Origin of the sequence: Streptomyces sp. NPDC014727 (assembly GCF_043083485.1) — a bacterium.
Taxonomy (GTDB): domain Bacteria; phylum Actinomycetota; class Actinomycetes; order Streptomycetales; family Streptomycetaceae; genus Streptomyces.
This window is the reverse complement of record NZ_JBIBYR010000014.1, coordinates 1-57,671: the sequence shown is the minus strand read 5'-3', so window position 1 is coordinate 57,671 and position 57,671 is coordinate 1. Positions and strand designations below refer to the sequence as shown.

The following is a 57,671-nucleotide window of genomic DNA, read 5'->3' as shown; positions in this document are numbered from 1 at the left end:
ACGCGGGGAGCCATTTCGATGATCAGGTCGGCGATATGACCGATCGCGGCCCTGAAGCTCTCCCCGCCCTTGCGTACCCCCCGTTTCACCGAACCCAGACGGCCTGCCCCGGTCACGGGCTCCGTCCTGTCGACCTGTCCGGCCCCATCGGCCGTGTCGACTCCCTCGGCTGCCGTGACCACTTCGAGCGAGGCCGACCGGCCCCGCTCGTCGTCCCGAACACCCGTGGAGGGTGGCAGGGCGGACCGCTCGGCAGGCGCTGCAACGCCTTCTGCCGGGCCTGTACCGCCCTGATTCGCCTCCGACGACCTCTTGCGCCGAAAGCGTCGCTTCCGGAACGGTGTGTCGCCTGCCACGGCCGCTCGGCCTAGTCGCAGTCGCGGCAGATCGGCTGGCCGTTCTTCTCGCGTGCCAACTGGCTCCTGTGGTGCACGAGGAAGCAGCTCATGCACGTGAACTCGTCGGCTTGCTTGGGCAGGACCCTCACGGCCAGTTCTTCGTTGGACAGGTCCGCGCCGGGCAGCTCCAGCCCTTCGGCCGCGTCGAACTCGTCGACGTCGACGGCGGACGCCGTCTTGTCGCTCCGTCGGGCCTTCAGCTCTTCAAGGCTGTCCTGGTCGACGTCGTCATCGGTCTTGCGTGGGGTGTCGTAATCCGTTGCCATGTCGCTCTCCCCCTCTGGGTGTCTGCGGTGTCTCAGCGCACGTAACGCGTGAGAGGCCGGACTTGTGCCCGACCCGAGGCGGAGATTTTGCCTCACATCAAGGTCTGTTACTCAATCGACACCCAAAAGGACCGCTCGGGAGTGATCGGCTTGGGTGGCGATGGGGACCGTACACGGTCCCGGTGTCGTGCTTCACGGGCGCCACCCCGTGTACTTCCCGTGATATCGGGCCCCGAAAACCCCGACTTTTGCGGGTTTTCCGGTGACGACCCCGATCACGGAGCGTTGACGTCCTGATATTCGCTTCTGTGATCGATCACACACGGCCGCTCCGGGTCCAGGTCCCGAAAATTCCGCTCAAAGCGAACAAATTCCTCCGCGCACGGATCGCTCCGCCCAGCCTCTCAGACCGGCAGTGAGACACGCATCACAAGACCACCCCCCTCGCGGGGTTCCGCGACGATCCGGCCGCCGTGAGCGCGCGCCACGGACCGCGCGATCGACAGTCCGAGCCCCACCCCCTTGTCGCTGCCCGTTCGCTCCGTACGCAGCCGTCTGAAGGGCTCGAAGAGGTTGTCGATCTCGTACGCGGGCACCACGGGGCCCGTGTTCGAGACCACCAGCAGGGCATGGCCCGACTGCAGCTCGGTGGTGACCTCCACCCAGCCCTGCTCGGGGATGTTGTAGCGCACGGCGTTCTGTACGAGGTTCAGCGCGATCCGCTCCAGCAGGACGCCATTGCCCTGGATCACGGCGGAGGCCAGCTCGGCCCGGATCTCCACGCCCCGTTCCTCCGCCTCGCCACGCGTCTGATCGATCGCGCGCGAGGCCACCTCGGAGAGGTCGACCGGTTTGCGCTCGACGATCTGGTTGTCGCTGCGGGCGAGCAGCAGCAGTCCTTCGACCAGCTGCTCACTGCGCTCGTTGGTGGCCAGCAGGGTCTTGCCGAGCTGTTTCAGCTCGGGCGGGGCCTGCGGATCGGAGAGATGGACCTCCAGCAGCGTCCGGTTGATCGCGAGCGGGGTCCGCAGCTCGTGCGACGCGTTCCCGACGAACCGCTGCTGAGCGGTGAAGGCCCGCTCCAGGCGGTCCAGCATCTCGTCGAAGGTGTCGGCGAGCTCCTTCAGCTCGTCGTCCGGGCCGTCCAGCTCGATCCGGCGGGACAGATCCGTTCCGGCCACCCGGCGAGCGGTCCGGGTGATCCGGCCCAGCGGGGAGAGCACCCGGCCCGCCATGGCGTAGCCGAAGGCGAAGGCGATGACGCTGAGCCCGACCAGGGCCAGCAGCGATCGGTTCAGCAGGGTGTCCAGCGCCCGCTGGCGCTGATGGTTGACACAGGAGTTCATCGCCGCGTTGAAGGCGTCCGGCGTCGACTTGTCGTTGAAGTTGCACACGTCACTGGTGACCTGACCGCTCACGATCTTGAACGGCAGCTCGCTGCCCACGTGCAGGGCCTGCGCGGCCAGCATGTAGATGATCGACAGCAGCAGGATGCCCGCGATCAGGAACATGCCGCCGTACAGCAGCGTGAGCCGTATCCGGATGGTCGGCCGCAGCCAGTAGGGCGGCTCCTGCTGTTTGGGTTCCCAGGTGGGCTTCGGAGGCGCCGTCGGCGGCGCGGGGACGGAGGGCATCGGCTCAGATCCGGTAGCCGGAGCCGGGCACGGTGACGATCACCGGCGGCTCGCCGAGTTTGCGGCGCAGCGTCATGACCGTCACCCGGACGACATTGGTGAACGGGTCGGTGTTCTCGTCCCAGGCCTTCTCCAGCAGTTGCTCGGCCGAGACGACCGCGCCCTCGCTGCGCATCAGGACCTCCAGCACGGCGAACTCCTTCGGCGCGAGCTGGATCTCGGCCTCTCCCCGGAAGACCTCGCGTCGGTTGGGGTCGAGCTTGATGCCCGCGCGCTCCAGGACCGGCGGCAGCGCCACCGTCGTACGCCGGCCCAGGGCCCGCACCCGTGCCGTGAGCTCGCTGAAGGCGAACGGCTTGGGCAGATAGTCGTCGGCGCCCAGCTCCAGGCCCTCCACCCGGTCGCTGACGTCACCGGACGCGGTGAGCATGAGCACCCGGGTGGGCATGCCCAGCTCGACGATCCGGCGGCAGACGTCGTCGCCGTGCACCAGGGGGAGGTCCCGGTCCAGCACCACGACGTCGTAGTCGTTGACCTCGACGCGTTCCAGGGCCGCGGCACCGTCGTACACGACATCGACGGCCATGGCCTCACGGCGCAATCCGGTGGCCACCGCATCGGCGAGCAGCTGCTCGTCCTCCACGACGAGTACGCGCACGGCGCTGTCCTTCCTTAGAAAAATCAAACGGAAAATTCAGAACGTCCCGATGCGCTCACGGTCCGTGATGCGGGCCGCTCATCGGTGATGCTCTGTGCGGCTCCATCCTGCCCGCAACGCGCATAAACCGGCGGTAAGACGGTGCTGCCCCACCGAGGGCTCCGGGGAATGCGCCGGATTTCCCGGCCAGTTGAGGTTTCTCTGAGCTCGCGGCTGGGGAGGACGCATTCACACCCGCGATCACGCCTTGAATGTGGCGTACCACTGGCCGCTCCGTCCCCGGAGAGCGCGTGATCACCCGCCCTACCGCCTGCGCGCGGAGGGAAACCCGGGCACACCCCCGTGCCACCGACCCACGATGAGGGGGCGCATTATGGACGCTTTCACCGCAGGTCTGCTGCAACGAATCAGGGCAACCGAGTCCGACCTCACGAAAGCGCGCGAGACGGGCGACGACTTCCTCGCGGATGTCGAGCAGGGCGAGCTGGACGACCTGCACCGCCTCGCCGCCGAGCACGGCGTCGAAGTCGGCGCCACCAGCATCTGAGCCGCGCGAGAGGGGCCCCTGACGTCGGACAACGGCGTCAGGGGCCCTTCTGGCGCGCCGGAAGACTCCGGCCGACCGGTTTCAGTCGTGCCAGGCTCCGAACTCCTCCAGGAGGCTCTGCAGCGGCTCGAAGACAGCCGGTGTCGCGGCCACCGTCAGGTCGCCGTCGGCGGGCTGCCCAGGACGGCCGCCGGTGCACGCCCCCGCCTCCCTGGCGATGAGGTCCCCGGCGGCGAGGTCCCACGGGTGGAGCCCGCGCTCGTAGTAGCCGTCGAGACGGCCGGACGCGACATCGCAGAGGTCCACGGCGGCGGAACCGCTGCGCCGGATGTCACGCAGCCGCGGAATCAGCTTCTGGGCCACGTCCGCCTGGTGCTTCCGGACGTGACCGACGTAGTTGAAGCCGGTCGAGACGAGCGCCTGGTCGAGCGGCGGCGCGGGCCGGCAGCGCAGCGCGGTGCCGGCACCGTACGCACCGCCCTTCGCGTACGCCCCGCCGCCGAGCACCGCCTGGTACGTCTCACGGCGCATCGGGGCCTCCACCACTCCCACGATCCGTTCGCCGTCCCGTTCGGCGGCGATGGAGACGGCCCATGTCGGCAGTCCGTACAGGTAGTTCACCGTGCCGTCGAGCGGATCGATGACCCAGCGGATACCGCTGCTGCCCGCCGCGCTGGCCCCTTCCTCACCGAGGAAGCCGTCCTGGGGGCGGCGCTCGGCGAGGAAACCGGTGATCAGCTTCTCGGCGGCGATGTCCATCTCGGTGACGACGTCGATGGGGCTGGACTTGGTCGCTGCCACTCCCAGGTCGGCCGGACGGCCGTCGCGCAGCAGCACACCGGCGCGATGGGCGGCCTCCAGGGCGAGGTCGAGCAGTTCGGTGGGGTTCGGGTCGGTCACGGCGCTCCAGGGGGCTCTGACGTGCGGCAGGGGCTTGTCACGCGTACGGGCTGTCGGCGCCCGCGGCGGCGGGCCTGGGAGCCCGCGCCGGGCAGCAGCCGACCGGGCAGAGGTCATGGCTCGGGCCGAGCTCGCCCAACGCGCAGGGCCGCGCGCCGCGCCCCTGTTCGGCGGCTGCGCGCTCCAGCACCAGCTCCCGCACGGCGGCGGCGAACCGGGGATCGGCGCCCACGGTCGCGGACCTGCGCACCCGGAGTCCGAGCTCGGCGGCCTTCGCGGTGGCCTCCGTGTCGAGGTCGTAGAGCACTTCCATGTGGTCCGAGACGAAACCGATGGGGGCCATCACCACGGCGGGCACGCCTTCGCCGTGCAGTGTCTCCAGGTGGTCGCAGATGTCGGGCTCCAGCCACGGAATGTGCGGGGCGCCGCTGCGGGACTGGTAGACGAGTTGCCAGGGGTACTCCACGCCGGTCTCCTCGCGCACCGCGTCGACGATCAGCCGGGCGACGTCGAGATGCTCGGCGACATAGGCGCCGCCGTCGCCGTGCGCCTCCACCGGGCCGGAGGTGTCGGCGGCGGAAACGGGGATGGAGTGCGTGGTGAAGGCGAGGTGCGCCCCGCCCCGTACGTCCTCGGGGAGGTCGGCCAGCGAGGCGAGGACACCGTCCACCATGGGCTGCACGAACCCGGGATGGTTGAAGTAGTGCCGGAGCTTGTCGACCCGGGGCACCGGCAGGCCCTCGGCCTCCAGGGCTGCCAGGGATTCGGCCACGTTCTCGCGGTACTGCCGGCAGCCCGAGTAGGAGGCGTAGGCGCTGGTGGCGAGGACGGCGATGCGGCGGTGTCCGTCAGTGGCCATCTCGCGCAGGGTGTCGGTCAGGTACGGCGCCCAGTTGCGGTTTCCCCAGTACACCGGCAGATCGAGCCCGTGCTCCGCGAAGTCCGTGCGCAGGGCGTCCAGCAGGGCTCTGTTCTGGCCGTTGATCGGGCTGACGCCGCCGAACAGGAAGTAGTGCTTGCCGACCTCTTTCAGCCGCTCCTCGGGGATGCCGCGGCCACGGGTCACATTGGCCAGGAACGGGACCACGTCGTCCGGGCCTTCGGGGCCACCGAAGGAGAGGAGCAGGAGGGCGTCGTAGGGAGCGGGATCGCGCAGATCGGACATGGCACCGATCCTGCCACCCACCTCGGACGGCGCTCCCACCGACGTCGGCTCCCGGCCCACCCCCGTGTCGGGGCGCCCGACCCGACCGTAAGCTGTACCGGCCATATTCACGCATTACTGGCGCGTGTGATCACGCTGTTCCGGAGCCCTCCTTGCCCAGTCCCTACCGCGCGATTTTCGCCGCCCCCGGCACCAAGGGGTTCTCGGCGGCCGGATTCCTAGGCCGGATGCCGCTGTCCATGATGGGCATCGGCGTGGTGACCATGGTTTCCCAGCTCACCGGCCGTTACGGGCTCGCGGGCGCGCTCTCCGCGACGCTGGCGATGTCGGCGGCGGTGATCGGGCCGCAGATCTCCCGGCTGGTCGACCGGCACGGGCAGCGCCGCGTGCTGCGCCCCGTGACCCTGGTCGCGCTGGCGGCGGTGGCCGGCCTGCTGATCTGTGCGCAGCAGCGGCTGCCGGACTGGACGCTCTTCGTCTTCGCTGCGGGCGCCGGCTCCGTCCCCAGCGTGGGCTCGATGATCCGGGCCCGCTGGGCGGACATCTACCGCGGATCGCCGCAGCAGTTGCACACCGCGTACTCGTGGGAGTCGATCGTCGACGAGGTGTGCTTCATCTTCGGGCCGATCATCTCGATCGGTCTGTCCACCGCCTGGTTCCCGGAGGCGGGACCGCTGCTCGCGGCCGGCTTCCTGCTGGTCGGCGTCTTCTGGCTGACCGCGCAGCGTGCCACCGAGCCGGTGCCGCATCCGCGTGAGCAGCACACCGACGGCTCCGCGCTGCGCTCCACGGGGCTGAGGGTGCTGGTGGTGACGTTCGTGGCGACGGGGGCGATCTTCGGGGCCGTCGACGTGGTGACGGTGGCCTTCGCCGAGGAGCGGGGCCACAAGGCCGCGGCAAGCCTCGTGCTGGCCGTGTACGCGCTGGGGTCCTGTCTGGCCGGAGCCGTTTTCGGCCTGCTTCACATCAAGGGAAGGGCTGCCACCCGGTGGCTGGTGGGTGTGTGTGCGATGGCCGTGAGTATGATCCCCCTCCAACTGGCCGGGAGCCCCGTTTCTGGCCGTGGCGCTCTTTGTCGCGGGCCTCGCCATCGCACCGACGATGGTGACCACCATGGCCCTCGTCGAACAGCACGTACCGCGCACCAAACTGACCGAGGGCATGACCTGGACCAGCACCGGGCTCGCCGTCGGCGTGGCGCTCGGCTCCTCGGCCGCCGGCTGGGTGGTCGACGCGTCCGGGGCCGAGGCGGGGTACGCGGTGCCCGCCGTGGCGGGAGCGCTCGCGGCCGCGGTGGCGTTCCTGGGGTATCGCCGGCTCAGCGGGCCGGTTCCTACGGAAGGGCGCGGGGCAGATGACCGACACCGACGCACGGACGACGACGAACGCGTGGCGTAACTGGGCTGGGAACGTCAGCGCCCGTCCGGTACGGGCCGTGTCCCCCGCCTCCGTGCCGGAACTCGCCGAGGCACTGCGCCGGGCGTCCGAGGACGGGCTGAAGGTGAAGCCGGTCGGCACCGGGCACTCCTTCACCGCGGCGGCGGCCACGGACGGCGTGCTGATCCGCCCGGATCTGCTCACCGGCATCCGGAAGATCGACCGCGAGGCGATGACGGTGACCGTCGAGGCCGGGACCCCGCTGAAGCGGCTGAACACCGCTCTGGCCAGGGAGGGCCTGTCGCTCACCAACATGGGCGACATCATGGAGCAGACGGTCGCCGGGGCCACCTCCACCGGAACCCACGGCACCGGTCGTGACTCGGCGTCCATATCCGCGCAGATCCGCGGCCTCGAACTCGTCACGGCCGACGGCACGGTGCTGACCTGTTCGGAGAAGGAGAACCCCGACGTCTTCGCCGTCGCCCGGATCGGGCTGGGTGCCCTGGGCGTCGTCACGGCGATCACCTTCGCCGTGGAACCCGTCTTCCTGCTGACGGCCCGCGAGGAACCGATGGGCTTCGACCGGGTCACGGCGGATTTCGACGAGTTGGTCGCCGAGAACGAGCACTTCGAGTTCTACTGGTTCCCGCACACCGGCAACTGCAACACCAAGCGCAACAACCGCAGCGCGGGCCCCGCCGCCCCGCCCGGTAGAGTCAGCGGCTGGATCGAGGACGAGCTCCTCTCCAACGGGGTCTTCCAGGTGGCCTGTTCGCTCGGCCGGGCGGTCCCGGCCACCATTCCCTCGATCGCCAAGATCTCCAGCCGCGCCCTGTCGGCCCGTACGTACACCGACATCCCGTACAAGGTCTTCACCAGCCCGCGCCGCGTGCGCTTCGTGGAGATGGAGTACGCGCTGCCGCGCGAGGCCGCCGTGGAGGCACTGCGCGAGGTCAAGGCCATGGTCGAGCGTTCGCCCCTGCGGATCAGCTTTCCGGTGGAGGTCCGCACCGCCCCCGCGGACGACATCGCGCTCTCCACGGCCTCGGGCCGGGAGAGCGCGTACATCGCCGTCCACCTCTACAAGGGCACGCCCTACCAGGCGTACTTCACGGCGGTCGAGCGGATCATGACGGCCCACGCCGGCCGGCCGCACTGGGGGAAGGTCAACACCCGCGATGCCGAGTACCTCGCAGGGGTGTACCCGCGGTTCGGCGAGTTCACCGCCGTACGCGACCGGCTGGACCCGGACCGGCTCTTCGGCAACGACTATCTGCGCCGGGTACTGGGCGACTGAGCGCCGCGGCCGTTCACTGCCCGGTGCCCGTGCCCGAGGTGGCTCCGTCGCCCTGCGCGGGGGCGTCGCCCGCACCCGTGGTGTCCGGGCCGGTGCTGCCGCCGTTGCCGGGCGCCGCCGGCGAGGACGTGGCCGCCGGGGACGGGCCGGTCACGTTTCCGGTGCTGTCGGACGGCGTGGGGCTGGGCGTCGGATCGGCCGAGGAACGGTCGCCCTGACCGGCGTCGGGGTTCCCGCTCCGCCCGTCCTGTGGGCTCGTGCCGGGCGTCGCACCGCTCTCCTGGCCGGGGGTCTGCCCCCGGCCGGGTTCCTCGCTGGTCGACGGTGCCGGGTCGTTCGACCCCGAGCCCCGTTCCCCACCGCGTACGACGGAGCCCACGGTGGTTCCCTGGCCGCCGCTCAGACCATTGCCGGAGACCAGCTCGAACGTGGTGATCCCGGCCATCGTCACGGCGAAGACGACGGCCGCCCCGAGCGCCGACCGCTTCCAGCCGCGGAGCCGGGTGCCGTGGGTGGTGGCTTCGGAGAACTCCTCGTCCTGGTCCAAAGGGCCCGCCGTGGCCGACCGCGTCCCGTCGAACCGCCGCAGCAGCCGCGTACGGTCCGGATCCGCCGGCGCGCTGCGCAGCACGGTCGTGGCGTCGGCCTCACGCAGCACGGTCGTGGCGTCCATGGCGGGCATCACCGTGGTGGCGTCCGCGGCGCCGTCGGGGGTCCCGGCCGGTGGCCGCCGCTCCCCCTGTGCCCCGCGCGCGTCGACGGCCTCCCGTGTACGCACGGTCACCTCCCGGCCCGGGTGCTTCACCTGCACCGTGACCTCGCGGATCTGCTCCCCCGTGCGGCGGAAGAAGTGCTGGAAGACCGAACCGCCACAGGTGGCGACGACGCTCATGACGCCCGCGCCGAGGATCGTTCCGTACACCCCCAGCTGGGAGGCGGCCACGGCCGCCGCGACCGCTGCCACCGCGCTGCCCGCCACCTGCGGCAGGCTCAGATCTATACGCCTTTCTTTGGGTTTTATGTCACTTTCCGGCTTCTGCACCATTTCCAGCCCTTGATTGACATCTCTCCCACCATGCAACAGGAAGGGACATGTGAACGAAGTGAATAGTTCCGCTTCAGGAGATTCTGTGAAGCAGGACACGCGTGAAGGTCGCCCGCACCGGGCTGGGTGAATCAACTCCCGCACCTCACGAGAACTTCGGCGGCGCGGCGGTCCACCCACATGGCCCGAATGGAGTACTGTGGCGAGCCCTGGGGCCGGACTCCCGCATGGGCGTCCGGGATCTTCGGGAGGGGGCCGAAGGAGGCACTCGATCCGGCGGCGCCACGGCATCGCACGGGGACTGGCTACATGAGGTGACCAGCGGTCACTTTGTGTTGCACAATAGGTCACCGTGTCATACCGGCGATCAAGGGCTCACGCCCGACACGCCGGGCAACACGGCAATGTTGTGGCAGGCTGCACCCGGGCAGGCCACACTCGACTAGCGGAAGCAGCGACGCACGTGACGTCGGCAGGCACCACCCGGGAGGTCCCCATGCCCGAACTGCGTGTCGTGGCCGTCTCCAACGACGGCACACGACTGGTGCTCAAGGCTGCGGACAGCACGGAGTACACGCTTCCGATCGACGAGCGGCTGCGAGCCGCCGTGCGCAACGACCGCGCGCGGCTCGGCCAGATCGAGATCGAGGTGGAGAGCCATCTCCGCCCCCGCGACATCCAGGCCCGGATACGAGCCGGTGCCTCCGCGGAGGAGGTCGCTCAATTCGCCGGCATCCCGGTCGACCGTGTCCGCCGCTTCGAGGGCCCCGTGCTCGCGGAGCGCGCCTTCATGGCCGAGCGGGCCCGGAAGACTCCTGTGCGCCGTCCCGGCGAGAACACCGGCCCCCAGCTCGGCGAGGCGGTGCAGGAGCGGCTGCTGCTGCGCGGCGCCGACAAGGAGACCGTCCAGTGGGATTCCTGGCGCCGCGACGACGGCACCTGGGAGGTCCTGCTGGTCTACCGGGTCGCGGGCGAGCCGCACTCGGCGAGCTGGACGTACGACGCGCCGCGCCGACTGGTCCAGGCCGTGGACGACGAGGCGCGTTCACTGATCGGCGAGACCGACGACGTCGCCGCGCCCGAGCCGAGCTTCCCGTTCGTGCCCCGGATCGCCAGGCTGCCTCGCGACAGGCCGCTCGACCGCGCCCTGGACCGCCAGATGGAGCGCCCGACGGCCCCGGTCCCCGAGCCCGAGGAGCACATCGGCGGCATCTCGGCCGGCGAGCGCGATTCGCTGACCAGCCTGCTGGAGGCGGTACCGAGCTTCCGTGGCGACATGGTGGTGCCCGAGCGGCCCGCGCCGCCCGAGCCTCCGGCCATCGAACCCGCCGCGCCGGAACCGGAGGCCGATGAGCCGCCCGCCGCGGCGGCCTCCGCCGGCGCCGGTTCCGCCTATGCGGATGTGCTGATGCCGCGGGCGGTGGCGGGTCACCGCGACCGGCTGACCGGGACGACGGATCGCCAGGCCGAGGCGGACGGCGTCCGGCCGGGCCGCCGTGCCGCCGTGCCGAGCTGGGACGAGATCGTCTTCGGTACGCGCCGCAAGAAGCAGGACTGAACGGGGTGACCGCAGCATGACGAGGGCCCGTACGCCACTGCGTACGGGCCCTCGTGTCTTACGCACCTCTCGTGCCTTACGCGCTCCTCGCGGCGCATGCGCCCCGGCCACGCGCGGCCGGGGCGCCCTGCGGCAGTGCCGGTCGATCCGCGCGGCGCGGGCTTCGTTATTGGGGGTCGGGGCCCGTGGCCACCGGGCGGGACTCGTCCGCGGACCACTCGGACCAGGAACCCGCGTACAGCGCCGCAGGGATCCCGGCGACGGCCAGGGCCAGCACCTCATGGGCGCCGGACACGCCGGAGCCGCAGTAGACGCCGACCTCCGGCGCCCGGTCGGCACCGAGCCCCTCGAAACGGGCCGCCAACGACCGGGCGGGCAGGAATCGGCCGTCGTCCCGCGCGTTCTCGGAGGTCGGGGCCGAGACAGCACCCGGGATGTGCCCGCCCACCCGGTCGATCGGCTCCACATCGCCCCGGTAACGCTCGGCGGCCCGCGCGTCGAGCAGCAGTCCGGTACGAGCCAGCGCCGCCGCCCCGTCCGCGTCCAGCAGTGGCAGCGCACCGGGGACCGGCCGGAAGTCGCCCTCGGCCGGGATCGGGGCTTCCTTCTGGAGGTCTCCCTTCCAGGCGGCGAGACCGCCGTCCAGGACCCGCACGTCCTCGTGCCCCGTCCAGCGCAGCAGCCACCACGCGCGCGCCGCAGCCCAGCCCTGGCCGCCGTCGTACACGACCACCGGAGTGTCCCGGGAGACACCGGCCCGGCGCATCACCGCGCCGAACTCCTCCGGATCGGGCAGCGGATGACGGCCGCCGACGCCCGCCGGACCGGCGAGTTCCGCGTCCAGATCGACAAAGACCGCACCGGGGATGTGCCCGGCCTCGTAATCGGGTCGGCCGTGCGGGCCGCCCAGCTGCCAACGTACGTCCAGGAGCACCGGCGGACGTGGCCCCGCCGACTCGCTCGCGTATTCGGATGCCGTGATGATGGGCTTCATGGGTGCCATCCTCGCGCAGGAGCCGCCCCACTCGTCATACCGTCGAAGCGGACGTACCACACAAAACCGGTCTCCCTCAGTCGAGATCCAGGAAAGTGCGGCGCGGCCGGGGCACATCGTGCGCCGGGTGGTGCAAGCATCTGCACGGGGCGTACACATCCTGTACCGCACGGCGGCACACCGGCCCCGTTCCCCCCGTACGGCCACCACGATGGTCCGAGGAGAGAGTGACGATGACCGAGGCTGCCGCCCGGCGCACGCCTGGAACACCTTGCTGGGTGAGTCTGATCGTGCACGGACTGAGCGCGACCCAGGACTTCTACGCCGCCCTGTTCGGCTGGGAGTTCGTGCCCGGACCGGATCAGCTGGGTCCGTACGTCCGCGCGCTGATCGACGGGAAAGTGGTCGCGGGCATCGGACAACTGCCGCCCGAACGCCATCTGCCGGTCGCCTGGACGACCTATCTGGCCACCGACAACGCCGATGTCACGGCGGAGATGATCCGCTCCTGCGGCGGCACGGTGGCCGTCGGACCGCTCGACGCGGGTGAGGCGGGCCGGCTCGCCATCGCCTCCGATCCCAGTGGCGCGGTCTTCGGCATCTGGCAGGCCGCCGCGCACATGGGTACGGCGCTCGCGGGCGCCCACGGCACCCCGGTCTGGAACGAGCTGGTGACCCGCGAGACGTCGACGGTCTGCAAGTTCTACCAGACGGTCTTCGGATACGAGCCGGAGGCCGTGGTCTCGGCCGACTTCGACTACCAGACCCTGCATCTGCACGGCCGCCCGGTGGCCTCGCTGCACGGCGTCGGACACGCCCTGCCGCGCGACCGGGGGCCGCACTGGATGACGTACTTCGAGGTCGACGACACCGACGAGGCCGCCCGTCGCGTGGTGGACCTCGGCGGATACATCCTGCAGCCGCCCCGGGAGGGATCGAGCGGCCGGGTGGCGACCGTGGCGGACCCGGAGGGCGCGGCGTTCACGATCCTGCGGTCGGCGGCTCGCTGAGCCGTCGGGCCGCGGGGCGGTCAGCCGGCCCGGACCCGTTCGACATGGCGGTGGGCGGGGCCGGCCAGTCGGGCATGTATCTCGTCGAAGAGTTCGGATGCTTCGGTTCCGCTCCACTCCGCCGGCAGCAGTTCACGCGCCACGCCCGGGTCGAGGTAGACGAGCCGACGCCAGTCGGTGAGGACCCTGATGTACGTCGTGAACGCCTCGCGGTCCGTCACCGGTCCGCCGCTCGCGATCTGCTCGGCCACCGGACGGTGCGCCGCGAGGAATTCGACGTACAGCCGCTGCAGGCGGACGGTGTCCCACCAGGAGCGGACCTTCGCGGCCAGGTCCGCTGCGCCGTCCTCGCCCCCGGCCACGGAGAGGTAGTCGGCCCGGAACAGGTCGGCGTACGAACGCAGCCCGTGCCGGGCGAGCATGTCCTCCGCCTCGTCGTGCACATGTCCCGGTGCGATCCACACCCCGGCCGACACGGACCCGAAGCCGAGCCTGGTCAGCTGGGTGCGCAGGGTGTGCCGCCTGGCCCGTTCGGACTCGGGCACGGAGAAGACCACCAGCACCCAGCCCTCGTCCACCGTGGCCCTGCGGGCCGCGAAGATGCGCGGATCACCGTCGCGCAGAATGCGTTCGGTCTCGGGTGAGATCCGGTATCCGGCGGCTCCGGAGACCGATTCCGCGTCGAGCAGTCCGGCGCGCTTCAGCCGGGAGACCGAGGAGCGCACGGTGGGGCCCTCGACACCGAGGTCGGCGAGCAGCTGGATCAGCGAGGCCACGGACATCCAGCCGTCGGTGTCGCGCGCGTACAGTCCGTAGACCGTCACGATCAGCTGCCTCGGCTGCACCTTGCCCAGGGGGCCCGGTTCGGACTTGGCCTCTTTTGCGCTCACCGTGTTCACAGCGTCATCCTAAGCATCCGTACCCGACACCGGAGGGGACGGTTCAGGCAGAGGAGACGGGCAGCACATCCGGGGAGAGCGCGCCCGCGCGGGCGCTCGCGCTGGTCGTCCTGCGCTGGTGGTGACGGCGGCACAACACCTCGTAACCGACCTCGTCCGCCTGCTGGTTGACGTCTCCCACCACCACCTGGGCTCCTTCGACGACCATCTCGCCGCCGACCGTCCGGGCATTGTGCGTGGCCCGGGCGCCGCACCAGCAGAGCGCTTCGACCTGGAGCGTCTCGACCCGGTCGGCCAGTTCGATCAGCCGCTGGGATCCGGGGAACAGCTTGGTCCGGAAGTCCGTGGTGATACCGAATGCGAAGACGTCCATGTCGAGGTCGTCGACGACACGGGCGAGCTGGTCGATCTGGACGGGGGCCAGGAACTGTGCCTCGTCCACGATCACGTAGTCCGCGCGGCCGCCCCGGCTTATCCGGTCGACGAGGTGCGCGTACAGGTCCATGCCCTCATCGGCCTCGACGGCCTCGGTGACGAGACCCAGGCGTGAGGAGAGCTTCCCCTCCCCCGCCCGGTCGTCACGCGTGAAGATCACACCTTGCAGGCCACGCGCCGAACGGTTGTGGCCGATCTGCAGCGCCAGCGTGCTCTTTCCGCAGTCCATCGTTCCGGAGAAGAACACAAGCTCGGGCATGAGGGGCTGAGGACCTTTCGGGCGGGGCGAGGCAGGTCCGCGAAACGGTGATGACGGACCTGCGAGGGGAAAAACGCGGTTACGAGCGTACTTCGAGCAGCGGCACGAGCTGCTCGACGGGGGTCATCGAGCCGTGCATGCCGACCATCGCGGACTCGTGCGGCTCATTGACCGAGGCGGTGATCACCACGTCGTCGTGGGCCGCCGCGACGACATCGCCGATCCTCCCGTGGACACGTTCATCGATTTTCGGGCCGAACCAGCCGGCCGCGATCGCCTCGTCCCGGCTCGCCACCCAGAACTGTTCCCCGAGCACTTCCCGCCAGACGGTCAGTACGTCGCTCTCGGCCCCCGGGACCGCGTACACATGCCGTGCGCGGCCCTCGCCACCGAGCAGGGCGACGCCCGCACGCAGCTCCCAGTCCTCGTCGAAGTCGATCCGGGACCGCTCGTCGAAGGGGATGTCGATCATGCCGTGGTCCGCGGTGATGTACAGCGCCGAGCGGGGCGGGAGCTGTTCGGCCAGCCGCCGGGCCAGGCCGTCCACGTACATCAACTGCCCCCGCCAGGCGTCGGAGTCCACGCCGAAGCGGTGGCCCTTGGCGTCGACCTCGCTGTAGTAGGTGTAGACGAGCGAGCGGTCACCCGCGGCGAGCCGCTCCGCGGCGACGTCCATCCGCTCCTCGCCGGACAGCCGGCCGAGGAACGAGCCCCCGCTGAGTGCGACCTTGGTCAGCGGGGTCTGCTCGAAGGCGGGTGCGGATACCTGGGCGGTGCGCACCCCCGCGGCCTCGGCGAGCGAGAAGACGGTGGGGTACGGCTGCCAGGCCTTCGGCGAGGTCCAGGGCTTCCAGCGGAGCTGGTTCATCAGCTCGCCGGTCTCCGGATTGCGCGCGGTGTAGCCGGGCAGGCCGTGCTCGCCGGGCGGAAGTCCGGTGCCGACCGAGGCCAGCGACGTCGCGGTGGTGGCCGGGAAGCCCGCCGTCACCGGACGGCCGGTGCCACCGCGGGAGGTGGGGAGCAGGGAGTGCAGAAACGGTGCCTCGTCCGGGTGGGCCTTGATCTGCTCCCAGCCGAGGCCGTCGATCAGGAACACGCAGTTCCGGTCGGCCGGGGCGAGTTCGGGGATCGCCGCGGTGAAGCCCGGTACGCCCTGGCCGGCGACGAGCGTGGGCAGCAGATCGCAGAGCGAGCCGCTGCCGTACTCCGGGACCGGGGCGGTGTCGACGGGGAGCAGAACAGGGTCCTGCCAGGCCGGCTGGGCCATCAGCGGCCGGTCGCCGCGGTCGCGGCCGTGGCCTCGGACAGCGACTGCGCGAAGGCAAGGGTCTGGCGCACGGTGTCCGGACCGTCACCGGCCTCGCTGACCCGCAGACTCAGATCGTCGGCGGTGGAGCTGCCGGTGTAACCGTGGTCGGCCTCGCAGTTGGGGTCGCCGCAGGCGGCCGGCTCCAGGTCGATGCGGGAGACGGCGCCCCAGCCGATGGTGAGGACGACCTCGCGGGGCAGCGTGCCCGGAACGTACTTCTCGGGGTTGGCCACGACACGGCTGACCACGACCGACGAGATCCGGTCCAGCTTGACCGACTCCGTGGAGGTGGTGGCGTACGGCGTCGGGGAGCTGGTGTCCGCGTTCTGCTCGTCGGTGTGGCTGACGATGAATCGGTTGTCGGTCAGGACCAGGACCGTGACATGGCGCCGCACCTCGTTGGAGTCGAAGGTGGTCTCCTGGTGCACAAGGTACGAAGCGACCGGCTCACCGCCCACGGCGGCCTCCACCGCCTCGGCCACGAGGGCCGGGTAGTAGCCACTGCGCTCGATCGCCGCGCGCAGCCCCTGGGTCGTCGTACCGGTCTTAGCCATGAGGACCATCCTACGGGGGACGGACGACTGCCGGGGACGTTGTGCGGCAGGGCCGACCTGGGCCCGAGCGGTGAGGGGAGGCGCGCGTTCACGCCCGTCCGGCGACGGATGACGAAGCCTGCCGCCCGGGTCAGTAGTTGGGGAGCCGGCGGGGGCCGAGGTCGGTGCGGGCCGGGGGCGGCGAGAGCCGGACGCTCGCACCGAGAACGGTCAGCCCCTGGGTGGCGACCACGACCGGTTCCAGGGCGATGGAGACCACCTCGGGGTGGTCGTCGACCAGCCTGGACACCCTCAGCAGCAGTTCTTCGAGCGCCGCGGTGTCCACGGGCGCCGCACCACGCCAGCCGAACAGCACCGGGGCGGCCCGGATGGACCGGATCAGCTCGGCGGCGTCGCGGTCGGTGGCCGGAACGAGGCGGTGGGCGGTGTCGCCGAGGAGCTCGGAGGGCGCGCCCGCGAGTCCGAAGGAGAGGACGGCGCCGGCCGCCGGGTCGATCGCGGCCCGGACGACGGTGTCGACGCCGCGCGGCGCCATGGCCTGGACGACGGGCTGGAGTTCGGCGGGTTTGCCGAGCAGGTCGGTCAGTTCGCCGTACGCCCGGCGAAGTGCGTTCTCGTTGGCGAGGTCCAGCCGGACACCGCCGAGATCGGCCCGGTGGCGCAGATGGGGGGCGGTGGTCTTGAGCGCCACGGGGTAGCCGAGCCGGGCCGCCGCGGCGACGGCGGTCTCCGGGTCGGGGGCCGGGAGGGTCGGTCGCACGGTGACGCCGTAGCGGCCCAGGAGTTCCCGCGCCTCGTCAGGCGCGAGCGGTCGGCCCCGCGGGTCGGGGTGGGAGCCGAGCAGGGCATGGATCAGATCGGCGGCACCCGGCTCGTCGATGGTGTCGTCGAGGAACTCGGGCACCTTGCCCGGCACGGCGGCCTGCCGTCGCCACTGCGCGTACCTCACCGCTTCGGCCAGGGCCCGCACGGCACGCTCGGCGGCGGGGTAGGCGGGGATCCGGCCGCTACGGGGGCCGGATCCGGGGCTGTCCTCGCCGTCCGCTCCGTCCGCTCCGGTGGTGGCGGAACGCGGTGCCACGGGCCGCACGGGGCCGGTGGACCCGGGTTCGGGGCCGGATGCCGCAGGAGCAGGCCCGGGGCCGGTGGTAGTCGCCTGCGCGGAGGCGGTGGTTCCGGCGTGCGTGGAGGTGGGGGCGGCGAGGGGCCGGGCCGAGGGACGCGGCAGCGCGACCGTGCTGGTGGCCGCGGCGAGAGCCTCCGCCAGGCCGCCGATCTCCACATGGACGACGGCCACCGGCTTGGCGGGTCCGGCGGCCGCGGCCGCGTGCAGTGCGGTCGCCAGCACCTCCCCGTCGCCCGATTCCGCCTCGCCGTCCTCTCCCACCCACGGGATCGCCGTCACGACGACCGAGTCGCAGCCTTCGTCGGCGAGTGCCTCGGTCAGTGCGTCGCGGAAGTCCTGCGGGGTGGCGGCGGTGGTGAGGTCGCGGGGCGGGCGCGGGCGCAGCCCCTCGGCCAGGCAGGCGTCGTACGTGAGCAGGCCGAGCGACTCGGAGTTGCCGAGGATCGCGACCCGCGGCCCGGCCGGGAGCGGCTGGTCGGCGAGGAGGAGGCCCGCGTCGACCATCTCCGTCACCGTGTCGACGCGGATCACGCCCGCCTGACGCATGAGCGCCGAGACCGTCGCGTCGGGAATCCTGCTGACGGGCACCGCGTGGCCGGGCGGGGTGGAGCCGCTGTGCCGGGCGCCCTTCACCACGACCACCGGCTTCACGGCCGCGGTGCGCCGTGCGAGGCGGGTGAACTTGCGGGGATTGCCGATCGATTCGAGGTACAGCAGGGCGACATCGGTGCCCGGGTCCTCGTACCAGTACTGGAGGAAGTCGTTGCCCGAGACGTCGGCGCGGTTGCCGGCGGAGATGAAGGTGGAGAGGCCGGCTCCGCGCCGGTAGAGCCCGGAGAGCAGCGCGATGCCGATCGCACCGGACTGGGTGAACAGGCCGATGCGTCCGGGCGCGGGCGGCTCGGGGGCCAGGGAGGCGTTCAGCCGGACGGCCTCGGCGTTGTTGATGACGCCGAAGGCGTTCGGGCCGATGATCCGCATCCCGTACGTGCGGGCCTGGCGGACGAGTTCCCGCTGTCGCTCCCTGCCTTCGGCACCCCATTCGGCGTACCCGGCGGAGAGGACGACCAGGCCCTGGACGCCGTGCTCGCCGCAGTCGGCCACTGCCTGTGGAACCCGGTCGGCGGGGACGGCGACGACCGCGAGGTCGACCGGTTCGTCGATCTCGCCGACGGAACGGTGCGCGGGGGCGCCGTCGATCGTGCCCTGGTCGGCGGGGAAGGCGCGGTTCACGGCGTAGGTGCGGCCGGTGAAGCCGGCACCGAGCAGATTGCGCAGGACCGTGCGGCCGACCCCGCCGGGAGTGCGCCCGACGCCGATGACGGCGACGGATCCGGGGGCGAGCAGCCGTTGTACGGAACGAGCCTCGGCCCGCTGCTCGCGGCCGCGCTGGACCGCGAGCGACTCCGCGGTCGGTTCGAGGTCCAGGGTGAGATGGACGGAACCGTCCTCGAAGCTGCGCTGCTGGGTGTAGCCGGCGTCCCGGAACACCTTGATCATCTTGTTGTTGGCGGGCAGCACCTCGGCCGCGAAGCGGCGGATGCCCCGCTCGCGGGCGACGGCCGCGATGTGTTCGAGGAGCGCCGAGGCGACGCCCCGGCCCTGATGCGCGTCCTGGACGAGGAAGGCGACCTCGGCCTCGTCGGCGGGCGCGGAGGCGGGCCTGCCCCGCTCGTCGATCCGGTCGTAGCGGACGGTCGCGATGAACTCACCGCCGACCGTGACCGCGAGACCCACCCGGTCGACGTAGTCGTGATGGGTGAAGCGGTGCACATCACGGTCGGACAGACGCGGGTACGGAGCGAAGAAGCGGTAGTACTTCGACTCCTCGGAGACCTGCTCGTAGAAGTTGACCAGCCGTTCGGCGTCGTCCGTGGTGATGGGCCTGATCCGCGCGGTTCCCCCGTCCCGGAGGACGACGTCCGCTTCCCAGTGGTCGGGATACGCGTGCTGCGGACTCTGCTCCGGCGAGGGCTGCATGGGCCAAGACTACGGCTCCGTAGCGGTCGCGTAGGGCCTGGGGCCGGGGCAGTCTGAGGGGGCCGATCGGCGGTGCAGCACAGGTTCTGGGCGTGCCGCGGCTCGGCCGGAGCATCGCGCACCACATGAGAGACTGGTCTAGACAACCATTGGATTCCTGAAGGGCAGAACCATGGCTGAGCGCCGCGTCAACGTCGGTTGGGCCGAGGGCCTGCACGCCCGTCCCGCTTCCATCTTCGTCCGTGCCGCCACGGCTTCCGGCGTCCCCGTGACGATCTCCAAGGCCGATGGCAACCCGGTGAACGCCGCTTCCATGCTCGCGGTGCTCGGTCTCGGCGCGCACGGCGGCGAGGAGATCGTGCTGGCATCCGAGGCCGACGACTCCGAAGCCGCCCTGGACCGCCTGGCAAAGCTGGTCGCCGAAGGGCTCGACGAGCTTCCGGAGACCGTCTGAACCATTTCCTGCAAGAGAGCCGCGGCACCCTTATTCGGGACCGCGGCTCCATGCATTTCCGAGCAGGGATGATCGAAGGAAATTCGGGCAACCCGAAGAGAGCCGAACGGAATTACCACCCTTTGTATACGGCGTGATTATTAATTCCGAACACCTGAAGTGTTTACGGAGTGTTGCGAAGTCCTCACCCGGCCGGTACGGGAAGTGGCCTGCTGACGGCCCGGCCGGTCGGTGCCGCGCAGCCGGTGCACGGTCGTGGCCCGCTCGGCGTGCTGGGTGGCCAGCACCCTCGCCCGTTCCGCGTCGCCGCGCGCCACCGCGTCCACGATTGCTCCGTGCTCCGCCCAGGAATCCACCGGGCGGACCGGCTGGTCGACCACATACATCCAGGCGATCTTGTGCCGCAGCTGGGTGAGCGTCGCGATCAGGCTGGAACTGCCCGAGGCCTGCGCCAACGTCTCGTGGAACCAGCCGCCCAGTGAGCGCAGATCCTCCCTCTCACCCCGCCTGGCCCGCTCCTGACCGAGTCCGACCAGACCGCGCAGCACCTTGAGATGCGCCTCGGTGCGGCGCTGCGCCGCGCGTGCGGCACCCAGCGGCTCCAGCAGCGCCCGGACCTCCAGGAGGTCGGCGGCCTCCTGCTCGGAGGGCTCGGCGACACAGGCTCCCGCGTGCCGACGGGTGACCACGAACCCCTCCGACTCCAGGGTGCGCAGCGCTTCCCGTACCGGGACACGGGACACGCCGTAACGGCGCGCCAGCAACTCCTCGGTGAGCCGACTGCCGCGTTCGAAGACGCCGGAGACGATGTCGTCACGGATTGCCGTGCATACCGAATGCGCCGGAATGCGCATGTCCGAACCTCCGCCTTGATCCCTGCGACACGCGGCCGACCGACGCCTGTTCTGCGACTCTATTGCAATGCGGCCACATTTCCGATGCCAGATGGAAATTCATGAATACCTTTTGGTCGCGCGGGGCCGGCCCGGCGGACAGCACCATGGGCGGTTCGGCGGTCGAACCCGGGTGTCGGGCGCGACTGTCGGGCGCGACTGTCGGGCGCGGGTGTCGGGCGCGACGAAGGCCCCGGCGTGACGCCGAGGCCTTCGAAGGGGTGTGGCGGACGGGCGCCGGTCAGACGTTGACGCCGTGGGCGCGCAGGTACGCGACCGGGTCCATGTCGGAGCCGTACGAGGGCGTGGTCCGGGCCTCGAAGTGGAGGTGCGGCCCGGTGGAGTTGCCCGTCGAGCCGGAGAGGCCGATCTGCTGACCGGCGCCGACGCTCTGACCGACGGCGACGCCGATCGAGGAGAGGTGGCCGTACTGCGTGTACGTGCCGTCCGTCATCCGGAGGACGATGTTGTTGCCGTACGCGCCGCCCCAGCCGGCCTCGACGACCGTTCCCGCGCCGACGGCGACGACGGTGCTGCCGGACGCGGCGTGGAAGTCGATGCCCGAGTGGCTGCCGGAGGACCAGAGCGAGCCGCTGGACTTGTAACCGGTAGTGACGTACGAGCCGGCGACCGGGAGCTGGAAGGAGCCCAGACGGGCGCGCTCGGCGGACCGGGCGGCACGCGCCTTCTCGGCACGCGCCTCGGCCGCGCGCTCCGCCCTGGCCTTCGCCTCTGTTGCCTTCTTCTTGGCCTCGGCCTTGCGCTGGGCCTCCGCCTCCGCCTTCGCATCGGCCGCGACATCGGCCTGGTGCTTCTGCGCGTCGGCCTGGGCGGCGATCTGGTCGGCGAGTGCGCCCTCGATGGCGATGATCTGGTTCAGACCGGTCTCACTGACGGAGGGAGTCCCGGTGTCCGCGGCGAGGGCCGGAGAGGCCATGCCGCCGATGACTCCGGTGGTCGCCAGAGCCGCGGCGCCGGCGATCTTCGCGCTCCCGCGGGTCAGTCGGCTCGGGGCACGATGCTTCCCGGCGGCACGGGTGAAAGCCATGGAGTGGCTGATCCTTTCCTTCCTTCTCGCCTACCGGGTTAGCTGACGGGTTCGGAGCAGGAAGGTCTCCTACGGACGCCCCGGCCTCACCGAGGATCAGGCATCCGATTCACCCCAGGGACTGCGTGGGTCCCCGGCTCCCCAGGCTCGCGCCTGACGGGGACTCGGCGATGACTGCCCGGTATGTCACGGTTGCGGCATACGAGTGGCGGACAGCCCGGCCGACGCTAAGCGGGGCCGCCTTCATTCACCAAACGGACAGGCCGTTTTGTAGCGCATCCCACAGGGCGGACAGGCAACCTCCTCCCGGAACGGACAAAAGGGAGACCCTGGCGAACGCGACGCACAAGGCCTCCCTCTTGTCCCGGTATGCACACCCACGGCGAATCGTGGATCTACCGGGGCGACCGGCACTCAGCCGGTGCGACCTGCTCTTGCGGATGCTCCGCCGGGGCGCCCCGTGCAAAGCCGGGAACGCCTCCGGGCCGACCCGCGCGTGGTCGGGAGCTCCGCCGGTGTCCGATCGAACGTGACAGTCGGGCAGCGATCTGTCGCACGCGACCGGGCAGCCGACGCCCACACCCGCACCCGCACCCGCGCCGGGTCGGTCGTCCGGCGTACGACGACCGTCAGCCGGCGACCACCGACACCTGTCCGATGCCCAGGGCGCGGACCGGCTCCTCGATCTGCGCAGCGTCACCGACGAGGACCGTGACCAGGCGGTCGCCCGGGAAGGCGTTGACCACCGCTGCGGTCGCCTCGACCGTTCCGGTGTCCGCGAGCCGGGCGTACAGCTGTGCCTGGTAGTCGTCCGGGAGGTGCTGCTCGACCTGGTCGGCGAGAGTGCCCGCGACGGAGGCCGCCGTTTCGAACTTCAGCGGTGCGACACCCACGAGGTTCTGCACGGCCGTCTCGCGCTCCTCATCGGTCAGCCCCTCGGCCGCCAGGGTCCGCAGGACCGTCCACAGGTCCTCCAGCGCCGGTCCGGTGGACTCCGTGTCCACCGATCCGCTGATGGCGAGCATCGCGGCACCGGTCGCCCCCGCGGCGGAGTCCGGGGCCGACGACCGCAGCACCTGGGCGAAGGCCCGCACGCCGTAGGTGTAGCCCTTCTCCTCGCGCAGCACACGGTCCAGCCGGGAGGTGAGCGTGCCGCCCAGGCAGTACGTGCCCAGCACCTGGGCCGGCCACACGCTGTCGTGCCGGTCGGCGCCGATCCGGCCGATCAGCAGCTGCGTCTGCACCGCGCCGGGACGGTCGACGATCACCACTCGGCCGGTGTCGTCGGCCGTGATCGGCGGGGCCGGACGCGGCTCGGCGGCGTCGCCCGACCAGTCACCGAGCGTGTCGGCGAGCAACGCGTCGAGGTCGATGCCGGTGAGGTCACCGACGACCACGGCGGTTGCCATGGACGGCCTGACGTGGGCGTCGAAAAAGGCACGCACGGCCGCCGAGTCGATCCGCTCAACCGTCTCCTCGGTGCCCTGGCGCGGGCGCGACATCCGCGCCGTGGCCGGGAAGAGTTCCTTGGAGAGCTGCTTCGCGGCTCGCCGGGCCGGGTTGGCCTGCTCGTGCGGGATCTCGTCGAGCCGGTTGCGCACCAGCCGTTCGATCTCGCTGTCGGCGAAGGCGGGCGATCGCAGCGCCTCGGCGACCAGCGCGAGCGCCTTGGCCAGCCGGGAGGCCGGGACCTCCAGGGAGACCCGGACTCCGGGGTGGTCCGCGTGCGCGTCGAGGGTGGCGCCGCAGCGCTCCAGTTCGGCGGCGAACTCCTCGGCGGTGTGCTTGTCGGTGCCCTCGGACAGCGCCCGCGACATGATCGTGGCCACGCCGTCGAGGCCCTCGGGCTCCGCGTCCAGAGGAGCGTCGAGGAAGATCTCGACCGCCACGACCTGCTGGCCGGGGCGGTGGCAGCGCAGCACCGTGAGGCCGTTGGGCAGGGCGCCGCGCTCCGGCGCGGGGAAGGCCCAGGGCCGCGCGACGCCGGGGGCGGGCTGCGGGTGGTACTGCATCGAAACTCCAGTCGCGGCAGCGTCGGTCACTTGTCCGCCCCTTCGTGCGCGTCGGTGTCGTCGGCGTCGGTCTCATCGGTGTCCGCTGCGTCCGCGGGCTCGGCCGATTCGACCGGCTCGTAGACCAGCACCGCCCGGTTGTCGGGGCGCAGCTGGGCCTTGGCGACGGCCTGGACCTCTTCCGCGGTGATGTCGAGCACCCGCTGTACCGCGGTCAGGGCGAGTTGCGGGTCACCGAACAGCACGGCGAACCGGCACAGTTCATCGGCGCGGCCCGCGACCGTACCGAGCCGGTCCAGCCACTCCCGCTCCAACTGAGCCTGCGCACGCTCCATTTCCTCGGGCGTGGGGCCCTCGGCCGCGAACCGGGCCAGCTCCTCGTCGACCGCGGCCTCGATCTGCGGCACCTCGACACCGCCGGACGTCTTGACGTCCAGCCACCCGAGCGAGGGGGCACCGGCCAGCCGCAGCAGCCCGAATCCGGCCGCCACGGCCGTACGGTCACGGCGCACCAGACGGTTGTGCAGCCGCGACGACTCGCCGCCGCCGAGCACGGTCAGCGCGAGATCCGCCGCGTCGCACTCACGGGTGCCGTCGTGCGGCAGCCGGTAGGCGGCCATCAGCGCCCGCGCCGGAACCTCCTCGTGCACTTCTTCGCGCAGCTGCTCGCCGATGGTCTCGGGGAGCGTGCCGTCGCGCGGCGGCTGCTTGCCGTCATGGGACGGGATGGAGCCGAAGTACTTCTCGATCCAGGCGAGCGTCTGCTCGGGATCGATGTCGCCGACGACCGAGAGCACCGCATTGTTGGGCGCGTAGTACGTACGGAAGAAGGCGCGCGCGTCCTCAAGGGTCGCCGCGTCCAGGTCGGCCATCGAGCCGATCGGCGTGTGGTGGTACGGGTGGCCCTCGGGATAGGCCAGGGCCGTCAGCTTCTCGAACGCCGTACCGTAGGGAACGTTGTCGTAGCGCTGGCGTCGCTCGTTCTTGACGACGTCCCGCTGATTCTCCATGGACTCCTCGTCGAGCGCGGCGAGCAGCGAGCCCATGCGGTCGGCTTCCAGCCAGAGGGCCAGCTCCAGCTGGTGCGTGGGCATCGTCTCGAAGTAGTTGGTGCGCTCGAAGCTGGTGGTCCCGTTGAGCGAACCGCCGGCCCCCTGCACCAGCTCGAAGTGGCCGTTCCCCTTGACCTGGCCGGAGCCCTGGAACATCAGGTGCTCGAAGAGGTGAGCCAGACCGGTGCGTCCCTTGACCTCGTGGCGCGAACCGACGTCGTACCAGAGGCAGACCGCGGCGACCGGGGTCAGATGGTCCTCGGAGAGCACCACGCGCAGGCCGTTGGCCAGACGGTGCTCGGTCGCTGTCAAGCCGCCGGAGCCGGCCCGGGCTGTGGCCGTGTGACCCATGGGCATGTACGTCCCTTCGATCGCGATACTGGATTTCCTGCGAGACCTGCCACTGTAAGCAAGCGCACAGACACCTGACGAAGTTCCCATACCGCGGAAGTTCGCGTGAAAGAGGGGCGCGCCCCCTTCCCGACGGACCGTGGAACCACCTGGCAGGGGTCCGGAGCGGCTCCTGGGACGGGTCGAGGTCGGCGTTGTCAGTGCGGCGGTCCACAATGGTCGACGTCAGAGTCTCAGGTTGCCCGAACAGAATCCGTGAAGGAGTCGCAGCAGCGATGGCCCGCCGCAGCACGAAGACCCCGCCGCCGGACGACTTCGAGGAGAAGATCCTCGACATCGACGTCGTCGACGAAATGCAGGGCTCCTTCCTTGAGTACGCGTACTCGGTGATCTACTCACGGGCCCTGCCGGACGCCCGTGACGGCATGAAGCCGGTGCATCGCCGCATCGTGTACCAGATGAACGAGATGGGCCTGCGCCCCGACCGCGGCTTCGTGAAGTGCGCCCGTGTCGTGGGCGAGGTCATGGGCAAGTTGCACCCGCACGGCGACGCGTCGATCTACGACGCGTTGGTCCGTCTGGCACAGCCGTTCTCCATGCGGCTCCCCCTGGTGGACGGCCACGGGAACTTCGGCTCGCTCGGAAACGACGACCCGCCGGCCGCCATGCGGTACACCGAGTGCCGGATGGCCGACGCGACGTCGCTGATGACGGAGTCGATCGACGAGGACACCGTCGCTTTCCAGTCGAATTACGACGGCCAGGAGAAGGAGCCGACCGTTCTCCCGGCCGCGTACCCGAACCTCCTGGTCAACGGGTCGTCCGGGATCGCGGTCGGCATGGCGACCAATATGCCGCCGCACAACCTGGGCGAGGTCATCGCCGCCGCCCGGCATCTGATCAAGCATCCGGGCGCGGACCTGGAGACCCTGATGCGGTTCGTCCCCGGCCCCGATCTGCCGACCGGTGGCCGGATCGTCGGCCTGGGCGGCATCAAGGACGCGTACGCCGGCGGGCGCGGCACGTTCAAGATCCGCGCGACCGTCTCCGTGGAGAACGTGACGGCGCGCCGCAAGGGCCTGGTCGTGACGGAACTGCCCTTCGCCGTAGGACCGGAGAAGGTGATCGCCAAGATCAAGGACCTGGTCTCGTCGAAGAAGCTCCAGGGCATCGCGGACGTGAAGGACCTGACCGACCGCGAGCACGGCCTGCGCCTGGTCATCGAGGTGAAGAACGGCTTCGTTCCGGAGGCCGTGCTGGAGCAGCTGTACAAGCTGACGCCGATGGAGGACTCCTTCGGCATCAACAATGTGGCGTTGGTGGACGGACAGCCGCTCACGCTGGGGCTCAAGGAGCTGCTCGAGGTCTATCTCGACCACCGCTTCGACGTGGTGCGCCGGCGCAGCGAGTTCCGCCGGGGCAAGCGCCGTGACCGGCTGCATCTGGTCGAGGGCCTGCTCGTCGCGCTGATCGACATCGACGAGGTCATCCGGCTCATCCGGTCCAGTGACAACTCGGCGCAGGCGAAGGAGCGGCTGATCGAACGCTTCTCGCTGAGCGAGATCCAGACCCAGTACATCCTGGACACCCCGCTGCGCCGCCTGACCCGGTTCGACCGGATCGAGCTGGAGAGCGAGCGGGACCGGCTCAACGACGAGATCGACAAGCTGACCACCATCCTCGATTCGGACACCGAGCTGCGCAAGCTCGTCTCCTCCGAACTGGCCGCGGTCGCGAAGAAGTTCGGTACCGATCGGCGTACGGTTCTGCTGGAGTCGGCCGGTTCGCAGGTCGCATCGGTGCCGCTGGAGGTGGCGGACGACCCGTGCCGGGTGCTGTTGTCGTCGACCGGGCTGCTGGCCCGTACCGCCAATGACGATCCGATCGTCTTCACCGAGGACGCCAAGCGTGCCAAGCACGATGTGATCGTTTCTGCCGTGCCGGCGACGGCTCGCGGTGATGTGGGTGTGGTGACGTCGACGGGACGGCTGCTGCGGCTCGCGGTGATCGATCTGCCCCAGCTGCCGGACACCCACGCGGCACCCAATCTTTCGGGTGGGGCGATGGTGTCGGAGTTCCTCACGCTGGAGAGCGACGAGGAGGTCATCTGCCTCACCACCCTCGACGAGGCCTCCCCCGGCCTGGCGATCGGCACCCTGCAGGGAGTCGTCAAGCGGGTGGTCCCGGACTACCCGGCCAACAAGGACGAGTTGGAGGTCATCACCCTCAAGGACGGTGACCGGATCGTCGGCGCGGCCGAGCTGCGCACGGGCGAGGAGGATCTGGTCTTCATCACGTCCGATGCGCAGTTGCTGCGCTACCCGGCGGCGCAGGTGCGGCCGCAGGGACGGCCGGCAGGAGGCATGGCGGGGATCAAGCTCGCGGCCGGCGCGGAGGTGATCTCGTTCACCGTGGTGGATCCGGCAGCGGACGCGGTGGTCTTCACGGTGGCCGGTTCGCACGGCACGCTGGACGACTCGGTGCTGACGTGCAAGCTCACCCCGTTCGACCAGTATCCGCGCAAGGGCCGGGCCACCGGTGGGGTGCGTTGCCAGCGGTTCCTCAAGGGCGAGGACGTCCTGGTGTTCGGCTGGGCGGGCGCGACGCCTGCCCGCGCCGCACAGAAGAACGGCGCGCCGACCGAGCTGTCGGAGCCGGACCCGAGGCGCGATGGCTCGGGGACGCCACTGGTCAAGCCGGTCGCGGTGATCGCGGGCCCGGTGTAGGCGGCCGGACCGGAGACGGGGCCGGTTTCTCTAGGCTTCGTCGTCGGGCCGTTGTACGTACCGCAGGACGCCCCACATGCTTCGCTCATGCGCGGCGTCCTGCGTCGCGTCGGGCGCCGGTGCCGTGCTCTCGCGGCAGTCGGCCAGCTCCTTGTGCAGGGCCTCGGGGTCGATGCCCGAACCGATCAGCACCAGCTGGGTGAGGCGCGGTTCGTCGCGCGCCCAGGGCTGCGGGTCGAACCGCAGGAACCTGCCGACCGCGTGCAGCGAGTACTTGTTGCCGCGGTCGCCGACGCCGAAGTCGACGAATCCCTTGATCCGGTAGAGGCCCTGCGGCCTGGAGTCGAGAAACTCCATCAGCCGACGGGGATTCATGGGGACGGCCGCGGTGAAGGAGAGGCTCTCGTACGCGGCGTGCAGGTGATGCTCGTGCCCGTCGGTCTCCTCCTCTGCGCGCTCCGCCAGCAGCAGATCCTCGAAGGTGAGCTGGCGCGCCCTCTCCTCACCGTCCGGCCTCAGCGCCGGGTCGAAGAGCAGTTCGGGATCGATACGTCCGTACGTGGCACAGATGACGGCAGCCGCGCCGCCGCCCGCCCCTTCACCGGTGGCCGGGACACCTGTCGCCGCGATGGCGTCCCGGATACGGGCCTGTTCCTCGCTCCCGACCCGGTCCGTCTTGTTCAGGACGACAAGATCGGCGACGGCGAGATGGCGGTCGATCTCCGGATGGCGCCGTCGGGTGGCATCGAACTCCGCGGCGTCGACGACCTCCACCAGCCCCCCGTACACAATGTGCGGATTGTCGCTGGCCAGGAGCATGCGTACGAGTTCCTGCGGCTCCGCCAGTCCGCTGGCCTCGATGACGATCACGTCGAGGCGGGCGGCGGGCCTGGTCAGTGTCTCCAGGAAGGTGTCGAGTTCGCTCGCGTCGACCGCACAGCACAGGCATCCGTTGCCCAGCGAGACCGTCGAGCCGACCTGCCCGGAGACCGTCATGGCATCGATCTCGATGGAACCGAAATCGTTGACGATGACACCGATCCGGTTCCCGGAACGGTTGCGGAGAAGGTGGTTGAGCAGCGTCGTCTTGCCGGATCCCAGGAACCCCGCGAGGACGATGACCGGGATCTGCTGCTTGCGGGGCGGGGACGACGGGCTCAACAGTGACCTTCCTCGGGGACGTCAGGGCGCCGGGACCGGCTGCGGCGGGGGCGTACCGACGTATCGGGCCGCCGGACGGATGATCTTCGAGTCCTCCGCCTGCTCCAGGATATTGGCGCTCCAGCCGACCACCCGCGCGGCGCAGAACGTCGGCGTGAACATCTCCCGTGGCAGCCCGCACAGCTCCATGACCACTCCGGCGTAGAACTCGACGTTGGTGTGCAGCTCACGGCCCGGCTTGAGCTCGGCGAGGATCGCCTCGACCTGCCGCTCGACCTCGACGGCGAAGTCGACGAGCGGGCCGCCGAAGCCCTGGGCGATGCCCCGGAGCATGCGTGAGCGGGGGTCCTCGGTGCGGTAGACGGGGTGACCGAATCCCATGATCCGCTCGCCGGCGAGCACCCGTTCGCGGATCCAGCCGTCGATGCGGTCGGGGGTGCCGATGGCGTCCAGGGTGTCGAGGGCGCGGCTGGGCGCTCCGCCGTGCAGCGGTCCGGAGAGCGCGCCGACGGCCGCCACCAGGCAGGCTGCGACGTCGGCACCGGTGGAGGCGACCACCCGGCCGGTGAAGGTCGAGGCGTTGAAGCCGTGGTCGACCGTGGAGATCAGATAGTGCTCCACGGCCCTGACGCGTGCGGCGTCCGGCACGGAACCGGTCAGCATGTACAGGTAGTTGGCCGCGTGCGGCAGGTCGTCACGCGGCTCGACCGGTTCGAGGCCCCGGCCGAGCCGGTGCAGGGCCGTCAGCACGGTGGGGACGGCGGCACAGGCTGTCAGGGCGTCACCGCGGCGCTGGTCGGCATCGATGTCGTACACCGGTCGGAAGCCGGCCGAGGCGCCGAGGAGCGAGAGGGCGGTACGCAGACCGGCCAGAGGTCCGCAGACGGCTCCCGCTCGGGCTATGGCGGGCAGGGCCTCCCGCACTTCCGCGGGCAGCCGGCGCAGCGCCGCGGTGCGGGCGGCGAATGCGGCTCGGGCTGCGGCATCGGGCAGCGTGCCCTCGGACATCAGGTACCAGACGTCCTCGAAGCTGCGGGTCTGTGCGAGTTCGATCGCCGAGTACTGCCGGTAGTGGTAGAAGCCCTCGCGCCCGCGGACGTCGCCGAGGGCCGTATCGGTGACGACGACGCCCGCAAGCCCTCGGGGTACGTCGAGCGAGGTTCCGTCGGTGGTGGTCTGCATCTCTTCCTCCGTCTGCGTCCCGATGGACTCATCAATATTGATTTGACCATCCATGATTGACTTCAATGATGTCAATGTTGATTGAATCAATATGGATACGGTTGACGACATGAAGGATCAAGCAGCGCCCGGCGACGTCCCGGCAGCGTCCGCTCCGCAACGGCTCAGCACCCGCGAGACGGCCGAACGGCTCGGTGTGAAACCCGAGACGGTGTACGCGTACGTCAGCCGGGGGCAGCTCAGCAGCACACGCGCTCCCGGTGGACGCGGCAGCACGTTCGATGCCGCGGAGGTCGATGCGCTGGCCCGGCGCACGGGCCGCCGGGAGCCCTTCCCCGCCACCGGCGACCTGGTCTTCCGCACCGGCATCACCTTGATCGAGGGCGACCGCTACTACTTCCGCGGCGTCGACGCGACCGAACTGGCCGGTCAGTACCCCTACGAAGAGGTCGCCGAATGGCTCTGGACCGGCGAGCTGCGGCCCGGCATCCGATTCACGGCACGCGCAGAAGCGCTGTCCGCGGCGCACCGGGCAGTCGAGTCGCTGCCCGCGCACAGTGGCTCGACGGACCGGCTGCGGGTGGCCGCGATCGCCGCGGCGACGGCCGATCCACTCCGCTTCGACCTCTCGCGCGAAGCGGTGCTCGCCGGCGCACGGAGCCTCATCCCCACCCTGGTCGAAGCCCTTCCCCTGGCCAAGGGCGGGCGTTCGAAGAGTGTCGCGTCAGAAAGGGGGGCGGACGGAACCGGGACTCGACTGGCACGGCGGTTGTGGCCGAAACTCACCACCCGTCCGGCCGACGAGCCGTCGGTCGCCGCACTGGACACCGCCCTCACTCTGTTGATCGACCACGATCTCGCGGCGTCGACGCTGGCCGCCAGGGTCGCGGCGTCCGCCCATGCCCATCCGTACGCGGTGGTCTCCGCGGGCCTCGGGGTTCTGGAGGGCCCACTGCACGGCGCGGCGAGCGGCCTGGCACACCGGATGCTGACCGAGGTCCTGGAGCGGGGCAGTGCGGTCCCGGTGGTCGCGGACCATCTCCGCAGCGGACGCAGGGTGCCAGGACTCGGTCATCGCCTCTACATCTCCGAGGACCCTCGGGCGCAGGCCCTGTTCGCCCTGCTCGCGGACGTTCCACAAGCGGCACGGGCGCTCGCTGCGGCGCGCGACGTGGTCGCGACGACCGCTCGCCATGCGCCCCTGCACGCCAATGTCGACCTGGCGCTCGCCGTGCTCTCGGTCTCCTCCGGCATGGCCGCGGATGCGGGCGAGACCGTGTTCGCCGTGTCGCGCACGGCGGGCTGGATCGCGCACGCACTGGAGGAGTACGGGGAACGGCCGTTGCGTATGCGGCCCAGCGGCCGGTACACAGGCCCCCGGCCCCCTCAGCCACTGCCCACCGCCACAGATGTCCCGCCCCGTTCTTCATACGGTCCGCACCGCACGCAGCGGTGACGGCTGGAGCGAAACGGTGAGGGTCCGCTCGGCGGTGGCATGCCTCGCACCACAGGGCGAACCCGACCTTCCAAGGGCCGGTCACCTACGACTGCTGAACTGGTCAGGCAGGACAGGCCTGAGATCCCCGGGCGGCACGATGCGAGCGCGCGGCTACACCGCTCCGGCCCCGGTCAGCGCCCGTACCTCGGTTTCCGCATGCTTGGCGGCGTCGGGTGGCTCGGTGGAGGTGGCCGTTCCGATCCAGCCGGCCAGGAAGCCCAGAGGAATGGAGACCAGGCCGGGGTTCTCCAGGGGGAAGAGCTGGAAGTCGGCGCCGGGGAAGAGCGAGGTGGGGCTGCCGGAAACCACCGGGGAGAGGATCACGAGCAGCACGGCCGGGATCAGCCCGCCGTAGACCGACCAGACCGCTCCCCGCGTGGTGAACCCGCGCCAGAACAGGGAGTACAGCAGCACCGGAAGGTTGGCCGAAGCGGCGACGGCGAAGGCCAACCCCACGAGGAACGCCACATTGAGGTCCTGGGCGACCAGACCGAGCCCGATGGCGGCCACCCCGATCCCGGCTGCGGCGACCCGGGCCACAGCGACCTCGCTGTGCTGCTTGGCGCCCGGACGCCTGAGCGAGGCATAGAGGTCATGGGCCACGGAGGCGGACGAGGCCAGGGTGATCCCCGCGACGACGGCGAGGATGGTCGCGAACGCGACAGCGGCGACCACGGCGAACAGAATCGTTCCCCCGGTGGACCGCTCACCGCCGCCGAGCACCAGGGCCAGCAGCGGCACGGCAGTGTTCCCCGCGGGGTTCGACGCCCGCACCTCAGCCGTGCCGACCAGTGCCGCCGCCCCGAATCCGAGCGCGATCGTCATCAGGTAGAAGCTGCCGATGAGCCCGATGGACCAGACGACCGAGCGTCGGGCCGCACGGGCGGTGGGCACGGTGTAGAACCGCGACAGGATGTGCGGCAGTCCCGCCGTGCCCAGTACCAGGGCCAGACCCAGACTGATGAAGTCGACGCGTGCCGTCCAGGTTCCGCCGTACCGGAGACCGGGCGAGAGGAACCGGCTCCCGTGGCCGCTCCGTTCGGCTGCGGAGTTGAGCAAGGCGTTGAAGTTGCCGTGGAAGTGAACCAGGACGAGGACGGTGAGCACGACCGCTCCCGCCATCAGCAGAACGGCCTTGACGATCTGGATCCAGGTGGTGGCGCGCATCCCGCCGAGCGACACATAGATCACCATGAGCGACCCGACACCGATCACCGTCCAGGAGCGGGCCGCGCCGCTCGTACCGCCGAGCAGCAGCGCGACCAGACTGCCCGCGCCCACCATCTGTGCCACCAGATAGAGCACGGAGACGGTCACGGACGAGGTGCCCGCGGCGATCCGGACCGGGCGCTCCGCCATCCGCGCCGCGACCACGTCGGCAAGAGTGAACCGGCCGCAGTTGCGGACCAGTTCGGCGACCAGGAGCAGGACGACGAGCCAGGCCACGAGAAAGCCGACCGAGTAGAGCATGCCGTCATAGCCGAAGAGCGCGATCAGGCCCGAGATACCGAGGAAGGACGCAGCCGACATGTAGTCGCCCGCTATGGCGAAACCGTTCTCCATGGGGGAGAACAACCGGCCGCCCGCGTAGAACTCCTCGGCCGAGCCGTGCCGGTTGCGGCTCACCCAGGTGGTGATGGCGAGCGTCACTGCGATGAAGGCGCTGAACAGCAGGAGCGCCAACGTTTCGTGGTTCCCGTTCAACGCCCGATCCCCCGCGTCATCTCCTGCGTCTCCCAGCGCAATTCGAGTGCGGCCCGGTCCCTGCGCAGCCTTGCGTGTCGTGCGTACGCCCCGGTGAGCAGGAAGGTCGAGAGGAACTGTCCGAGCCCTGCAACCATCGCGACATTGACCGCTCCGGCCACCGGACGGGCCATCAGCCCGGGTTCCGTGGTCGCGACGACGACATAGGCGAGATACCAGACGAGGAAGGCCAGGGTGGCGGGGACGACGAACCGCCGGTAGCGACGGCGCACTTCCCGGAATGCCTCGCTGTGCTGCACCTCCAGATAGATGTCCGCCGCCTCGGTGCGGCCGCACCGAGGATTCGCGGGCCCGGGCGGCCCTGCGGGGGCGAAGCTCCCCGCGCGGTTCAGCTCGCCCCATCCGGAGGCGGACTCGTCGTACCACGGGTCGTCGAGCCGCGTCGCTACGGCCTCACGCCCTGCTTCCTTCTCCACCGAACAACTCCCCTTGTCCACGGACCACTTCGGCCGCGTACCCAAGAATGGGCAGATGGGGAAGATCCCGGGCACTTCATTCGGTCGTCTTCACCTCTTCAGGTGAAGGCTGACCCGGGCGGCTGTGCGAGGCCCCGAACGTACGCGTAGCGAACGGCCTGTGCCCGATCGCGCACGCCGGCCTTGGCGAAGAGATTGTTGATGTGACTCTTCACGGTCGCTTGCGAAATGTGCAGCCTGCGGGCGATCTCCGGATGGGACAGCCCCTCCGCAATCAGGACCAGCACTTCGAGTTCACGTGGCGTCAGACCGTCGGGAAACTGCGGCTCGGGGGCCGGGCCGGGCGGCGGGGTTGCGTGGTGACGCGCTCCAGAAGGCGGCGCTGGACAGAAGGCGAGAGTCCGGCCTCGCCCGACAGCACGGCCTGAATGGCCCGCACGATCTCATCGCCTCCGGCGTCCTTGGTGAGGTAACCCCGGGCCCCTGCCTGCAGCGCGGGAACCACCTCGATTCCGGGCAGCAGCCCCAACAGCATCACGATTCCCTCGCGCACCACCGACTGGTCATCGGCAACCACGACCCGCGCGTTCACGCGGGCACCCGCAGACTCACCACGAAACCCTCCTCCCCGGGACCGGCCGGCAGCAACCGCGCAACCACACCACAGGATCACCGCGGGCACACCTGCGCCGGCCTGTTGCGCCCCGAATGCCGCCGCCATCAGCAGCGCCAGGAGTCCGAGCGAAGGCCACAGCCGGTGTTCCAGGCTGGCCCGGAAGAAGGCCCACGCGGCGACCGCACAGCCCACGACGCACACCAGCCCGAGGGCCACCTCCCAGGGGCCGAACCGTCCGCTGGTGAAAGTGCCCCACAGCATGCCCGTGAGCAGAGCGACCCGGACGGACCAGGCGATCACCGCGCGCGGGCGGGTGCGACGCCCCCGGCGAGAGGGCTTCACGGGACGGCCAGGCCGTCCAGGTCGTGCGCGTCACACGCGGTCCTTCCACACCGGCCGCGACGGCTCACCGCCCCCGACCTGGCTGTTTCCGTAGCGTCGAAGGCGTTCAACCTTCTCGCGTCTCGGAGGCAGCCATGTCCGGGCCGTCAACATCCTGGTGATCGTCGCCGTCGTCGTTGTCGTGATCTGCCAGTGATCGGCTCAGGGGTCGATCGCGGGTGGAGTCGCCGTCTCCACCCCCGGGTGGAGACGGCATCGCTCAGGCGTCGATGCGCGAGCGGTCCAGGGTGGCGGCCGAGCTGGTGATGAATTCCTTGCGCGGCGCCACCTCATTGCCCATCAGCAGGTCGAAGACCTGCTCGGACGATTCCAGATCGCCGATGTTGATCCGCCGCAGGGTGCGGTGCCGGGGGTCCATCGTGGTCTCTGCCAGTTGGTCGGCGTCCATCTCGCCCAGCCCCTTGTAGCGCTGGATCGACTCCTTGTACCGGATGTTCTTCCGCTGGAGCTCCAGCAGCCGCTGGCGCAGCTCGTTGTCGGAGTACGTGTAGATGTACTTGTCCTGGCCCTTCTTGGGCTGGACCAGCTCGATCCGGTGCAGCGGGGGTACCGCGGCGAAGACCCGGCCCGCCTCGACCATGGGCCGCATGTAGCGCTGGAAAAGCGTCAGCAGCAGAATGCGGATGTGCGCGCCGTCGACATCGGCGTCCACGAGCAGGACGATCTTCCCGTAGCGAGCGGCGTCGATGTCGAAGGTGCGCCCCGACCCGGCTCCTATGACCTGGATGATCGCCCCGCACTCGGCGTTCTTCAGCATGTCCGAGACGGATGCCTTCTGGACGTTGAGGATCTTGCCCCGGATCGGCAGCAGCGCCTGGAATTCGCTGTTCCGGGCGAGTTTGGCCGTACCGAGCGCGGAGTCGCCCTCGACGATGAAGAGTTCGCTGCGGTCCACGTCGTCGCTGCGGCAATCGGCGAGCTTGGCCGGCAGCGAGGAGGACTCCAACGCTGTCTTGCGGCGTTGCGCGTCCTTGTGCTGGCGGGCCGCGATACGGGTCCGTGCGGCCGCGACGGCCTTGTCCAGGACCGCCCTGGCCTGGGCCTTGGCATCGCGCTTCGTCGAGGTCAGGAATGCCTTCAGTTCCTTGGCCACGACATTGGCGACGATCCGATTGGCCGCCGAGGTGCCGAGCACCTCCTTGGTCTGGCCCTCGAACTGCGGCTCCGCCAGCCGCACGGTGACGACAGCGGTGAGGCCCTCCAGCGCGTCGTCCTTGACGATGTCGTCCTCGGCGACGCGGAGCAGCTTGGCGGAGCGCAGCGCCTCATTGACCGTCTTGGTCACGGAGCGTTCGAATCCGGTCACATGCGTGCCGCCCTTGGGGGTGGCGATGATGTTGACGAAGGACTTGAGGTTGGTGTCGTACCCGGTGCCCCAGCGCAGGGCGATGTCGACGGCGAGTTCACGGGTGACCTCCGTCGCCGTCATGTGCCCGCGCTCGTCCAGGACCGGCACGGTCTCCTTGAACGTGCCCTGGCCGGTCAGGCGCAGAACGTCGCAGACCGCCTTGTCCTGGGCGAGGTACTCGCAGAATTCACTGATTCCGCCGTCGAAACGGAAGGTCTCCTCGGTCTTGCCCTCGCCGTCGAGACCCCGTTCGTCGCGGACGACGATCGTGAGCCCAGGGACGAGGAAGGCAGTCTGCCGGGCCCGCTGGTGGAGCGTCTCCAGGTTGAGTTTGGCGTCCTTGAGGAAGATCTGCCGGTCCGCCCAGTAACGCACCCTGGTACCGGTGCGCGCCTTGGGCACCCTCTTGCCCTTGAGCAGGCCGTTGGCCGGGTCGAACGGACTGTCCGGCCCCTGCTCGGTGAAGATCCCGGGCACTCCGCGCCGGAAGCTGATCGAATGGGTCGCGCTGTTGCGGTCGACCTCGACGTCGAGCCGGGCGGAGAGCGCGTTGACCACGGAGGCGCCCACTCCGTGCAGACCACCCGACGCCGCGTAGGAGCCGCCGCCGAACTTTCCGCCGGCGTGCAGCTTGGTCATCACGACTTCGACGCCGGACAGCCCCGTCTTGGGCTCGACGTCGACCGGGATGCCGCGCCCGTTGTCCCGGACCTCCACGGATTGGTCGTCGTGGAGGATGACCTCGATGTGATCGCAGTAGCCGCCGAGAGCTTCGTCGACGGAGTTGTCGATGATCTCCCAGAGGCAGTGCATGAGACCGCGGCTGTCGGTGGATCCGATGTACATCCCGGGACGCTTGCGAACCGCTTCGAGCCCCTCGAGTACGAGCAGGTGCCGCGCGGTGTAGTTGGAACCGTCTCGGTCTGCTCCGGTCAGCAGCGCAGTGGACGGCACGGACGTATCGGCGGTCACGCGGTTCGCTCCTCGCTGAATTTCATTTGGGGCCCAGGTGGGTATCGGGCTCGGCTTCGGTCGCCGCTGAGAGGGTACCGAGGCCTGGTAGAGCGGTTGTAACGCCACCCTCCGAGAACCCTCACACTAGTCCAGCCTCGCATACACGTTCGATCCCTCGCAGGAGTGACGCGCACATCACGTTCCCTTCCAGGCATGAACCATTTAGGCTCCGGGCACGTCCTCATGAACAAACCGGCAAGCCGGCCGGGAGGATCCACCAACGACAAGCAACGCGAAACCGTAGCGCTACGCAATACGGCACATTCGCCGCCAACCGGCAACAAACAGCCATCTTGAGAAGAAGTTTCGAAGAAAAGCCACGAGCGGGAACGTTTTCGGCCTGGTTGGATGTTGACCCTGGTACGACAGCTCGTCGAGCTAGAGAAGAGGCGACGTGACTACTGTTCTGACCCCCGCGAGCCCGCTGACCGCAGCAGACCGCTGCGACCGTTGCGGCGCCCAGGCATATCTGCGCGTCGTCCTGATCAGCGGCGGTGAACTGCTCTTCTGCGCCCACCACGGTCGCAAGTTCGAGCCGGAACTCAAGAAGATCGCCGCGGAAATACAGGATGAGACGGACCGGCTGACGGCCGTACAGGCCCAAGCCACCGAAGAGGAACACTGACACCTCGCATCCACGACGAGCCTGGGGCAGGTCCCGGACCGGCCGACGGGCGGCTTCCCGAAGAGGGAAGCCGCCCGTTCTCGTAGCTGCGCGACGATGCCGTTCAGCCACCACCCGGCATCCAGCCGATCGCGGCGGAGATCCGCGTGTAGACACCCGGGCTCCCCATCCGAGCGCAACCGTTCCCCCAGGACACCAGCCCGATGAGCCGCCCACCGGCCACCAGCGGCCCTCCGCTGTCGCCCTGGCATGCGTCATACCGACCCAGCAGTTCGCCCGCGCAGAGCATCGCTGAGGGGTTGTACGTGCCGTCCCTGCCCCCCGGGTAGGCCTGCGCGCAGAGACTGTCCGGCAAAACGCTCACCTTGGCGGAGTGAAGGGACGACGCGTAGTCACCGTTGCCGGTCGTGTCACCCCAGCCGTAGACGACGGCGCCGGTGCCCGGCGTGTACCCCGCGTCACCGGACTCGGCCATCGGGACCACGCTCTTCGCAGGCAACGAGTCGGCCAGAGTGAGCACCGCCAGGTCTCCCGCGTTCGTGACGGGGTCGAATCCTGGGTTGCTCCATGCCTTCTGCACCGCGATCTCCTTGCCGTCGGCCCCGAGCAGGGAGTCCCGGCCGGTGATGACCCGAAGATCGCGCACTTTGCCGAACTCGACACCGAGAGCCTCCCGGCTCAGGCAGTGCGCAGCGGTCAACACCTTCTTCGGTCCCACGACGACGCCCCCACAGAACTGGCCTGCGCGTTTGCCGCCGAACCGGTCGCGGCTGGACAGCGCCACGACCCAGGGACTGTCCTTGACGTGCGCCGGCTCACCACCGATGACGACGTTGTTCGCAACGGCCTGAGCAGGGGATCCGAGCGGTATCACGGCCGTGGCGGCAACCAGGGCGAACACCCCGGCCATGACACGGAAGACGGTACGGGACATGCGCACTCCTGACTCTGTGGTGAACCATCACCACCCAGAGTCATCCCACTCGTCATTCACCGCACCCCCAGATAGGCCGAGGGCCGGGCTCCCCCATGGGAACCCGGCCCTCCGCGCGTACTTTCTGCGGCCCAGGATCTCTCGTTTGGATCAGGCCGGGCTCACATGCCCCGGTGTCGCGCCCCGATCCAAACGGAAATCCCTAGTCGAGGTAGTCGCGCAACACCTGGGAACGCGACGGGTGGCGCAGTTTCGACATGGTCTTCGACTCGATCTGACGGATGCGCTCACGCGTCACCCCGTAGACCTTGCCGATCTCGTCCAGCGTCTTCGGCTGGCCGTCGGTGAGACCGAAGCGCATCGAGACCACGCCCGCCTCACGCTCGGAGAGCGTGTCGAGCACCGAGTGCAGCTGCTCCTGGAGGAGCGTGAAGCTGACCGCGTCGGCCGGCACGACCGCCTCGGAGTCCTCGATCAGGTCACCGAACTCGCTGTCTCCGTCCTCACCCAGCGGGGTGTGGAGGGAAATCGGCTCACGACCGTATTTCTGGACCTCGATGACCTTCTCGGGGGTCATGTCGAGTTCCTTCGCCAGCTCCTCCGGCGTGGGCTCGCGGCCCAGGTCCTGGAGCATCTGACGCTGCACACGGGCGAGCTTGTTGATGACCTCGACCATGTGCACCGGGATACGGATGGTGCGGGCCTGGTCGGCCATGGCGCGGGTGATCGCCTGACGGATCCACCAGGTGGCGTACGTGGAGAACTTGTAGCCCTTGGTGTAGTCGAACTTCTCGACCGCGCGGATCAGACCGAGGTTGCCTTCCTGGATCAGGTCCAGGAAGAGCATGCCGCGGCCGGTGTAGCGCTTGGCCAGCGAAACCACGAGACGGAGGTTGGCCTCCAGAAGGTGGTTCTTGGCTCGGCGGCCGTCCTCGGCGATGATCTCCAGCTCGCGCTTGAGCTTCGGCGCGAGCTTGTCCGAATTCGCCAGCTTGTCCTCGGCGAACAGACCGGCCTCGATGCGCTTGGCGAGCTCGACCTCCTGCTCCGCGTTGAGGAGGGGAACCTTGCCGATCTGTTTCAGGTAGTCCTTGACCGGGTCGGCGGTGGCGCCGGCGACGGCGACCTGCTGCGCGGGAGCGTCGTCCTCGTCGTCGTCGGAGAGGACGAAACCCTTGTTCTCGCCCTCGGCCTCCTCTTCCTCGCCCTTGCCGGCCTTTACTTCCTCGGCCGCCTCGTCGCCGTCGAGGAGCTCGTCGTCCGACTTTCCGGACTTCTTCGTTGCTGTCTTCTTGGCCGCCGTCTTCTTCACGGCGGTCTTCTTTGCGGCCGTCTTCTTGGCTGCTGCCTTCTTCGCAGGGCCGGTCGCGGCAGCGTCCTCAGCCACCACGTCCACGGTCTCTGCCGACGGGGCGGCAGTGGTCGCGACGGTCCTGGTCACGGTCGTCTTGGCCGCGACAGTCTTGGTGGCGGTGCGCTTGACCGGGCTCTTTGCTGCGACGCTCTTGCGGGCACGCTTCGACGGCTCCGCGGCACTGACCATCAGCGTCACACCCTCTTCCTCGAGGATCTGGTTGAGGCTGCGCAGAACATTCTTCCACTGGGTTGGCGGAATCTGGTCAGCCTCGAAGGCCCGACGCACGTCATCGCCGGCGATCTGCCCATCAGCCTTTCCCCGCTCGATGAGCGCCATCACAGACTCGGACTCGGCGATCTCCGGCGGGAGCGTACGGGATGTGCTGGCCGACACGAACAACCTCTCGGAACGATGGAAACGGCTTCCGGCCCGGCCCTGGAGAGGGCTGGAGCCGACGACCGTCGGGCTGGGAATGTACCGACGGCGCGGGTTTGGCCTCAGAACTGCACAGCGCACTGAACGGCTGCTGTATTCCTTCCGTGGCGGTCACCTCTTAAGTCATCGCACTGTTTCGAGGAGTGTTACGCCCAATCCGCGTGGCCCGAGTCACACCTCATTTGCGACGAACGTGACCAGGAGTGCCATCCCACCACAATTGTGCCGCCGGACCGCCTGGGCCCGGCGACACGTGGTTCGTACACCCTGGCCGTGCTGCGCTCAGTGCTCGCGGGGCGCGGGCACCACCCGCTCCACCTCGGGGTGGACGACGAGCAGTTGACGCATGGCCGCCTCGGCGCCCGCCGAGTCACCGGACGCGAGGGCGTCGACGATTCGCGCATGGTGACCGAGGGATGCCTCAGTGGGACGGTCGCAGCCCGTGACGGTGCCGCCGGAGACCTGCAGGGCCGCGGAAACGATGCCGGAGAGGTGCTCGAGCATGCGATTGCCAGCCGCCTGAATGAGCAGGGAATGGAATTCCACATCGGCCCTGGAGCAGGTGATCCCGTCACCCTGCCCGAGTGCATGCCCCATGATCTCGACCATGTCACCCAGGCGCTGCTGGATGTCCTCGCGGCCATGACCTGCGGCGAGACGGGCAGCGAGCGGCTCGATCGTCCATCGGAGCTCCCCCAGTTCGCGACGCTGGTCCTCGCGCTGAGGGCCGAAGGCGCGCCATTCGATGATGTCGGGGTCCAGCAGATTCCAGTCACTGACCGGGCGGACCCGGGTACCCACGTTGGGCCGGGCGCTGACCAGGCCCTTGGCCTCAAGGACGCGCAGCGATTCGCGTACGACGGTGCGGGAGACCTCGAAACGCTGGCCGATCTCCTCCGGCACCAGAGGACGGTCGGCGCCCAGGTCGCCGGAGACGATCATCTGACCCAACTGCTGAACGAGTTGGCCGTGGAGGCCGCGGCCACGACTGGCCGAGCCCCGCCGACCCGCCCGGCCGAGCTCGGCATCGGGGCCGTCCCAGGAACGAAGAGGGGCGCGCTCGCCGGCCGGCGCCTCCGCGTACGGGTAGCGATCGAGTTCACCCGGGCCGGCGAGGCCGGAATCGGCGGAGCGGGCGGCGGTCATCATGGTGTGCGCAAGGGTACTCACGCATCCTTTGTCGGCGCGGCTCGCCCGGCCCTTGAGGTCTTTGGTGAAAAGCACACGAAAGGGTGATCGGCACCCACCCCCCAATTGACGCCTTATTGGTGGAAATCGGGCGACTTCCGGGAAGTTGCGGGGCTGCGAGCGCTCGATCACCGCGCCGCGATCACCAACGGACCCTGCTGCGAAGGCTGGTGAACAGATACGCACAGATCAGGACCGACAACGACAGTGACAGTGCGGTCCCCACGGGGTGCGTCACCACGCGCACGACGACCGCCACCCATCGGTCCGTCTCGTGCGGCCAGCGCGGCCACATCAGCTCTCGAAGCCGGCCCGGAAGGCCGTCGATCGGACGAGAGACCGATCCCGTCAGCACGTTCTGGACAAGCGGAACAACGAGCACGGGAATGGCCAGCACCGCGGCGACGCCCGCCGTCGCCACTCTGAAGACGCCGGCAGCCAGGAGACCCGCCCAGGCGCAGCCCACGGTCAGCCCTCCCCAACTTGCACCCATGGCTACCGGATTCGGCGGAATCCGCAGCAGATCGTCGCCATAGACCAGGTGGAGAGCTTCGGCGGCGGCCAGCACGACAGCCAGGGCGAGCACCAGGGCGACGCCCGCCGATACCAGCAGCTTGGCGAGGAGGAGTCCCAGGCGGCGGGGGACGGAGCCTCGGCCCGCCGCGAGAGCGGGGTAGCGGAATTCGTCGCCGAACGAGATGGCGCCGAGCACTCCTGCGCCGATTGCCGCAGGGGGCAACGGCAGCGATGACGGCCACGCCGCCAGCACCTTCGGCAGCTGAGCGTGGCCGGAGCGGGCGAGGAGGACGGAGAGCCCGACCGAGGCGACAAGAACGGCGGCCATGACCAACGTTGCCGTTCTGACCCCGAGGAGGCGACGGAGTTCGTACCGCAGGGGCCGGAGCGGGCTGCGGGCCGGGCGGCGTCGGATCGACGGCAGCGGTTCCGCGCCGGACGCACGCGCGGCAGGCTGCGGTGCGGCTTCCTTCTCGCCGTGAGCATGGTCCGCGGGGGTCGTGGCGCCTGCGGGACCGGTGTCGGCCACCTCGTCGGCGAGTTGATGCACCGGGAGCCCGTGCCGGAACGCCGCGTCGCCGATCTCCGCACAGGTAGAGCCGTACACGGAGAGGCGGCCGCTCGCTTCGGTGACCACCTCGACCGAGCGTCTGGCCGCTCGGGCCTCGCGACCGACGACGGCAGCGAGGCGGGCCGCGTGCGGGGTCCGTACCACGACCCGGGGACGGAGGCGAGTCCGGGAGAAGTCGTCGGCGCTCTGGTCCGCGACGAGGCGTCCGTGCTCGATGGTGACCACGCGGTCGGCGGCTCGCGCGGCCTCCTTGGGGTCGGCCGTGGTGTAGAGAACGGTCCCGCCCCGGCCCGCATGGGAGTGCAGCAGCTCATGCACCCAGTACTCCTCGCGCGGAGAGAGGCCTTCTGCGGGGTCGTCGAGGACCAGCGTGTGCGGGTCACCGAGCAGCGCCGAAGCGAGGGCGAGCAGGCGGTCCATGCCGAGGGAGAGCGTGCCGATGCGGTGGTCCCGGAGTCCGGCGAGACCGACGGCTTCGAGCAATTCGTCGGCCCGGGACGCCGGCACGCCTGCGGCGGCGCAGAGCATGCGGAGCTGGCCTCGGACGGTGCGGGCGGGGTGACCCGGCACATCCCCGAGGAGTACGCCCACCTCACGCGCCGGGTGGCGGATGCGGTGCAACGGTCTGCCCCGGAAGTAGGTGACCCCCCGGCCCGAGTCGAGTTCGAGCATCAGGCGGAGAGCCGCGGTCTTGCCCGAACCGGGAGCCCCCAGAAGTGCGGTGACGTGGCCGGGCCGGGCTTCGAAGGTGAGGTCGTCCACGGCGACCGGAAGGCCGCGGCGGGGGGAGCTGGTGAGTCCGATGGCCTGGAGCATCGCTTCTCTCGCGGGAGGTGAGACCGCTCGGCGGCAGGGCGGGTACCGCAGCAAGATAACGCGACATATCCGACTTTTTGCGCAGCACTGACCTTACGAGTGTTCCGTGAGGTCAGACTTCCGGCCTCAGCATCGGCGGGTTGAGGACCGTGGCCGCTCCGGCACGGAAGAGCTGGGCGGGACGGCCGCCCTGTCGCGTGGTCGTCCCGCCCGCGGGCACGAGGAATCCGGGGGTTCCTGTCACCTTGCGGTGAAAGTTCCGCGGGTCGAGGACCACGCCCCATACCGCCTCGTACACCCTCCGAAGCTCACCGACCGTGAACGCCGGCGGGCAGAAAGCGGTGGCCAGAGAGGAGTACTCGATCTTGGAACGCGCCCGTTCGACACCGTCGGCAAGAATCTGCGCGTGATCGAAGGCCAGCGGAGCCTGATTTTCGCCCTCATGGCCTACCCCGCCCTCCGGGCCGAGCAGATCCCCCACCGGCGCCCAACGCGCACTGTTCGCGTCGCCGCCCGCCCGTGGGGCCGGCAGGTCGGGGGCCAGAGCGAGGTGAGCAACGCTCACCACCCTCATCCGAGGGTCGCGCCCGGGGTCGCCGTAGGTGGCCAACTGTTCCAGATGGGCGCCATGGCCCACTGCCGGCGCGGCCGGATCCTGGGCACACAGCCCGGTCTCCTCGACGAGTTCACGCGCTGCCGCGGCCCCGAGATCCTCATCGGCTTTGACGAACCCGCCGGGCAGTGCCCATCGCCCCTGGAAGGGCGGCTCACCGCGGCGAACCACCAGCGCACAGAGCGCATGGCGGCGCACCGTGAGCACAACCAGGTCGACGGTGACAGCGAAGGGCGGGAAGGTCGACGGGTCGTAGGGCGGCATGCGGTGATCATAGTCGTCTGCCTGACGATAAACACTCCCTTCGCCATGCTCTTCGGCCCGACCGCCTTCGCCGTGCTCGTCGCGCTGCTCGGCGCCGTACTCGTCGTCCGTCAAGGCGCCGGATTCCTCGTCGGGGCCCGACGTCGTTGCCCGACGGAAGCGTCCGGAGGGCGGATCCCCGGCCCGAGCGCCGCTGCGACGCGGGGCGGGATGTTCGGCGCCCCCAGCGCTCACTGGCCGGGAATCCCCGGACGCCGACCAGCGGCCTGGAGATCACCGAGTCCGTGCACACTCCTGGACTCCTCCTGAGCCGTCCCCCACGGTGCAGGGAACGAACGTCGGCCTTCTCTCGCAACCGTCGCTCCCCGCGCGGTGCGGATCAGGGGGTTCTCCCTGTCGGAACGCTGATCAGACGTGTCGCGGAGCGGCGAGGCGCGGAGATCAACGACCGTCCCTGGATCCGCGGCGGCCGGGAGAGGCCTGCCCGGGCCGCCGTCGGGCAGCAGCTGTACCGGGTCGGGCGGAGCCGGATGGAGTCTTCCTCGGCCGCGTGGCGGTCCGGCGTACCGTGCGAGGCCGTGTGCTCCGGTCCGTGCGTTGGACTCGCCGGATCGTCCGGGCACGGCGTTCCCCTCGGAGACAACGGCGAAGCGTCTCCGGATCGAGCCCCTGGTTGCACGCCTCGTGGAGAAGTTGAGCAAAGGTGTACCCGGGGTCCACGCGCAGGGCGAGCCCCAGCGCGACCCGTGCGGCCGGCTCGTCCCCCGTCGACCAGGAGACCCACTCTGCCAAGGTCAGCGGCGCCGCGGCGTGCTCCTCGTACGGTGCGACGCAGCGACGGGACAGCGCCTGCCAGAGCCGCAACGCGGAGCCTGCTTCCGGCCCTTCCATCCATTCGGCGGCCTTGTCGCGGGTGTCCCGGTCCTGCAGCCCGAGGATCACCGTGGCGGCCTCGTCGTGACTGATCAACCGGTCGTCATCGAAGTCCGAGGCGGATGGCACCACGACCGGCGCCTCGCTGAGCCGTTTCATGAGCCTCCGGGCAAGCCCCAAGGTCTCCCGGGCCACGTCCCTGCGTCCCACCTCGTCCAAGATCTTCGGCATCAGCTCGGCCCCGGCCGAGTCGAGAGCCCGTTGCTGCTCCGCAGCGGCCGGGGTGCGCAGAGGCATGAGCCTGGCTTCCATCTCCCGCAGCGTTCCGCGCACTTGAATACCCGCGTATGCGGCGGCGGCCGCCATCACCGAGGTGCCGGGCAAGGCCAATGGGTTCCCTTCGGCCGGACAGCAGCGCTCATCCGGGCAGCAGTACGACCAGTACCGGCCGTCCGAGATGCAGAGTGCTTCGAGAACGGGCACGTCGAGCGCGCCGCACGCTGTCCGCAGACGCTGGGCGAGGGGCCGGAGCCGCTCCATGATCCGACTGCTGCTCTCGCCTTCGGCAGGATCCTGGCAGAGAAAGACGACGATCGCGTCAGGACGCTGTCCTCGCCGCTCGCTCCCCTTGATCAGACACTCGGCGAGCTGCTCGGCGACGGGTGGCCATTCCTGCGGTGACTGTGGGATGCCGAGCCTGAGCCGCCCGCCGAAACGACCTCGGCCACCGTGCAGGGCGACCATGACCACGCTGTCGTTCGGGTGGAACCCCATGAGGTACGGGAGGGCGTCGGCGAGCTCGGCAGGGCCCCGCAGGGTGATCTGCTGCTCTTCGACCGGACCGTTGGTTTCGTCGTGCTGGTTCATGGCATGACCGTCCCGCGAGCGGCCCCTTTCCGCGACCCCTGTGGATAAAGTTATCCACAGGGGTCGCGAGGTCGTTGGCGGTTTGTCGTAGCCATCGGGTTGCATGGGGGCACACGGTCCAGGCCGAGGTGGCGGCCGGGGAGGTGGATGTGCTGTTGGTCAGCCCGGAGACCCTGTCTTGTCCACACACGGTCTCTGTCCGTTGTTCAGGGCTCCTGCGGCTTTTTCATTTGAGCGCCGACCCGGGTGACCAGTTCAGAAAGTGTGGGCAGGCGTGTGACCGATCGCTGAAGGGCGGCCGCTGCCGGCTCATGACTCGGGACAGAGTGCCGTGCTCCGTGTTGGCCCCGCGCAGGGGTGTGCCCGGCGGCGGCATCGGCTTCGGTGATGGGCGCCGCCAGGCATCCCACCAGGATGGCAGGCGGCACTGACACTGCGGTCGGCGACCGGTACGGGAGCGCCCGGATGCGGTGGAGCGGGTTCCTGTCCGGCGGCAGCGGCTGGGGGAGTTCTTCCTCCAGCCGACGCGGCGATGTCGCGGGGAACCGCAGGAGGACGGCCAGTCGCGTGTCGAGGGCTTGGCTGCGGGTTTCGATCAGAGCGTCCCCTTCGAGACCAGCCGGTTGCGGATCGAGCCCGGAGACGGGTTGCTGCTCTACACCGACGGACCTTCCTCGACCTCCCCACCGGAGCGCCCCTCGGCGTGGGGACGCGATGACGTCGTGCCAGTCGCCGCCCATTCCGCAGATGGTGGAGGCGGGCTGGTAGCGGCAGGCGATGTCTCACCTCGGCCTGGCAGCACAGCCGCGGGGCGCGCAGCAGCAGACGGCAACCCGGCGCTCAGCCGCACAGCGCCGTTTCACGGGAGAGACGTCACTGCTTATGGATCAAGTGTTCTATAGACTCCCCGGATGGCCAGCGATCTTCTCCGTCTCACCGTCCTGGGGTCTGCGACGCCCTATGCGAGCGTGGACAACCCGTGCTCCGGCTATCTGGTGTCCAGCGGCGGCACTCGGGTCTGGGTGGATGCGGGCAGCGGGACGCTGGCGCAGTTGCAGCGGCACGTCCGGCTCGATGAGCTGGACGCGATCTGGATCTCGCACCTGCACGCTGATCACAGCGCGGATCTGCTCACCGCCTACTACGCGGCACTGTTCGCGGACATACAACTCGCCGCGCCCATCCCCCTGTTTGGGCCGCCAGGCATCGCCGCACGGCTCGTCCACTTCCTGACGAACACCTCGCAGAGCAGCCCGGTCGAGTCCGCCTTCGCCATTCATGAGCTGCACGACGGGAATCAGGCACGTGTCGGCGCACTCACCTTGACCAGCCGGGCGGTGGCGCACGGCATCCCGGCCTTCGCCGTACGCATCGAGGCCGCGAACCGATCGCTGGTCTACTCCGGAGACACAGCGCCGTGCGTGAACCTCACACAGCTGGCCGAGGGGTGCGATGTGCTGCTGTGCGAGGCCGAGAGCGCCCATGCGCCGGCCGAGGGCGAACAGGTGCACCACACGCCCGAAGACACCGGCGACACGGCCGACGCGGCCCGGGCAGGCCGTTTGATCGTCACCCACGTCGGCCGGTTCCTCACCCCGCAGCAGGCGGTGGCACGCGCCTCGGCCCGGTTCGACGGTCCCGTCGACCATGCCGCGCCCGGTGCCACCTTCTCGATCGGTTAGGGCGTCTCGTTTGAATCACGGCGGGCTCACGTCCGCGCCGAGCCGACGGGATCCGGCACCGGGTGCTGGGATTGCGGTGGCAAGTTCACGAAGGCGGCCGCAGACCCCGGCCGCTGATGCGGGGCGGTTGTCGGGATCCTTGGCAAGGGGGCCAGGACGAGGTCGTCATGAGCGGCGGGGACGCCGGGCCGGGGACGTGCTTCGGCGTCGTCACCCCCGAACTCGGCACGCCGAGCTGTGGTTCGTCGGGCACGAGCACGGGACATCTCAGCCAGCCGCAGCGAGGACCAACGGAAGGACTTGTTCGCTGCCTGCCTGGCGCAGCAGGCGGGCAGCGACTGCGAGGGTCCAGCCGGACTCGGTGGAGTCGTCCACGAGCAGGACGGGACCCGGAGAACTCGCCAGGGCATCAGCCAGCTCCTCGGAGACAGCGAAGCTGCCGGACAGCGCCCGGAGGCGTTGGGCGGAGTTGCTTCGGCGTGCCGCGTGCGCGCCGCTCGGGTCGGTGTACGTCAGGGTGCCCAGAAAGGGGAGGCGGCCGGTGGTCGCGATTCCCCGGGCGAGGGAGCCCACCAACTGGGGTCGGGTCAGGGACGGTACAGCGACCACTCCCACCGGCCGGGCCGAGGCGTCCGGGACGTTCGGTGCCCAACCGCCCGAGGAGCGTGCCCAGTCGGCGAGGACCGCCACCGCGGCCCGCAGTACGTCGTCGGGGACCGGACCGTCGGGCGTGTTCTCGGCCAGCAGCGGACGCAGCCGGTTGCCCCAGCCGATGTCCGAGAGCCGTCCGAGGGCCCGCCCCGTGGAACACAGCTCCTTGGCCGGAATGCGCCCCTTGAGGTCGATGCCCAGTGCGGGCATCCCCGTCGGCCACATCCGGCGCGGCTCGACCTCCACCCCCGGGCGGTCCAGTTCCTTCGTCGCCCCCGTCAACGTCTCCGTCGAGACAGCGGGATCGGCCCAGGCTCCCGCGCAGTTGTCGCAACGACCGCACGGGGCGGCGCCCTCGTCGTCCAGCTGTCGGCGCAGGAACTCCATCCGGCACTGGGACGTGCTCGCGTAATCGCGCATGGCCTGCTGCTCGGCAGCTCGCTGCCGAGCCACCCACGCGTAACGTTCGGCCTCGTACACCCACTCGGTTCCCGTGGCGGTCCAGCCGCCCTTCACCCGCTTGACCGCGCCATCGACATCGAGCACCTTCAGCATCGACTCCAGTCGGCTGCGCCGAAGATCCACCGCCGCCTCCAGGGCCGGCACTGACAGCGGCCGTCCCGCACCGGCGAGGGCCGAGAGGGTCTGACGGACCTGTGCCTCGGGCGGGAAGGCCGTATCGGCGAAGTAACGCCAGATGGCCTCGTCCTCCTTGCCCGGCAGCAGCAGGACATCGGCGTGCTCGACCCCGCGGCCGGCGCGGCCCACCTGCTGGTAGTAGGCGATCGGCGAGGACGGCGAACCCAGATGCACCACGAAACCCAGGTCCGGCTTGTCGTAGCCCATACCCAGCGCCGATGTCGCGACCAGTGCCTTCACCCGGTTCTCCTGCAGGTCGACCTCGGCCTGCAGCCGGTCCGCGTTCTCCGTCTTCCCCGTGTACGAGGCCACGCGGAAGCCGCGCTGACGCAGAAAGGCGGTGGCCTCCTCGGCCGCGGCGACAGTGAGGGTGTAGATGATTCCGGAACCCTGCAGATCGTCCAGGTGCTCGGCGAGCCAGGCCAGGCGGTGCGCGGCGTCCGGCAGCTGGACCACACCCAGCCGCAGACTCTCCCTGTCCAGCCGGCCGCGCAGCACCAGGGCCTCGCCGGCACCGGTGCCCAGCTGCTCGGCCACATCCGCGGTGACCCGCGCGTTGGCGGTCGCCGTGGTGGCCAGCACCGGCACGCCGGCGGGCAGCTCGGTCAGCATCGCCCGCAGTCGCCGGTAGTCGGGGCGGAAGTCGTGGCCCCAGTCGGAGATGCAGTGCGCCTCGTCGACCACGAGCAGACCGGTCGTGGCCGCGAGCTCGGGCAGCACCTGATCGCGGAAATCAACAGAATTGAGGCGTTCCGGACTCACGAGGAGAACATCGGTCTCACCGCGCTCGACCTCCCCGTAGATCGTCTCCCATTCCTCCGGGTTGGCCGAGTTGATGGTCCGCGCGTGGATGCCGGCCCGCGCCGCCGACTCGACCTGGTTGCGCATCAGTGCCAGCAGCGGCGAGATGATCACCGTCGGGCCGGCGCCACGCCGGCGCAGCAGAGCGGTGGCCACGAAGTACACCGCCGACTTGCCCCAACCCGTGCGCTGTACCACCAGCGCACGACGGCGCTGCTCCACCAGAGCCGCCACCGCCTGCCACTGGTCCTCCCGGAGCCGTGCCGAACCGCTCGGGTCACCGACGAGTTCGGCGAGAACGGCATCGGCTTCGGTGCGGAGCTCCAGGTTGTCCATGCCCCCATGCAACCCGATGGCAAGGACAATCGACCAATTCACCCCCCGTGACAGTTTGATCACAAAGGGTGCCGACCACGCATCGATCACGGCCCGCAGACCGGGGCGCTCGGCCACGCCCCTCACCGATGGTTGCGTCCATGCAGGTCAGGACGCCAGTTCCACTCGGAGCCCGACGCCTTCCCGGTTCGGCGACCGAGCGGCTCAACCATCCCGAATTCCGGGGCCGGTTCCTGCCCCGGCTTGCCGCGGCGACCGGGGCTGCGGCTGTTGCACCGACACCGCGTCGGCGGTGTTTCCGCTGGTACCGGCCGTTCGGACGGGACGGGAGGCGTTACCCGGGCACGGCGTGGGCAGGGATATCAGAGTCATTTCCCCTGATACCCGTCAGCTGTGCCAATTGCTCGTTGCCGCCCGCCGATACGCCAGGAAGAATTGGGCTCGCTCCCCGCACGGTCCTTTCGCGGCCCGGAAGGGCTGTGCCGCGGTGCGCCCCCACCCGACCTTGCCCGCACCGTGGGCGCGTATGCGAAGGGAGGACCGTGACCTTCGGATTCGCTCCGTCCGCAGACACTCCGATGCCGACGTCTTCGGCGTCCACCGAATCCGCCAACCGCCTGGCCCGGCTGCTGGAACCGGCCGAGTGGGCAGAGGCGGGCATACCCCTGTTGCGCAGCCCGCGCGAGGTCGTCAGCGGCCTGCACGCCCGCCACCGACCGACGCCGACAACCGCTGTCGTCGCCGTACTCGACCACGAGGAACGCCTCGCGGCCAGTGCCTCGTTCGCGCGCCGCTCCATGACCGCGGACGGCTGGGAGTTCCGCAACGCGTTGCTGTCGAATCTGCGCCGGGTCATCCCGCACGACCTCCGCCGCCGCACTCCCGTCCGTACCGCCGTACTGCTCTACTGCCGTGAGGGCGACGAGCGTTGGACGGAGGAGGACGGCGCGTGGATGTGGGGCCTGCGGGACGCCTGCACATTGCACGGCCTGCGGTGCGGCTCGTACATCACACTCACCCGCGGCGGCTGGCAGGTGCTGGGCGAGGGCCGGGGCGGACGTCGGCCCGACTCCACATCGCAGCCGTCCGCCCTCGCCGACACGACACTCGGCCGCGATTCCGTGCCACAGCGCACAGGCGGCGGCGCCGCTCAGGCGCAACGGCGGACCGCGGCACGCTGACCGGTGGTCGCGGGCCCGGCCGCCCCATCGGGCAGCCGGGTCACCACGCTTCGGGGTGTCCTGCGGTTCAGACGCCGGCGCCGAGCACCGCGTTGATCGTCTGAGGGTCCCCGCAGACGATCAACAGGGCTCCGGCACGTTCACGGGCACCGGACAGCGCGTCGGCGACCGTGTCGCCGCCGTTGACGGCGACGACGACGACGGGCCGCAGCCCGAGCCGGTCCGAGGCTGCGGCACCGGCGAAGAAGACGTCGTCGCCGGCTTCGTGCTGCGCCCAGTAGGCGGCGTCACCGAAGGAGAGTTCATGCAGGGCCCACGGGTGCTGCTCTCCGGTGGTCAGCACCAGGATGTCGCCCGGTGCGCGCCCGGATTCGAGCAGCAGATCCACCGCTTCGTCGGCGGCGTCGAGAGCACCGGCGACAGAGGCGGGAATGAGCTGGATCTGCGGCGCGGAACGATTCTCCGGCCGGGCCGGCTTCGACTGGCCGGGGGTGGGGTGCGGGCGCTGCGCCGGGGGCGCGGGCCTCGCGGGGCCGGGACCCGGACGACCGGGGCGCGGCGTGGCCGCTGAACGCGGACCGGGTACAGGACGGGGGGTCGGCGCGGTACGGCCTGCGGCCGGAGTGACGCGGGGACCCTGGGCGCTCTCGTGAATCTGAGGCTCCTCGGGGATGAGAGGCATGGGTGGTTGTCTATCAAACGCCGACACACGGGGCATCAGCGGGTGGGTACATGTGCGCGATCAGAAGTCGAAGCCGAGTTGGCCCCCGCTTTCCAGTGCAGCCGCCTCGGCGGAGAAACGGACCTTCTTGAGGTGCTGCCACCTGGGCAGCGCGTCCAGGTAGGACCACGAGAGACGGTGATGGGGCGTGGGCCCCCACTGCTCCAGCGCGGCCCTGTGCACAGGCGACGGATAACCCGCGTTGGCGTCGAAGGCGAAGGCGGCGTACTCACCGGAAACCGCGCCCAGTTCGGCCATCATCGTGTCCCGTCGCACCTTCGCGATCACCGAAGCCGCCGCGACCGCGATACAGGACTGGTCACCCTTGATCACCGTGCGGACCTGCCAGGGCTGTCCCAGGTAGTCGTGTTTGCCGTCGAGTATCACCGCGTCGGGACGCACCGGCAGGGCTTCGAGCGCGCGCACGGCGGCCAGCCGAAGCGCAGCCGTCATGCCCAGGTCGTCGATCTCCTGCGGAGAGGCGTCCCCCAGAGCGAACGCGGTGACCCAGCGCTCCAGCAACGGCGCCAGCTCCGCGCGGCGTTTGGGGCTGATCAGCTTGGAGTCGGTGAGTCCGGCGGGAGGTCTGCGAAGGCCGGTGACGGCCGCACACACGGTGACCGGTCCCGCCCACGCTCCGCGTCCGACCTCGTCGACACCGGCGACGGTCTTGGCACCAGTGGTAGCGCGCAGTGAGCGCTCGACGGTGTGCGTGGGTGGTTCGTACGGCATGGCGCCTGTCAGCGTACGCCGATGGGAACGCCGACAACACCCCGGGTCGCCCGACGACCGGCCGGGCCGCACACCGAGTCGCAGAACGGATTGCGACAAGATCGTGGACCGCGGCATTCCGCTTTTTGGAGGGCCACATGTCCGAAGCCTGAGGGCCATGGGTCCGAAGCACCGCGCATACGGGATGGTGATCACGAAGGGGTGTGCCGACGCCCCGAAGAGGCGGCCAGGATCACCGATCGAACACGCTCAGCATGCCGGATTCGTGAATCACGGAACGTGGCACATGCGGGCCGCCGCACATGGGCGCGGCCGCGCCTCTCCCGTTCCGCTCGCGTCAGTACGGGTCGTACGGATCGCCTTCGTCAGCACCGAAGCCGCCGCCTGTGCGCGAAGCCTGGCACACCCGCGCGAGATCGCCCGAACCCCGTTCTCCCAGAATGTCGCGGGCCCGCGCCTCGGACCAACTGGTGGCGTACCAAGGGGCGTCGGATGACCGCAGCGACCGATCGATCTCCATGAGGGCGCATGAGCGCAGTGGCTCCGGCAGTGCGTCCAGGGCAGGCACGGCGTCGGCCGAGAGGCGCTGTACGTAATCGATGTCGATGGAGTGGTCATCACGGTACCGCTGAACGTTCTGTTCGGCGATCAGGCCGTCGGGCGAGATCAGGCCGAACGTCAGCACGGCGACGGCCGCGCTCGCGGCGACGGCGCGTGGCAGCAGTCGGGCACCGAACACTCCGGCGATCATGATCAGGACGAGCACCACGCCCAGCCAGAGTTCGACCGCGGCCACGGATATGCGCAGCCGTGTCAGGCCGTACGCCTCCACGTACAGGTCCATGCGCCTCAGTGCGGAGGCCACGACGACAAGGGTGAGCAGACACAGCACGCCGAGCACGCTCCGTACGAGAGTGCGGTCACTCCCCTGTCCGCGGGGGGCCCGACGCAGGGCGAGCGCGATCACCAACAGCGTGAGGAGCGTGGCCCACAGCAGTTGCCAGAAGCCTTGCCGAGCGTATGGGGAGTAGCTGAGGTCGGTCTCGGCCATCACCTTGTCGTATCCGCCGAGCAGCACGGTGAGCTGGATGGTGATGAACGCGGCGAACAGCAGATTCAGCACAATGAGCGGCAGTGCCCATTCCAACCGCCCGCGCGCCCTCCCCGGAGGAACGGTGATGGCGTCCCAGCGCACCGGGGCGGCCGCCGTGTACGCGGCGGCGAGTGCGCCGACCAGGCCGATCACGAAGAGGAACGACCGCCAGGGGCTGTCGCCCACCGACACATCGGGGACGAGGCTGCCGAGCACATCGGCGAAGGCGGCATCGGCATTTGCGAAGAGTGCCCCGAACACGATGAGCAGAACCACAGCGACCGCAGTGGTGCGGAAGACGACGCCCCACCGGCCTCGGGAGTCCGCCATCCGTTCGCGCACGCCGCGCGCCCCCCAGGCCACACCCTCGGTGACGGAACTGAAGAGGCCCAGTGAGCCGAGCAGCACCCCTAGCCAGCCACGACTGCCGTGCAGAGCGAGCGAGCCCAGGGCGACAGCCGACACGACGGCGAGGAAGGTGGGCCATCCGGCGTCCCGAAGGGCCGGGACGACGAGGAGAGCCAGGCCACCGACCGCCCAGACAGCTGTCCACGGACGGAGGCGGCGACCGGCCGCCCGAGCGGCGAAGAAGGCCGCGAGCGCGGCGGGAACCGCGACGATCAACAGGTTCGAACCGAGGCCCTCACCCAGCAGCAGGGCGCTCAGTATCGCGGTGGCGAGCACGCAGCAGAGCGTCGCACTGCGGATGGTGGTCGGTTCGGCCGGGCGCAGCCGCGACAGCACCGAGGGCTGGGGGTTGCCGTGCTGCCAAGGGGTGGGGGGTGGCTGTTGTCCGCCCGGTTGCCTGCCGGTCGGCACCTTCTGCGGTTCCGGGGCGGCGCCGCGGGACTCCGGCAGTCGCCCCTTTGACGGCATGGACGACACAGCGGACGGAGCGGACGCGACCGGCCCTGACGTCCTGGGCCGCTCCGACGGCTCGGCCTGCCCCGACGGCTCGGGCCGCTCGGAGGCATCCTCCGGCCGGGGCGACTTCGATGGTTGATCGGACATGGGACCCCTCCCCCACCGGAATCCGCGCGCACGGCCGCTGGGCAGCACGGGGGCACCCCGGCGTCTCATTCGGTGCACGCCCGCAAGGATGATCACCATGGGCGGCGAGGCCGAAAGAGTAGCTTCCCCCTACGGTCACCGGCCGTGCGCGGAAGGGCTGTGGCAGTACCGTGACAGTCGGTGGTCCGGCTGACGCACCAGGACGACGGCGCTGTCGTCGCCCTCGTCCTACCGCAGCAGCCAGTCCGGCAGTTCCTCCGTCTGCGCCGACCAGTGGGCAGGTGGCGCGCCTGCGCTTCCCGCCGCCAGGATCCCGCCGACGATGGCACAGGTGGTGTCGACATCGCCGCCTGCCTGGGCCGTCACCCAGAAGGCCTGCTCGAAATCGCCGAGGCTTCGCGCCGCCGACCAGAGGGCGAACGGGACGGTGTCGTGTGCGCTGGTGCGCCTGCCGTTGCCGAGCACCGCGGCGACCGTTCCCGCGTCGCCGTAGTCGAGCATGTCGCGCGCCCGGCGCAGCCCGGCACCGACCGCGCTGCGCGGCACGAGCGCGATCACACCGTCGAGAAGCTCTGTCGGGGTGGGCGGTCCCGTGGTCGATGCCGCCAGTGAGGCCGCGCCCGCGACGGCCATCGCACCCACGACCGCCTCGCGGTGTTGGTGCGTGGTGTACGAAGAGATCTCGGCCTGGTGCGTGGCCTGCTCCGGGTCGTCCGCGTACCAGGCGCCGAGCGGCGCGATGCGCATCGCCGAGCCGTTGCCCCAGGAGCCCTGCCCCTTGAACAGCGCGGACGCCAGCTCCCGCCAGTCGCCGCCCTCCCGTACCAGCCTGAGCAGCCGGTTCACGGCAGGGCCGTATCCGCGGTCGAAGTCGTGGTGCTCGGCGAAGGAACGCGCGAGCGCGTCCTGGTCGATCCGCTCGTGCTCCGCCAGCACGGCCAGCACCGAGGACGCCATCTCGGTGTCGTCCGTCCACTGCCAGGGGCCGGGGGGAAGTTCGCGCCGCTTCAGCAGCGGGTAGTTCGCCGGCACGAAGAACTGGGAACCCAGCGCGTCTCCCACAGCCAGTCCACGCAAGCTGGCCAAGGCACGTTCGAGACGTTGATCGGTTGCAGAGTCAGCGGTTGTCATCGCCCTTCCACTCTATCCGGTGATGCCGTACGGCTCGGGTACGCGCCAGCGTTCGAACGGCCGGTCAAGGGTGTAGCGCCCGTCCTCGCCGAGGATCAGCGTTCTCGTCTCCCCGTTGCCCGGATTGGACAGCGACTCGAACTCGGCCACCGACCAGTGGAACCAGCGCATGCAGAACAACCGCATGGTCAGTCCGTGCGTGACCAGCAGCACGTTCGGCGGGTGGTCGGGGGCCTCGAAACTCCGGTGCAGACTCTCCAGGAAGGCGCCGACCCTGTCGTACACATCGGCCCCGGATTCTCCCTGCGCGAAGCGGTAGAAGAAGTGACCGTAAGCGTCCCGGTACGCCTTCTGCAGCCTCACGTCGTCCCGGTCCTGCCAGTTCCCCCAGTCCTGCTCCCTCAGCCGCGGCTCCTCCCGCACCCGCACCCGTTCAAGGTCGAGGCCGAAGGATCTGAACGTCTCGTGCGTGCGGCGATAGGGGGAGACGTACACGCTGACCCGCTCGCCGTCGAACATCTCGCGCAGCCGCACCCCCGTCTGCCTGGCCTGCCGCAGCCCGGCGGAGGTGAGCCTCAGCGCGTGGTCCGGCTCACGCTCGTACACCGTGTCGTCGACGTTGCCTTCGGACTCCCCGTGCCGGACGAGGACAATGCGTTGCGGTCGTGCCATGTACAGACCGTTCCTAATCAGTGAGCAGGAGTGAGTCTTGGACCCACTGCCCGGCACTGCGCGTATCCCGAACGGTTTTGGATGCGCTGGTCTCCCGCGTTCCGTGTTGTGTCCCTGTTCGGGCGCGTGCATCGTGTGCACGTTCCGTGACGGGTGGGCGGGTTTCCTCACGCCCTCGGGTGCCTGGTCCGGCCTGGGCGGTCCGATGCCCATGACGATCACTCCGGTCGTCGTGGGGCGGTGTCGTCCGTCGCCGGATCGGGTGTCCGAGGGCGCGTCGTCCGATCGCGATGCCGGCGGCATCGTGACGGGACATCTTGCGGCGGGGCGTCTGCATGGGCTGGCGCCAGTGCTGGTCTCCCCACATCGAGGTGTAGGCCGAGTCCACGGCCACGACGGACAGGCCGGTCTCGGCGGCCATGGAGACGAGCCGGGCCTTGAGCTTGCCGGTCGGGATGCCGGAGATGAGCTGACGGAACCGTTTCTTGCGGCCGTGCTTCTCGCGGGTCTTCTCGGCGGTGAAGTCCAGGTCCTCGATCGCGATCGCGTTGACGCCGCGGTCCTTCGCCCAGTGCAGGATCTGGGTGATGGCGTGCCGGATCTGCGCGTCC

46 protein-coding genes, 2 pseudogenes and 1 riboswitch (1 of these 49 running past the window's edge) are annotated in these 57,671 nt (G+C 69.9%); of the genes and pseudogenes, 12 read left to right on the top strand and 36 right to left on the bottom strand.

What is annotated here, in order from left to right; all coding sequences use genetic code 11:
* The 4 genes from ACF1B9_RS22355 to ACF1B9_RS22340 all read right to left on the bottom strand — a co-directional run.
* On the bottom strand, positions 1-356 hold the 5' end (the start) of the coding sequence (locus ACF1B9_RS22355; protein WP_391743235.1) for a hypothetical protein. The gene continues 595 nt to the left of window position 1, outside the view; 356 of the gene's 951 nt are visible here — the first part of the coding sequence; the start codon lies at positions 354-356; its stop codon lies off the left edge, out of view.
* Between the two features lie 11 nt (positions 357-367).
* Positions 368-664: a DUF4193 domain-containing protein gene (locus ACF1B9_RS22350; protein WP_003965732.1), complete on the bottom strand. Its 297-nt coding sequence runs from the start codon at positions 662-664 to the stop codon at positions 368-370.
* 404 nt (positions 665-1,068) lie between these two features.
* Positions 1,069-2,298 carry a sensor histidine kinase gene (locus tag ACF1B9_RS22345; protein WP_391743234.1) on the bottom strand — a complete coding sequence of 410 codons (1,230 nt, stop codon included), beginning with the start codon at positions 2,296-2,298 and terminating at the stop codon, positions 1,069-1,071.
* Positions 2,299-2,302: 4 nt separating this feature from the next.
* A complete protein-coding gene (locus ACF1B9_RS22340; protein ID WP_266357093.1) occupies positions 2,303-2,956 on the bottom strand; it encodes a response regulator transcription factor in 654 nt (217 codons plus the stop codon).
* Positions 2,957-3,329: 373 nt separating this feature from the next.
* On the opposite strand from ACF1B9_RS22340, the gene ACF1B9_RS22335 reads away from it, so the two are divergent.
* The gene (locus ACF1B9_RS22335; protein WP_391743232.1) at positions 3,330-3,503 is read left to right on the top strand and encodes a hypothetical protein; all 174 of its coding nucleotides are present in this window, start codon (positions 3,330-3,332) and stop codon (positions 3,501-3,503) included.
* Between the two features lie 81 nt (positions 3,504-3,584).
* Here the strand turns inward: ACF1B9_RS22335 and ACF1B9_RS22330 are convergent, their stop codons facing one another.
* Positions 3,585-4,403, bottom strand: coding sequence for an inositol monophosphatase family protein (locus ACF1B9_RS22330; protein ID WP_391743231.1), 819 nt, complete (start codon positions 4,401-4,403; stop codon positions 3,585-3,587).
* Between the two features lie 37 nt (positions 4,404-4,440).
* Positions 4,441-5,568 carry a ferrochelatase gene (locus ACF1B9_RS22325; protein WP_391743229.1) on the bottom strand — a complete coding sequence of 376 codons (1,128 nt, stop codon included), beginning with the start codon at positions 5,566-5,568 and terminating at the stop codon, positions 4,441-4,443.
* 152 nt (positions 5,569-5,720) lie between these two features.
* Between ACF1B9_RS22325 and ACF1B9_RS22320 the strand changes: the two are divergent.
* A pseudogene (locus ACF1B9_RS22320) lies at positions 5,721-6,966 on the top strand (MFS transporter).
* Positions 6,923-8,245 carry a D-arabinono-1,4-lactone oxidase gene (locus ACF1B9_RS22315; RefSeq protein ID WP_391743227.1) on the top strand — a complete coding sequence of 441 codons (1,323 nt, stop codon included), beginning with the start codon at positions 6,923-6,925 and terminating at the stop codon, positions 8,243-8,245. The pseudogene ACF1B9_RS22320 and the gene ACF1B9_RS22315 overlap by 44 nt, the downstream one beginning before the upstream one ends.
* Before the next feature lie 13 nt (positions 8,246-8,258).
* Here the strand turns inward: ACF1B9_RS22315 and ACF1B9_RS22310 are convergent, their stop codons facing one another.
* Positions 8,259-9,290 carry a hypothetical protein gene (locus tag ACF1B9_RS22310; protein ID WP_391743226.1) on the bottom strand — a complete coding sequence of 344 codons (1,032 nt, stop codon included), beginning with the start codon at positions 9,288-9,290 and terminating at the stop codon, positions 8,259-8,261.
* A 496-nt stretch (positions 9,291-9,786) separates the two neighbouring features.
* Here ACF1B9_RS22310 and sepH point away from each other — a divergent pair, with 496 nt between their 5' ends.
* Positions 9,787-10,848 (top strand): septation protein SepH, encoded by a 1,062-nt coding sequence (sepH, locus tag ACF1B9_RS22305; protein ID WP_391743225.1) that lies wholly within the window; start codon positions 9,787-9,789, stop codon positions 10,846-10,848.
* A 166-nt stretch (positions 10,849-11,014) separates the two neighbouring features.
* Here sepH and ACF1B9_RS22300 read toward each other — a convergent pair whose 3' ends face one another.
* Entirely contained in the window at positions 11,015-11,842 is an 828-nt protein-coding gene (locus tag ACF1B9_RS22300) for a sulfurtransferase (RefSeq protein WP_391743224.1), read from the bottom strand.
* A 233-nt stretch (positions 11,843-12,075) separates the two neighbouring features.
* Here ACF1B9_RS22300 and ACF1B9_RS22295 point away from each other — a divergent pair, with 233 nt between their 5' ends.
* A complete protein-coding gene (locus ACF1B9_RS22295) occupies positions 12,076-12,852 on the top strand; it encodes a VOC family protein (RefSeq protein ID WP_391743222.1) in 777 nt (258 codons plus the stop codon).
* Between the two features lie 20 nt (positions 12,853-12,872).
* Here the strand turns inward: ACF1B9_RS22295 and ACF1B9_RS22290 are convergent, their stop codons facing one another.
* The 5 genes from ACF1B9_RS22290 to ACF1B9_RS22270 all read right to left on the bottom strand — a co-directional run bounded on the left by ACF1B9_RS22290 (position 12,873) and on the right by ACF1B9_RS22270 (position 19,414).
* Complete coding sequence (locus ACF1B9_RS22290) at positions 12,873-13,751, bottom strand: PaaX family transcriptional regulator C-terminal domain-containing protein (RefSeq protein WP_391743221.1); 879 nt, start codon at positions 13,749-13,751, stop codon at positions 12,873-12,875.
* 43 nt (positions 13,752-13,794) lie between these two features.
* Positions 13,795-14,445, bottom strand: coding sequence for a thymidine kinase (locus ACF1B9_RS22285; RefSeq protein WP_391743220.1), 651 nt, complete (start codon positions 14,443-14,445; stop codon positions 13,795-13,797).
* Between the two features lie 79 nt (positions 14,446-14,524).
* A complete protein-coding gene (locus ACF1B9_RS22280; RefSeq protein ID WP_391743218.1) occupies positions 14,525-15,712 on the bottom strand; it encodes an alkaline phosphatase family protein in 1,188 nt (395 codons plus the stop codon).
* Positions 15,712-16,308: a DUF5998 family protein gene (locus tag ACF1B9_RS22275; RefSeq protein ID WP_376272361.1), complete on the bottom strand. Its 597-nt coding sequence runs from the start codon at positions 16,306-16,308 to the stop codon at positions 15,712-15,714. The genes ACF1B9_RS22280 and ACF1B9_RS22275 overlap by 1 nt, the downstream gene beginning before the upstream one ends.
* Before the next feature lie 130 nt (positions 16,309-16,438).
* Positions 16,439-19,414 (bottom strand): GNAT family N-acetyltransferase, encoded by a 2,976-nt coding sequence (locus ACF1B9_RS22270; protein ID WP_391743216.1) that lies wholly within the window; start codon positions 19,412-19,414, stop codon positions 16,439-16,441.
* Between the two features lie 172 nt (positions 19,415-19,586).
* Between ACF1B9_RS22270 and ACF1B9_RS22265 the strand changes: the two genes are divergently transcribed.
* Entirely contained in the window at positions 19,587-19,868 is a 282-nt protein-coding gene (locus tag ACF1B9_RS22265) for an HPr family phosphocarrier protein (RefSeq protein ID WP_093898943.1), read from the top strand.
* A 140-nt stretch (positions 19,869-20,008) separates the two neighbouring features.
* On the opposite strand, the gene ACF1B9_RS22260 is transcribed toward ACF1B9_RS22265, so the two are convergent.
* The 4 genes from ACF1B9_RS22260 to ACF1B9_RS22245 all read right to left on the bottom strand — a co-directional run bounded on the left by ACF1B9_RS22260 (position 20,009) and on the right by ACF1B9_RS22245 (position 25,230).
* On the bottom strand, positions 20,009-20,722 hold the full coding sequence (locus ACF1B9_RS22260; RefSeq protein WP_391743214.1) for a GntR family transcriptional regulator: 714 nt from the start codon (positions 20,720-20,722) through the stop codon (positions 20,009-20,011).
* 280 nt (positions 20,723-21,002) lie between these two features.
* On the bottom strand, positions 21,003-21,809 hold the full coding sequence (locus ACF1B9_RS22255; protein ID WP_391743213.1) for a M23 family metallopeptidase: 807 nt from the start codon (positions 21,807-21,809) through the stop codon (positions 21,003-21,005).
* A 12-nt stretch (positions 21,810-21,821) separates the two neighbouring features.
* A riboswitch (cyclic di-AMP (ydaO/yuaA leader) is annotated at positions 21,822-21,989 on the bottom strand.
* A 449-nt stretch (positions 21,990-22,438) separates the two neighbouring features.
* Positions 22,439-23,821, bottom strand: a complete 1,383-nt coding sequence (locus tag ACF1B9_RS22250; RefSeq protein WP_391743406.1) for a M16 family metallopeptidase — start codon at positions 23,819-23,821, stop codon at positions 22,439-22,441.
* Positions 23,822-23,847: 26 nt separating this feature from the next.
* Positions 23,848-25,230 carry a M16 family metallopeptidase gene (locus ACF1B9_RS22245; RefSeq protein ID WP_391743211.1) on the bottom strand — a complete coding sequence of 461 codons (1,383 nt, stop codon included), beginning with the start codon at positions 25,228-25,230 and terminating at the stop codon, positions 23,848-23,850.
* Between the two features lie 269 nt (positions 25,231-25,499).
* Between ACF1B9_RS22245 and ACF1B9_RS22240 the strand changes: the two genes are divergently transcribed.
* Positions 25,500-27,950, top strand: a complete 2,451-nt coding sequence (locus ACF1B9_RS22240; protein WP_391743210.1) for a DNA topoisomerase (ATP-hydrolyzing) subunit A — start codon at positions 25,500-25,502, stop codon at positions 27,948-27,950.
* Between the two features lie 30 nt (positions 27,951-27,980).
* On the opposite strand, the gene ACF1B9_RS22235 is transcribed toward ACF1B9_RS22240, so the two are convergent.
* Positions 27,981-29,111 carry a CobW family GTP-binding protein gene (locus ACF1B9_RS22235; protein ID WP_391743208.1) on the bottom strand — a complete coding sequence of 377 codons (1,131 nt, stop codon included), beginning with the start codon at positions 29,109-29,111 and terminating at the stop codon, positions 27,981-27,983.
* Positions 29,112-29,132: 21 nt separating this feature from the next.
* Positions 29,133-30,293, bottom strand: a complete 1,161-nt coding sequence (locus ACF1B9_RS22230; RefSeq protein WP_391743206.1) for a citrate synthase/methylcitrate synthase — start codon at positions 30,291-30,293, stop codon at positions 29,133-29,135.
* A 109-nt stretch (positions 30,294-30,402) separates the two neighbouring features.
* Here ACF1B9_RS22230 and ACF1B9_RS22225 point away from each other — a divergent pair, with 109 nt between their 5' ends.
* Positions 30,403-31,749: a citrate/2-methylcitrate synthase gene (locus tag ACF1B9_RS22225; RefSeq protein ID WP_391743204.1), complete on the top strand. Its 1,347-nt coding sequence runs from the start codon at positions 30,403-30,405 to the stop codon at positions 31,747-31,749.
* A 153-nt stretch (positions 31,750-31,902) separates the two neighbouring features.
* Here ACF1B9_RS22225 and ACF1B9_RS22220 read toward each other — a convergent pair whose 3' ends face one another.
* From ACF1B9_RS22220 to ACF1B9_RS22205, 4 genes and pseudogenes are all read right to left on the bottom strand, one after another.
* Positions 31,903-33,495, bottom strand: coding sequence for a cation acetate symporter (locus tag ACF1B9_RS22220; protein WP_391743203.1), 1,593 nt, complete (start codon positions 33,493-33,495; stop codon positions 31,903-31,905).
* Complete coding sequence (locus ACF1B9_RS22215; RefSeq protein ID WP_391743201.1) at positions 33,492-33,971, bottom strand: DUF485 domain-containing protein; 480 nt, start codon at positions 33,969-33,971, stop codon at positions 33,492-33,494. The genes ACF1B9_RS22220 and ACF1B9_RS22215 overlap by 4 nt, the downstream gene beginning before the upstream one ends.
* A gap of 98 nt (positions 33,972-34,069) precedes the next feature.
* Positions 34,070-34,563 (bottom strand): annotated as a pseudogene (locus ACF1B9_RS22210) (response regulator transcription factor).
* A gap of 625 nt (positions 34,564-35,188) precedes the next feature.
* Positions 35,189-37,309, bottom strand: coding sequence for a type IIA DNA topoisomerase subunit B (locus tag ACF1B9_RS22205; RefSeq protein ID WP_376211849.1), 2,121 nt, complete (start codon positions 37,307-37,309; stop codon positions 35,189-35,191).
* 436 nt (positions 37,310-37,745) lie between these two features.
* On the opposite strand from ACF1B9_RS22205, the gene ACF1B9_RS22200 reads away from it, so the two are divergent.
* Positions 37,746-37,976, top strand: a complete 231-nt coding sequence (locus ACF1B9_RS22200) for a hypothetical protein (RefSeq protein ID WP_283854449.1) — start codon at positions 37,746-37,748, stop codon at positions 37,974-37,976.
* Positions 37,977-38,079: 103 nt separating this feature from the next.
* On the opposite strand, the gene ACF1B9_RS22195 is transcribed toward ACF1B9_RS22200, so the two are convergent.
* From ACF1B9_RS22195 to ACF1B9_RS22170, 6 genes are all read right to left on the bottom strand, one after another.
* Positions 38,080-38,910, bottom strand: a complete 831-nt coding sequence (locus ACF1B9_RS22195; RefSeq protein ID WP_391743200.1) for a S1 family peptidase — start codon at positions 38,908-38,910, stop codon at positions 38,080-38,082.
* 202 nt (positions 38,911-39,112) lie between these two features.
* The gene (locus ACF1B9_RS22190; RefSeq protein WP_391743199.1) at positions 39,113-40,660 is read right to left on the bottom strand and encodes an RNA polymerase sigma factor; all 1,548 of its coding nucleotides are present in this window, start codon (positions 40,658-40,660) and stop codon (positions 39,113-39,115) included.
* Positions 40,661-40,984: 324 nt separating this feature from the next.
* The gene (locus ACF1B9_RS22185; protein WP_351075127.1) at positions 40,985-41,872 is read right to left on the bottom strand and encodes a FadR/GntR family transcriptional regulator; all 888 of its coding nucleotides are present in this window, start codon (positions 41,870-41,872) and stop codon (positions 40,985-40,987) included.
* A gap of 160 nt (positions 41,873-42,032) precedes the next feature.
* Complete coding sequence (locus tag ACF1B9_RS22180; protein WP_391743198.1) at positions 42,033-43,793, bottom strand: ATP-binding cassette domain-containing protein; 1,761 nt, start codon at positions 43,791-43,793, stop codon at positions 42,033-42,035.
* A gap of 112 nt (positions 43,794-43,905) precedes the next feature.
* Positions 43,906-44,670 (bottom strand): NUDIX domain-containing protein, encoded by a 765-nt coding sequence (locus tag ACF1B9_RS22175; RefSeq protein WP_391743404.1) that lies wholly within the window; start codon positions 44,668-44,670, stop codon positions 43,906-43,908.
* 441 nt (positions 44,671-45,111) lie between these two features.
* Complete coding sequence (locus ACF1B9_RS22170; protein WP_391743197.1) at positions 45,112-46,410, bottom strand: DUF4192 domain-containing protein; 1,299 nt, start codon at positions 46,408-46,410, stop codon at positions 45,112-45,114.
* A gap of 911 nt (positions 46,411-47,321) precedes the next feature.
* Between ACF1B9_RS22170 and ACF1B9_RS22165 the strand changes: the two genes are divergently transcribed.
* Positions 47,322-48,092, top strand: a complete 771-nt coding sequence (locus ACF1B9_RS22165; protein WP_391743196.1) for an MBL fold metallo-hydrolase — start codon at positions 47,322-47,324, stop codon at positions 48,090-48,092.
* Positions 48,093-48,359: 267 nt separating this feature from the next.
* Here ACF1B9_RS22165 and ACF1B9_RS22160 read toward each other — a convergent pair whose 3' ends face one another.
* A complete protein-coding gene (locus ACF1B9_RS22160; RefSeq protein ID WP_391743195.1) occupies positions 48,360-50,519 on the bottom strand; it encodes a RecQ family ATP-dependent DNA helicase in 2,160 nt (719 codons plus the stop codon).
* Positions 50,520-51,061: 542 nt separating this feature from the next.
* Here ACF1B9_RS22160 and ACF1B9_RS22155 point away from each other — a divergent pair.
* Positions 51,062-51,700 carry a hypothetical protein gene (locus ACF1B9_RS22155; protein WP_391743194.1) on the top strand — a complete coding sequence of 213 codons (639 nt, stop codon included), beginning with the start codon at positions 51,062-51,064 and terminating at the stop codon, positions 51,698-51,700.
* A 67-nt stretch (positions 51,701-51,767) separates the two neighbouring features.
* On the opposite strand, the gene ACF1B9_RS22150 is transcribed toward ACF1B9_RS22155, so the two are convergent.
* The 3 genes from ACF1B9_RS22150 to ACF1B9_RS22140 form a co-directional block, all read right to left on the bottom strand.
* Entirely contained in the window at positions 51,768-52,382 is a 615-nt protein-coding gene (locus tag ACF1B9_RS22150; RefSeq protein WP_391743193.1) for a hypothetical protein, read from the bottom strand.
* A 60-nt stretch (positions 52,383-52,442) separates the two neighbouring features.
* Positions 52,443-53,153 (bottom strand): ribonuclease HII, encoded by a 711-nt coding sequence (locus ACF1B9_RS22145; protein ID WP_391743192.1) that lies wholly within the window; start codon positions 53,151-53,153, stop codon positions 52,443-52,445.
* 337 nt (positions 53,154-53,490) lie between these two features.
* Complete coding sequence (locus ACF1B9_RS22140; protein ID WP_391743191.1) at positions 53,491-55,122, bottom strand: DUF4153 domain-containing protein; 1,632 nt, start codon at positions 55,120-55,122, stop codon at positions 53,491-53,493.
* Between ACF1B9_RS22140 and ACF1B9_RS22135 the strand changes: the two genes are divergently transcribed.
* Positions 55,121-55,249: a hypothetical protein gene (locus tag ACF1B9_RS22135; protein WP_391743190.1), complete on the top strand. Its 129-nt coding sequence runs from the start codon at positions 55,121-55,123 to the stop codon at positions 55,247-55,249. The genes ACF1B9_RS22140 and ACF1B9_RS22135 overlap by 2 nt on opposite strands.
* A gap of 236 nt (positions 55,250-55,485) precedes the next feature.
* Here ACF1B9_RS22135 and ACF1B9_RS22130 read toward each other — a convergent pair whose 3' ends face one another.
* The 3 genes from ACF1B9_RS22130 to ACF1B9_RS22120 all read right to left on the bottom strand — a co-directional run.
* Positions 55,486-56,388 carry an ADP-ribosylglycohydrolase family protein gene (locus ACF1B9_RS22130; RefSeq protein WP_376272412.1) on the bottom strand — a complete coding sequence of 301 codons (903 nt, stop codon included), beginning with the start codon at positions 56,386-56,388 and terminating at the stop codon, positions 55,486-55,488.
* Between the two features lie 12 nt (positions 56,389-56,400).
* Positions 56,401-57,060, bottom strand: a complete 660-nt coding sequence (locus tag ACF1B9_RS22125; RefSeq protein WP_351075142.1) for a histidine phosphatase family protein — start codon at positions 57,058-57,060, stop codon at positions 56,401-56,403.
* Between the two features lie 13 nt (positions 57,061-57,073).
* The coding region (locus tag ACF1B9_RS22120) for an IS200/IS605 family accessory protein TnpB-related protein (protein ID WP_391795933.1) at positions 57,074-57,671 on the bottom strand (598 nt) is incomplete at its 5' end.

Bases quoted from the DNA above. Each gene is read 5' to 3' on its own strand.
- ACF1B9_RS22350 (WP_003965732.1), bottom strand. From the start codon at position 664: ATGGCAACGGATTACGACACCCCACGCAAGACCGATGACGACGTCGAC.
- ACF1B9_RS22345 (WP_391743234.1), bottom strand. From the start codon at position 2,298: ATGCCCTCCGTCCCCGCGCCGCCGACGGCGCCTCCGAAGCCCACCTGG.
- ACF1B9_RS22335 (WP_391743232.1), top strand. From the start codon at position 3,330: ATGGACGCTTTCACCGCAGGTCTGCTGCAACGAATCAGGGCAACCGAG.
- ACF1B9_RS22325 (WP_391743229.1), bottom strand. From the start codon at position 5,568: ATGTCCGATCTGCGCGATCCCGCTCCCTACGACGCCCTCCTGCTCCTC.
- ACF1B9_RS22315 (WP_391743227.1), top strand. From the start codon at position 6,923: ATGACCGACACCGACGCACGGACGACGACGAACGCGTGGCGTAACTGG.
- ACF1B9_RS22310 (WP_391743226.1), bottom strand. From the start codon at position 9,290: ATGGTGCAGAAGCCGGAAAGTGACATAAAACCCAAAGAAAGGCGTATA.
- sepH (WP_391743225.1), top strand. From the start codon at position 9,787: ATGCCCGAACTGCGTGTCGTGGCCGTCTCCAACGACGGCACACGACTG.
- ACF1B9_RS22300 (WP_391743224.1), bottom strand. From the start codon at position 11,842: ATGAAGCCCATCATCACGGCATCCGAATACGCGAGCGAGTCGGCGGGG.
- ACF1B9_RS22295 (WP_391743222.1), top strand. From the start codon at position 12,076: ATGACCGAGGCTGCCGCCCGGCGCACGCCTGGAACACCTTGCTGGGTG.
- ACF1B9_RS22285 (WP_391743220.1), bottom strand. From the start codon at position 14,445: ATGCCCGAGCTTGTGTTCTTCTCCGGAACGATGGACTGCGGAAAGAGC.
- ACF1B9_RS22280 (WP_391743218.1), bottom strand. From the start codon at position 15,712: ATGGCCCAGCCGGCCTGGCAGGACCCTGTTCTGCTCCCCGTCGACACC.
- ACF1B9_RS22275 (WP_376272361.1), bottom strand. From the start codon at position 16,308: ATGGCTAAGACCGGTACGACGACCCAGGGGCTGCGCGCGGCGATCGAG.
- ACF1B9_RS22270 (WP_391743216.1), bottom strand. From the start codon at position 19,414: ATGCAGCCCTCGCCGGAGCAGAGTCCGCAGCACGCGTATCCCGACCAC.
- ACF1B9_RS22265 (WP_093898943.1), top strand. From the start codon at position 19,587: ATGGCTGAGCGCCGCGTCAACGTCGGTTGGGCCGAGGGCCTGCACGCC.
- ACF1B9_RS22260 (WP_391743214.1), bottom strand. From the start codon at position 20,722: ATGCGCATTCCGGCGCATTCGGTATGCACGGCAATCCGTGACGACATC.
- ACF1B9_RS22255 (WP_391743213.1), bottom strand. From the start codon at position 21,809: ATGGCTTTCACCCGTGCCGCCGGGAAGCATCGTGCCCCGAGCCGACTG.
- ACF1B9_RS22250 (WP_391743406.1), bottom strand. From the start codon at position 23,821: ATGCAGTACCACCCGCAGCCCGCCCCCGGCGTCGCGCGGCCCTGGGCC.
- ACF1B9_RS22245 (WP_391743211.1), bottom strand. From the start codon at position 25,230: ATGCCCATGGGTCACACGGCCACAGCCCGGGCCGGCTCCGGCGGCTTG.
- ACF1B9_RS22240 (WP_391743210.1), top strand. From the start codon at position 25,500: ATGGCCCGCCGCAGCACGAAGACCCCGCCGCCGGACGACTTCGAGGAG.
- ACF1B9_RS22230 (WP_391743206.1), bottom strand. From the start codon at position 30,293: ATGCAGACCACCACCGACGGAACCTCGCTCGACGTACCCCGAGGGCTT.
- ACF1B9_RS22225 (WP_391743204.1), top strand. From the start codon at position 30,403: ATGAAGGATCAAGCAGCGCCCGGCGACGTCCCGGCAGCGTCCGCTCCG.
- ACF1B9_RS22195 (WP_391743200.1), bottom strand. From the start codon at position 38,910: ATGTCCCGTACCGTCTTCCGTGTCATGGCCGGGGTGTTCGCCCTGGTT.
- ACF1B9_RS22180 (WP_391743198.1), bottom strand. From the start codon at position 43,793: ATGCTCCAGGCCATCGGACTCACCAGCTCCCCCCGCCGCGGCCTTCCG.
- ACF1B9_RS22175 (WP_391743404.1), bottom strand. From the start codon at position 44,670: ATGCCGCCCTACGACCCGTCGACCTTCCCGCCCTTCGCTGTCACCGTC.
- ACF1B9_RS22170 (WP_391743197.1), bottom strand. From the start codon at position 46,410: ATGAACCAGCACGACGAAACCAACGGTCCGGTCGAAGAGCAGCAGATC.
- ACF1B9_RS22165 (WP_391743196.1), top strand. From the start codon at position 47,322: ATGGCCAGCGATCTTCTCCGTCTCACCGTCCTGGGGTCTGCGACGCCC.
- ACF1B9_RS22160 (WP_391743195.1), bottom strand. From the start codon at position 50,519: ATGGACAACCTGGAGCTCCGCACCGAAGCCGATGCCGTTCTCGCCGAA.
- ACF1B9_RS22150 (WP_391743193.1), bottom strand. From the start codon at position 52,382: ATGCCTCTCATCCCCGAGGAGCCTCAGATTCACGAGAGCGCCCAGGGT.
- ACF1B9_RS22145 (WP_391743192.1), bottom strand. From the start codon at position 53,153: ATGCCGTACGAACCACCCACGCACACCGTCGAGCGCTCACTGCGCGCT.
- ACF1B9_RS22135 (WP_391743190.1), top strand. From the start codon at position 55,121: ATGGACGACACAGCGGACGGAGCGGACGCGACCGGCCCTGACGTCCTG.
- ACF1B9_RS22140 (WP_391743191.1), bottom strand. From the start codon at position 55,122: ATGCCGTCAAAGGGGCGACTGCCGGAGTCCCGCGGCGCCGCCCCGGAA.
- ACF1B9_RS22130 (WP_376272412.1), bottom strand. From the start codon at position 56,388: ATGACAACCGCTGACTCTGCAACCGATCAACGTCTCGAACGTGCCTTG.
- ACF1B9_RS22125 (WP_351075142.1), bottom strand. From the start codon at position 57,060: ATGGCACGACCGCAACGCATTGTCCTCGTCCGGCACGGGGAGTCCGAA.